A 43,944-nucleotide genomic window follows, 5' to 3' on the forward strand; every position below is an offset into this window, starting at 1 on the left:
CGTGCGGGGCCAGGGATGGCCCCTCACGCCGGGCCCCCGGAGCAATGATGGAGCGAGGGAACCCGACGCAGTCGGGCCGGATGCAGGGGCGAGCGTTCTTGGTTACTTCTTTGGCGTTTGAAAGAAGTGACTCGCCGGGAGGCGAAACAGGGACTCGCAGCCCGCTCGATAAGCAGCTTGGCTCAAGACGTTCTAGCAACACTGAATGCAGACATAGCCAATGAATTCGCCTCTACAAGAGATGCGCCCTTCTGTAGGGGCGAATTCATTCGCCAAGCAGGCCAAAGGCCTGCCAGAAGGCCACAAAAAAGCCCGGACAAGTCCGGGCTTTTCATTATCTGGCGGAAATCAGGCGTTGCCGGCCAGCTTCAGGCGCGCAGCCTGGGTGAAGTCGAGCATGCGCTTGAGCGGCTTGATCGCCCTCGGGATCAATGCCGGGTCGACGAATATCTCGTTGGTGCCCTCACGCAGGCTTTGCAGGGTGCGTTCCAGGGTATTCATGGCCATCCAGGGGCAATGGGCGCAGCTGCGGCACGCCGCGCCGTTGCCGGCGGTGGGGGCCTCGATGAACTGCTTGTCCGGGCACAGCTGCTGCATCTTGTAGAAGATGCCGCGGTCGGTGGCGACGATGAAGGTCTTGTTCGGCAGGGTCTGCGCCGCCTTGATCAACTGGCTGGTGGAGCCCACCGCGTCGGCCAGTTCGATCACCGCCTCGGGGGATTCCGGGTGGACCAGCACGGCGGCGTCCGGATAGAGCGCCTTCATGTCTTCGAGCTGCTTGGCCTTGAACTCCTCGTGGACGATGCAGGCACCATCCCAGAGCAGCATATCGGCACCGGTTTCACGCTGGATGTAGCGGCCCAGGTGCTGATCCGGCGCCCAGATGATCTTCTCGCCGTTGTCCATCAGGCTCTCGACGATTTCCAGGGCGCAGCTGGAGGTCACCACCCAGTCGGCACGGGCCTTCACCGCAGCGGAGGTGTTGGCGTAGACCACCACCGTGCGCTCGGGATGCTGGTCGCAGAAGGCCGAGAACTCGTCCACCGGGCAACCCAGGTCAAGGGAACAGGTCGCCTCGAGGGTCGGCATCAGCACGCGCTTTTCCGGATTGAGGATCTTCGCGGTCTCGCCCATGAAGCGCACACCGGCCACCACGACCGTCTGCGCCGAGTGCTGGTTGCCGAAACGGGCCATTTCCAGGGAATCGGAGACGCAGCCGCCGGTTTCCTCGGCCAGCGCCTGGATGACCGGATCGCAGTAGTAGTGTGCGACCAGCACCGCGTCCCTGGCCTTCAGCTCGGCGGCGATGGCGTCACGGAAGTGAGCCTCCTCTTCGGCCGTCAGCTGCTTGGGCTGCTTGGCGGCAAGATGGGCCTGGACCAGAAAGCGTTCGGAGAGGTGTGACATAGGACTGGACCTGCGAGCGCGGTAGCGCGGAGTCAATTATACACCCGCTCCCCTGCAGCCAAGGGCGGCCGCGGGAAAGGGGGCCGCGGATAATACCGCAGATTTGGCGGAACCGGGACAACCTTGGCGACCGCCGTCCGTCCGCGCCTCGGTCCATCCTCCTTCCCTGTTGTCAGCATCGAATCCCCGGCTCCGAAGACCCTTTTCGAGACTCACGTTCCACAAAAAGCCGTTTACATTTGATTGACAATCATTATCATTCGCTAACGCTTTTCATACGGATTGAAGCGAATGATTCGGACATCACCTGTCATCACCCGGATTAGGAACGGCAAGAGCGCGTACGGCCTGCTCAACTCGGTTCCCTCCCCTCTTCTCTGCGAGATGATCGCCGCGGCCGGCTATCACTTCGTCATCCTCGACATGGAGCACCTGCTGCGTTCCGGCGACGAACTGATGCACTGCCTGCGCGCTTGCGAGTCGGCCGGCATCTCGCCCTGGCTGCGGGTTCCGGAAGTCGACGCCAAGCTGATCGGGCGGGCGCTGGATGCTGGCGCCGAAGCCATCGTCCTGCCGCGTGTGGAAAGCGCCGAAGAGGTGGCCCGGGCCCTGGAAGCGGCGCTGTTCCCGCCGCTAGGCCGGCGCGGCATCACTGGCGGCCGCATCACCGGCTTCGGCCGCCTGCCGCTGCCGCAGTATGTCGATCTGGCCAATCAGGCCCGCCCCATCGTGCCGATGATCGAAAGCGCCGCCGGACTCAGGGCCCTGCCCGACATCCTCAAGCTTCCCGGCATTGGTATGGTTCTGGAAGGCGCCCTCGACCTCGCCCTCGACCTGGATGTGGGGCCCGACCCGCTGCACCCGAGGGTCTGGGTTGCCCTCCAGGAGATAGCGCGGGACTGCGAAGCAGCAGGCGTTCCCTTCTGTGCCAACCCGCGGACCCCCGAGCAACAGCAGCACTGGCAGGCACTGGGCATTCGCCTCTACCTGGCCGGCGAGGACCGCGGCCTGTTGCAGAACGCCCTGAAAGCCCGCCTTACCCAACTGCAAGGCACCCACTGAAGTAGCCCCCGATGACAACAGCCAGCCATCTGCTCGCCCGGCTCCTCAGCCTGTTCGCCCTGAGCACCGCACAGGCCGAGGGAAAAGACCTCTCCCTCGGCGTCAACTACCGCTTCTGACCCGCGCCATCGCACTTATCTAGTCCGCCTGCGACCCCGTACAACGGGACGCCGGCGGGTTTTCAAACCTGTCGTCCGCTCGCTCGGAGGGACGACTGCCGCCCAGCAGGAGGCTTTTCATGCAACAACCACTCGTGATTCTCACCCACATCGTCCACCCCGCCATCACTGAGGGCTTCCTTCCCGCCGCGCGCAAACGCGGCCTGCCGGTGGTGCTGGTCAGCGACCACGCCCAGGCACACAGGCGTGAACTCGCCACAAAGGGCCATTGCGCCGATGGCCTGGAGATTCTGGAGTGCGACGTGTTCAACCCGCTGGCGGTGGTCGAACTGATCAACGCCCACGGCCTGCGCCCAGCGGCCGTGTTCTCCAACAGCGATCACTTGCAGACCGCTGCCGCCCTGGTGGCGGAAACCTTTGGCTGCCCCGGCAAGGACTGGCACCTGTGCTACGCCGCCAAGAACAAGGCGGAGATGCGCGAGCGCCTGCAGCGGCTCGGCCTCCCCGGCCCGTGGTTCCACGTCGTCACGACAGACGGCGCGGTACCCGCCGATGCGCCCTTCCCGCTGGTAGCCAAGCCCCGAGAGGGCGTTGCCAGCCTCGACGTGCGCCTGTGCCACAGCGCCGACGAACTGAACGCCTATTGCGCACAGTTCTGGCAGCACAACCCCGGCCGCGCCCTGCTGCTGGAGGCCTACCTGGAAGGCCCGCTGTTCACCCTCGAAACCCTGGGCGACGGCCAGCGCCTGCAAGCCATCGGCGGCTTCGACGTGACCCTCTCGCCGCCCCCGCATTTCGTGGAACTGGCCGCTCGCTGGAACGGCCCGCTCTGCCGCGAGCATCGCGCCGCGGCCCTGGCCCAGGTGGCGGCCTTCGGCATCAACTTCGGCGTTTGCCACAGCGAATTCATCCTCACCGCGCAAGGCCCGGTGCTGGTGGAAATCAACTACCGCAGCATCGGTGACGGCCGCGAGTTCCTCCTTGACCGCCTGCTGCCGCAAGGCTGGTTCGACCGCATCCTCGCCCTGCACCTGGGCGCGCCGCTGGCGGACGCCGAAAACGGCGCCGCCGAAGCCCTGGTGCATTACCTGGTGGCCGAACGGGCCGGGCACCTCGTCGAAGCTCCCGGCAGCTTCCATCACGAGCACGACGGTCACTGGAGCGACTACCGGGCCCTGCACCAGTCCGGCGACGAGATCCGCCTCAGCCACTCCAACAAGGATTACCTCGGCGTGCTGCGGCTGATCGCTCCCAACGCCGCCAGCCTGGACGTACGCCTGGCCACCGCGCTGGCCGACCTGCGCTGGGTGCTGGCATGAACCGCGCCGCCAGCAGCGCCGACAAGGCGGCGATCGCCGTGCGCATCATCGACTGCTGCCTGCGCGAAGACATCCGCGGCCTCGTCAGCCAGGGCCAGGTGCGCAGCCTGCCGGCGGAGCTGGCCGGCCACTGGCCGGATGCCGCCGCGCAGGACTGGCTCTGCGTCGCGCACCTGGGCAGCGGCGAACTCTGGCTGCCGTTGCGCCGGGGCGGTCCGCTGCAAGCCTGGAGCGCCAGGACCGACGCCTGGCTCTGCTGCCACCAGGGCGTGGTCCGTGTCGAGCAGGGCTATGACCGCTGGCTCGAGCACCTCGGCCAAGGTCTGGACGCCGAGAGCCTGGCGCTCTTCGCCAGCTACCGCGACGAGGCCGACTGCGCCGCCCTGCACCGCGGCCTCTGCCGCGAGGCCTACCAGTCCCGGGCGGGCGACCTGGTCAAGGTCCTCGATGAAGTGTCCTGGGGCCAGCGACTGCTCGGCATCGACCGCCTCGCCAGCTACCTCGACCACCCCTACTATCCCACCGCCCGCGCCAAGAGCGGCTTCGACCAGACGGCGCTGCAGGGCTACGCGCCGGAGTTCGCGCCGCGCTTCGCCCTCAACTGGTTGGCCGTTCCGAACAGCGAGCTCAGCCTCAGCAGCTCGCCACCGGCCCACTGGCCGAGCTTCGGCGAACTCGGCCTGGACGAGGGCCTGGTCGCCAGTCACGTCCTGCTGCCGGTGCATCCGCTGACCTGGCCGATGCTGGAGCAGTACGGCCTGCCCGCAGGCTGCATCAAGGCCCCGCGCAGCGCCCTGCTGGTGGAACCGACGCTCTCCGTGCGCACCCTGGTGTGCGTGGAACACCCGCACTGCCACATCAAGCTGCCGCTGCTGGTCAGCACCCTCGGCGCCCGCAACCTGCGGCTGATCAAACCGAGCACGCTGTACGACGGCCACTGGTTCCAGACCACCCTGCAAGCCCTCGCCGCACGCGACCCGGCCCTGGGCCAGCGTTACCTGCACGTCGATGAACTGCATGGCGCGCACGCCGGGGAACACAAGCACCTGGCCTACATCGTCCGGCGCTACCCAGAGGAACTGGCCGAGGCCACCCTGGTGCCGGTCGCCGCCCTGGCCAGTCCGCTGCCGGATGGCCGGTTGTTCCTCGAAGCGCTGGTGAAGCGCTTCCAGGTCGGTGACCTGCAGGCCTGGCTGAGCGATTACCTGGACCTGCTGCTGCAAGTGCATCTGCGCCTGTGGCTGCAATACGGCATTGCCCTTGAGGCCAACCAGCAGAACGCCGTGCTGATCCTGCAGAGCGGCCAGCCCATGCGCCTGCTGATGAAGGACAATGACGCCGCACGCCTCTGGCCCGAGCGCTTCGCCCAAGCCTGCCCCGACCTCGCCAGCCGGCCTGCCGCGCTGCGCGACGAGCGCATCCGCGTGGCGAACAGCCAGCCCCTGGCCGAAATGTTCTGCACCATCACCCTGCAACTGAACGTGGTCGCCCCGCTGGAAGCGATTGCCGACGCTGGCCTGGCGCCGCGCGAAACGCTCTACGCCACCCTGCGCCAACGCCTGATGGCCTGCATAGAACAGCTCGAGCGCGAAGGCCTGGACTGTCTCGATGCCCGGCACGTCCTGCTGGACAGCCCGACCCTGCCGGTGAAGTACCTGCTCAGCGCCGGCAGCCTGTTCAGCAAGGCGCAGTCCGGGGCCCAGGACATCAACAAGTTCTACGGCTACAGCGCGGCAAACTTCCTGCTGGAGGCACAACCATGCCGCGCCGACTGATCGCCAGCGTGTTGCTCGGCCATTACCTCTCGGCTTTCACCGCCCTGGGCATTCCGCTGTACCTGCCGCGCATCCTCGCCGACCTGGCGCCGGAGGCGCCGGCCTGGAGCATCGGCGTGCTGTTCATCCTGCCGACCCTGTGCACCGCCCTGGCGGCGCCGCTCTGGGGCCAACTGGCGGACCGACATGGCTGTCGCCTGTCGTTGCTGCGCGCCCATGCCGGACTCTGCGCCGGATTCCTGCTGGCCGGCTTCAGCCCCAACCTCACGGTGTTCGTGCTGGCCCTGGTGATCCAGGGCACCTTCGGCGGCGCCATGGCGGCCTCCAATGCCTACCTGGCCACCCAGCTCAAGGACGGCAGCCTCTCCCGGGCATTGAACTGGACACAGTATTCGGCACGGTTGGCGATGATCAGTGGGCCGATCCTGCTCGGTCTGCTCACGGCCAGCGGCATGGGGCTGGAGCTCTACCGGACGCTGGCCTGGCTGCCGCTGCTGGCCTTCGTGCTGATCCTGCCGCTGCCGACCGATTCGCCCCGGCGCGAGGCCAGCCCCCGCGCCATCGGCGGCAGTCCCGGACAGTTGCCGGAGGACCTGCCGCGCCTGCTCGCCGTGCAGTTCCTGTTCAGCTTCGCCATGGTGGTGACCTTCCCCTACTTCGTCCCCTACGGCGAAGCCCTGGGGCTGGGCAACGACGCCCTCATCGGCCTGCTCTACAGCCTGCCGCACCTGGTCTACCTGCTGGCCCTGCCCTGGGCCCAGCGCCAGGCCGCCAACCTGCTGCTGCCGGGTCTCGGCCTGCTGGCCCTGGCCAATGCCCTGCAATTCTGGAGCACCCAGCCCGAGCCGCTGTTCGCACTGCGCCTGCTCAGCGGCGCGGGCATGCTGCTCGGCTTCATCGGCCTGCACCGCTGCCTCAGCCAGCGCAGCCGCCAGGGCAGCGCCGGCCGTCTGTTCGGCTGGTACGACTCCAGCGGCAAATGGGCCGGTGCCGCCGCCGGCGTCACCGCAGGCCTGGTCAGCCAGAGCTGCGGCATCGCTTCCCCTTTCCTGGTCGCCTGCCTGGCCGCCCTTGCGGCACTGGTGCTGGCGCGTCCCTTGCTCACCGCCACGCGGGAAATAACTGCATGAACCTTGCGAACGAACTGGCTTCCCTCCATGAACGCGCACTCGACGGCGACGCCCAGCGCCACGCCATCGAATGCCTGATCAACTGCTACCTACGCGAGTACGCCCTGCCCCGTGGCGAGGCCAGCCTCGATGCCCCGGATCACGATCTGCCCATGAGCCTGCGCCAGATCGCCGGCCAGCGCGTGTGCATCCGCCTACCGAAGGGACGCCTGGCCCTGCTGGCCGACCGCACCAGCGTCCTCGGCCGCTGCCGTTTCATCAGCGCGCCCTACTTCAAGGGCAATGGCCAGGGCTGGCGTCCCCTCGGCGCCCTGGAGCTGGCGTGCCTGCTGCTCACCCCGCTGACCAGCGCCGAGCGCCATGGCGAGCTGGTGCAGCAGATCGGCAACAGCCTGCACATCACCCGCACTTTCCTGCGCCACGCCGTACCCGCCAACCAGCAGCCGGAGGACAGCCTGCTGCGCTCGGAACAGCACCAGGTCTGGGGCCATGCGCTGCACCCGACGCCCAAGAGCCGCGAGGGCGTCTCCCTCGACGCCTTGCTGGCCTGCTCCCCGGAAGTGGGGGCCTGCTTCGCCCTGCACTGGTTCCGTGTCGACCCGGCCCTGGTGCGCCACCAGGGCACCGACCCACGCGGCACCCTGCGCCAGCTCAGCGGCCGCGACGACCTCTACCCCTGCCATCCCTGGGAAGTGCAGCGCATCCTCGCCAACCCGCTGGTGCAGCGGGCACAGGCGCAGGGGCTGATGGAGTACCTCGGCGCCCAGGGGCTGGCGCTTTACCCCACCTCGTCGGTCCGTACCCTGTACCACCCGGACCTGGACTATTTCCTCAAGTTCTCCGTGCACGTGCGGCTGACCAACTGCGTGCGCAAGAACGCCTGGTACGAGCTGGACAGCGCCGTCGCTCTCACCCGCCTGCTGACGCCGATCATGGACGAACTGGCCGAGACCCGGCCGGGCTTCGAACTGATGCCCGAGCCCGCCGCCAGCACTCTGGACCTCAGCGCCCTGGGCGATCTGGAAGAGGCCCGGGAAGTCACCGAATGCTTCGGCATGCTCTACCGCCGCAACCTGGACGCGGTCAGCCGCGCCGCGCTCCAGCCGCAGGTGGCGATGGCGCTGTTCACCTGGGACCTGCACGGCCATAGCGTGTGCCGCCAGCGTGTGCGCCAGTGCGCCGAGCGCCTCGGCCTGTCCCACGCCGATGCCGCCCTGCACTGGCTGGAGCGCTATGCCGACCTGCTACTCGGCGGCGTGCTGCACTGCCTGTTCCGCCATGGCGTGGTATTGGAGCCGCACCTGCAGAACACGGTGCTCGGTTTCGACGACAACGGCCTACCGAGTCGCGTCTGGGTCCGCGACCTGGAAGGCACCAAGCTGGTCCCCGAGCATTGGCCGCACGCACGCCTGGCACACCTCGACGAGCGCACCCGCGCATCCCTCTACTACAGCGCGGACAAGGCCTGGAAGCGGTTCGCCTACTGCGCCCTGGTGAACAACCTGGGCGAAGCAATTTTCCACCTCGCCGATGGCCAGGCCGCACTGGAGAAGCGCCTGTGGACGCGTGTCGGCCAAAAATTGGAGCACCACTGCGAGCAGCTCGGCCATCCGGAGCAATTGCGCGACCTGTGCGCCGGTGCCGCACTGCCCAGCAAGGAAAACTTCATGACCCGCCTGATGCAGCGTGCCGACCGTGACGCCGGCTACACCAACCTGCCCAACCCCTTCTTCGGTGCCCGCCCATGAGCCTCCCCGAGCGCATTACCCGCGCCATCGACGACCTGCGCGGCAAAAGTCGCGACCCACTATGCGCCTACCTGTACGACCTGCCGGCGCTGGAGCGACACGTACGCGCCATGCGCACCGCGCTGCCCGCTGGCTGCGAACTCTTCTACGCTGCGAAGGCCAACCCGGAAGTGCCCATCCTGCAAACCCTGGCACCGCTGGTGGATGGCTTCGAGGCAGCTTCTGGCGGCGAGCTGGCCTGGCTCCATGAGCACTGCCCGGACCAGCCGCTGATCTTCGGCGGCCCCGGCAAGCTCGACAGCGAACTGGAGGCCGCACTGGACTGCCGCATCGATGCCTTTCACGTGGAAAGCGTGCACGAATTGCGTCGCCTGGCACGGCTCGCCTCTGTACGCGGCCGCCGCGCCCCCGTGTTGCTGCGGCTCAACCTCAAGCTGGCCGAAGCGCCGGACAGCCGCCTGGTCATGGGTGGCAAGCCCACCCCCTTCGGCCTCGATGAAGACGCGCTGGACGAAGCCCTGGCGCTGCTGCGCCAGGAGCCCGCGCTGGAGCTCAAGGGACTGCACTTCCACTTGCTCTCCCATCAGCTCGACGTGCCCGGCCACCTGCAGCTGATCCGCGCCTACTGCCGGACCTTCCGCCGCATCAGCCGCGAGCAGGGCCTGAACCTGCCCCTGTTGAACGTGGGCGGCGGCATGGGCATCAACTACCAGGACCATGCGCATTCCTTCGACTGGCCCGGCTTCTGCCGGGGCCTGGCCGAGGTAATAGCCGAGGAGGGCATGGCCGATACCCGCATCCGCTTCGAAATCGGCCGTTTCATCAGCGCCGCCTGCGGCTACTACGTGATGCAAGTGCTCGACATCAAGCGTAATCACGGCCAGTACTTCGCCGTGGCCCGGGGCGGCACCCACCACTTCCGCACTCCGGCCGCCCAGGGTCACGACCACCCCTTCGTCGTGTTGCGCGGCAACCAGGCGCCGCACCTGCGAGAGCAGACCGTCACTCTCGTCGGCCAGCTATGCACGCCGAAGGACATCCTGGCCCGCCAGCAGCCCGTCGCAGAACTCGCCATCGGTGACCTGCTGGTGTTCACCCTCGCCGGCGCGTACGCCTGGAACATCTCCCACCGCGATTTCCTGATGCACGAACCGCCGCAGATGATGTTCCTCTTCCACTGACAAATGACCGGCCCTTCCCCCGCGCGCGGGAGGGGCTGGCAGGGAATCGGCAAAACGAGAGGGAGGAAAGCTCGGCGTGTGGAGCCTGTTGGCGCCGCATCGGAGCGACTTCGCAAACCTGCCGGACGAGAAGATCTTCGGCGGAAATGAAAAAGCCCGCCTTCAAGAAGGCGGGCTTTGCGAGATGGTGGGTCGTGTAGGATTCGAACCTACGACCAATTGGTTAAAAGCCAACTGCTCTACCGACTGAGCTAACGACCCAACGCGAGGCGCATGATACTGATTTTATTCAGGAATTCAACACCTCCTCGAAAAAAATTTACTGGTAGCGCGTAGGATCCTTCACACCGGCCGCGGCGAAGCCCGCAGCACGCAGCCGGCAGCTGTCGCATTTGCCACAGGCACGACCATCGTCGTCGGCCTGGTAGCAGGAGACCGTCAGCCCGTAATCGACGCCATGGCGCAGGCCGGCCTGGACTATCTCGGCCTTGCTCAGGTTCTGCAACGGCGCGCGGATACGGAACCCCTGCCCTTCCACGCCGGCCTTGGTGGCCAGGTTGGCCATGCGCTCGAATGCCTCGACGAACTCGGGGCGGCAGTCCGGATAGCCGGAGTAGTCCACTGCGTTGACGCCAATGAAGATATCCCGCGCGCCAAGTACCTCGGCCCAGCCGAGGGCGAGGGACAGGAACACGGTATTGCGCGCCGGCACATAAGTGACCGGGATGCCCTCGGTAGGGCTCTCGGGCACGTCGATAGAGGTATCGGTCAGGGCGGAGCCGCCAATGCCGTTGAGATTGAGCCCAATCACCTTGTGCTCCACCACGCCCAGCTGGCGGGCCACCCGCTCAGCCGCGTTCAGCTCGGCACGATGGCGCTGGCCGTAATCGAAACTCATGCTGTAGCAGGCGTAGCCCTCCGCGCGGGCCAGTGCGACCACGGTGGCCGAGTCCAGGCCACCAGACAACAGGATGACCGCTTTCTTCTCGCTCATGGGATATCCCTCGATATCAGCCTGCCCCACGTCCCGGCGTGCAGTCAGGCAAGGTGCGCAATCGGGCCGGATCAGTGACCCGGCTCGTCGTTCCAGAGAATCTTGTGCAGCTGCAACTGCAAGCGCACGGGCAGGTTGTCGGCGACTATCCAGTCCGCCAACTCGCGGGCGCTCACCTGCTTGTGGCTGGGGGAGAACAGCACCTCGCCAGCCCGCTGCTCGAGCCGGTACTCGATCAGCTTGGACACCGCCCAGTCATAGTCCTCGCGGGAGCAGATGACGAACTTCACCTGATCGTTGGTCGTCAGGTGGGCGATGTTCTCGTAGCGGTTGCGACCGACCTCGGCGGAGCCCGGTGTCTTCAGGTCGACGACCTTGCTCACCCGCGGATCGACGGCGGAAACGTCCAGCGCGCCGCTGGTTTCAATGGAAACCTCGTAGCCGGCATCGCACAGGCGCCGCAGCAGCGGGATGCAATTAGGCTGGGCCAGCGGCTCACCGCCGGTGACGCAGATGTAGCGCGGCTTGTAGCCGGCAACGCGTTCGAGGATGGCGTCGAGCGACATGACCTCGCCACCGCTGAAGGCGTAGGCGGTGTCGCAGTACTGACAGCGCAGGGGGCAGCCGGTGAGGCGCACGAAGACCGTCGGCAGGCCGGCGGTACGTGTTTCCCCCTGCAACGAGTAGAAAATCTCGGTGATTCGCAGGGTTTGATGCATATCAGCCACGGGCGTGACGGCGAAACAGGCCATCCGCCTCCGTTGCGGGAAAGAAGGTTTGGGGCGGCGATTCTAACGAAAAAACCCGCGCCTGGCGCGGGTTTTCTTGATCCTGGGTTCAGGAATCAGGGCAGGCGCTGCAGGTCGCGTTGCGCCAGCTGGGCGGCCGAGCTGCCCGGGAACTGGGCGATGACCTGCTGGAGGATGGTCTTGGCCTTGTCGGTGTTGCCCATGCGCTGCTCGACATCCGCCAGCTTGTACAGGGAGTCGGGCACCTTGGGATGCTGCGGGTAGGCCTGGCCGACGCGAGCGAAAGCCTGGCTGGCGCCTTGCAGGTCACCCTTGGCCAGGTTCACCTCACCCAGCCAGTACTGCGCATTGCCGGCGTACTGGCTGTTGGGGTACTTGCGCAGGAAGGCGTTGAAGGCCTGACTGGCCTTGTCGAAGTCCTTGGTCTTGATCAGGTCGAAGGCGGCGTCGTAGTAGAGCTTTTCCTTCGCCGGGTCGCCCGGTTCGCTGCTGGCGGCAGCTTGCTGCGCCGGCGCGGCCGGGGCACCGTTGGCGGCAGGTGCGCCAGCGGCAGGGGAATTCTGGGTAGCCGGTGCGCCTGCGGCGGCACCACCGGAAAGACGGCGATCGAGGTCCTGGTAACGCTCCAGGCTTTCCTGTTTCAGGCGCTGGATCTCGTACTGCTGCTCCTCGAGCATGCCACGCAGGCGAGTGATCTCTTCCTGCATCTGCTGGAGCTGCATGAACAGCTCGCCCTGCGCCGAAACAGGGGCCGATGGAGCAGCCCCCGTCGCGACGTAGGCGCCAGTCGTGCCATAACCGGCCGGCGGGTAACTGCCGCCATATCCAGCGTTGTTATCCACCACGGGAACCTCAGCCAGCGCCGCGAACGGCAGACTGGAGAGGGCCAAGAGGGTCAAAGCACGACGGCACTTACGCATGGCAAATTACTTGCGCAGTTCTACGCGGCGGTTTTGCGCCCAGGACTGCTCGTCGTTGCCAGTGGCAACCGGACGCTCTTCGCCGTAGGAAACCAGTTCCAGCTGAGCCGGGGAAACGCCCTGCAGAACCAGGTAGCGCTGAACGGCCTTGGCACGACGCTCGCCCAGAGCCATGTTGTACTCGCGGGTGCCGCGCTCGTCGGTGTGGCCTTCCAGAACGACGCGAGCGCCGTTGGCTTTCAGGTCCTTGGCGTGTACGTCCAGAGCGCGCATGGCTTCCGGCTTCAGGTCGGAGCTGTCGTACTCGAAGTAGAAGGTGGTGATAGCGCGCAGAGCGGCTTCTTCGCTCATGCTGCCGTCTACACCGCTGCCGCCGGCGTTGTAGCCAGCGTTCGGGTCAACGGCGCCTTCGCCGGAACCAGCGCCTTCGCCGCCTTTGGACGAGCAACCAACAGCCACGGCCATGGCCAGCGCAAGAGCGGCAAACTTGCCGAATTTCAGCATTTCCATCATGTAACTCCTAATGAACCCCAGGTGTGTTTAGCAAAGGTATTTTTAATGACCGCGTCAGTTCAGGTACGGCGACCAAGAAGGTTCGCGAATGTCGCCCTGAACTGTGGGAATCGGGACCCGTACGCGCCCGTTTGTAGACACGAGCATCAGTACGCCGCCCCCCTGCTGGCGAGTTGCGTAGATTAGCATGGTGCCATTAGGCGCAACAGTGGGCGAGTCGTCCAGCGAAGTGCCGGAAAGGATGCGCGGAGCCGATCCTGCGCGGGTCAGATCCTGGGCCGCCACCTTGAAGTTGGTGAAGCCGTCCTGGCGGTGGATCATCACCAGCATCTTCTCGTCAGCCGAGAGTTTCGGGTTGGCGTTGTAGTTGCCGGCGAAGGTAACCCGCTGCGGCTCGCCACCACCGATATTGGTCTTGTAGATCTGCGGCTTGCCGGCACGATCCGAGGTGAAATAGATGGTCTGGCCGTCCGCGCCCCAGAAGGGTTCGGTATCGATCGCCATGTTATTGGTCACGCGGCGCAGCTGGCGGCTGCCCAGGTCCATCACGTAGATCTCCGGATTGCCGTCGCGGGACAGCACGAAGGCCAGGCGATTGCCTTCCGGCGACCAGGCCGGGGCGCCGTTCAGGCCTTCGAAGTTGGTGATCTGCTCACGGCGGCCGGTGTCGATGTGCTGGATGAAGATGCGCGGACGCTTCTGCTCGAAGGACACATAGGCGATGCGGCGGCCGTCCGGCGCGTAACGCGGTGACAGGATGGGCTCGCGGGACTGCAGCAGGGTCACGGCGCGCTGGCCGTCGTAGTCCGAGCGCTGCAGGGTGTAGCGGGTGTTGTTCACCGAGAAGCGCTCTGCGGTGACGTAGAGCATGCGGGTCGAGAAGGCGCCCTTGAGGCCGGTAAGCTTCTCGAAGGACTGGTCGGCGATGTAGTGCGCCATGTCACGCAGCTGGTCGGTGGAGCCGCTGACGTTGCCGGCCATGACCTGCTGTTCGGTGGTGACGTTGAACAGGGCGAACTGCACCTGCAGACGGCCGCCGGCCGGGACGATGTTGCCCACCAGCACGTACTGGGCGCCCAGGGCCTTCCAGTCGCGATAGATGACTTCGCTGGCCTGGGTCGGCAGGCTGATCATGTTCTGCCGCGGAATCGGCTCGAAGTAGCCGGAGTTGCGCAGGTCGCTGCCGACGACTTCAGACATCTCGGTGGGCAGCACGGTGCCGCCCTGCCAGCCAAAGGGCACCACGGCGATCGGGGTCGCCCGGTCGGTACCGCTGGTGATCACCAGCGGGTCGGCGGCCTGGACGGAGCCGACCAGCATGGCCACTCCGAGCAGGACGATACGAATCAGGGTATTCACAGACCTAAATCCTCCGGTTTGAAGATGATGCGGCGCTGCCTGTACATCTGGTCAAAGGTAGCGCGATCCAATTGTTGCATCTCGGGGATGCGCCCAACGCTGCGGACCGCGCTCACCGCGGAACCGTCGAAAGGCGAATCGCCGCTGGAGCGGGTGACGCTGGCGTTGGTGATGGTGCCATCGGGCAGCATCTCGATCAGTACTTCTACGCTCATGCCGTTACGCGCCGATGGCGGGCGGCGCCACTGCTCGCTGACCAGCTTGATGATCAGGTCATCGAGGCTGCCGGCGACCTGGTCGCCCACCTCGTCGGCAAGCGCCTGCTGGCGACCGACATCCTCGGACAGAAGCTCGGCCAGGGCCGCAGCTTTCTTGTCCTCGGCGGACTTGCGCTTGGCCTCCTCCGCCGCTTTCTTCTTCGCGGCATCTGCAGTGGCCTTCTTCTTGGCATCTTCCGCAGCCTTTTTCTTGGCTGCTTCGGCTGCCGCCTTCTTCTTGGCGTCTTCCGTGGCCTTTTTCTTGGCCTGTTCAGCGGCTGCCTTCTTGGCGTCTTCGGCCGCCTGTTTCTTGGCTTCCTCTTCCGTCTTCTTCTTGGCGATGTCAGCCAGCTTCTTCTCTTCGGCCTTCTTCGCCTCGGCAGCTTTCTTGGCTTCCGCCGCCTGCTTGGCCGCCTCGGCCTTCTCGGCCTTCTCAGCTACCTCTTCGGCCTTTCGAGCTTCATCGGCTTTCTTTTGTTCCGCCGCCTTGGCCGCTGCCACCTTCTGCTCGTCGGCCTTCTTCTGCTCCAGCTGTTCGGTCTCGAACTGTGGCGCAGCAGTCTTCTTCTTCTCGCCGGCGATCTTCTGGTTGGTCTGGGTGGTGGCCTGGCTCTGGGATTTCAGCTGGTAGAGGGTCGCCTGCACGATCGGCCGGGAAGGCGGTAGTTCCGGGGTGAAGGCGAAGCTGACGAACAGCATGCCGAACATCAGGACGTGCAGGGCCACGGCCCAGACGGTCGGCCAGAAGTAGCTTTCCGAGGAGGAGCGTTCGCTCTGTTGCTGCATCAGGGCGCCTCGGTGATCAGCCCGACGTTGGCCACGCCGGCCTTCTGCAGGCCGCCCATCACCGCCATCACGGCACCGTAGTCGACCGACTTGTCGCCGCGGACGAAGACTTGCACGGTCTTACCCTGGCGGCTGTTCTCGGCCATGATGCCGGACGCAGCGGTAACCAGCTGGTCCAGGGAGACCGAGGTCTCGCTGTTCTTGCCCTGGTCGGTATCGACCTCCTCGCCCATGTTCCAGAAATAGGACTTGTCGGACTTGATCGAGATGGTCAGGACACGGGCGTTGTTGTCCTGCGGCAGGGCCTCGCTGGAGACCTTCGGCAGGTCGACCTTGACGCCCTGGTTGAGCATGGGCGCGGTGACCATGAAGATCACCAGCAGCACGAGCATGACGTCGATGTAAGGCACGACGTTCATCTCGGCGACCGGTTTGCGTTTGTGGCGGATTCTGGCCATGGCTTGAAACCTTTCCTCTCAGGGTCCCGACAACTTACTCGTCGCTGGTGTGCACCTTGCGGTGCAGGATGGCCTGGAACTCGTCGGCGAAGGTGTAGTAGCGGCCGATCAGGGTCTCGCCACGCGCGGCGAAGCGGTTGTAGGCGATAACGGCCGGGATCGCGGCGAACAGGCCGATCGCGGTGGCGATCAGCGCTTCGGCGATGCCGGGGGCCACGGTGGCCAGGGTCGCCTGCTGAACCTGGGCCAGGCCGCGGAAGGAGTTCATGATGCCCCATACGGTACCGAACAGGCCGATGTAGGGGCTGGTTGAGCCGACGGTGGCGAGGAAGGGCAGGCTCTGCTCGAGCTTCTCTTCTTCACGGGAAATGGCAACGCGCATGGCACGGGCCACACCTTCCATCACCGCGTCCGGGTCGACGCCGGCCTGCTGGCGCAGGCGGGAGAACTCCTTGAAGCCGGCACGAAAGATCTGCTCGACGCCGCAGTCCGGGTCCGGGTTGCTGCCGGCCTGGCGATACAGCTTGGACAGGTCGATGCCCGACCAGAAACGCTCTTCGAAGGTTTCCAGGGACTTCTTGGCGGCACGCAGCATGTTGCTGCGCTGGAAAATCATGATCCAGGAGGTGACCGAGGCGGCCACCAGGATCAGCATGACCAGCTGCACCACAATACTGGCGTTGCTGATCAGGCTCCACATGGAGGTATGGTCGACGACGTTGGCTTCCACGCTTAATCTCCTGCAGGGAATAGACCCGGGTCGGCGGCGAAGGCTGAACGCAGCGCTTCGGGGATCGCCCGGGGTTTCAAACTGTCCGCACGCACACAGGCCACCAGGAACTGCCCTTCGCATAGCAATGCGTCATCGGCGGCTCTTCGCACCTGTTGACGAAAACGCAGGCTGGCACGGTTCAATTCCATTACCTCGGCACTGACGTTCAGCACGTCGTCCAGCCTGGCCGGCGCGACATAACGCGCTTCGGCCGAATGAACGACGAACAGCAGGTTCTCCCCGGCCAGCTCCGACTGGGCAAAGCCCAGACTGCGCAGGCGCTCGGTTCGAGCCCGCTCCATGAACTTGAGGTAATTGACGTAGTAGACGATGCCCCCGGCATCGGTGTCTTCGTAATAAACACGACAACGATGCTGGAAAGGCTGGGCCCCATTTTGCGCGCGCATACTCTAGTGCTTACTCCTAAGGTTGCCAATCCGGCCAGGCAACTGTTTTTTCGTCGGTTCATCCCTGCCGAGCGCTTCGACCACGGATCCGGCTATTCGTCACCCGCGCCGAACAGATCAGCGGTCGGACTGTCAGCCATGCGTTTGGGCAAATTGATCCCGAAATGCAGGTAGGCATGCCGGGTCACTACCCGCCCCCGTGGCGTGCGCATGATATAGCCCTGCTGGATCAGGTAGGGCTCGAGCACGTCCTCGATGGTGTGGCGCTCTTCGCTGATGGCCGCTGCCAGGTTGTCGATGCCAACCGGGCCGCCATCGAACTTGTCGATCATGGTCAGCAGTAGACGCCGGTCCTGGTGGTCGAAGCCACGTTCGTCGACATCCAGCAGGTTCAGCGCCTGGTCGGCGATGGGGCAGGTGATCTGGCCCCGCCCCCGCACTTCGGCGAAGTCGCGCACCCGCCGCAGCAGGCGGTTGGCGATACGCGGCGTGCCACGGGCACGGCGGGCGATCTCGAAGGCGCCTTCGGGTTCGATGTGCAGGCCGAGAATGCCGGCGGAACGGCTGACGATGGTGGTCAGGTCCTGGGTGCTGTAGAACTCCAGGCGCTGGACTATGCCGAAGCGGTCGCGCAGGGGATTGGTGAGCATGCCGGCGCGCGTCGTGGCGCCGACCAGGGTGAAGGGCGGCAGATCCAGCTTGATGGAGCGCGCGGCCGGGCCTTCGCCGATCATGATGTCGAGCTGGAAATCTTCCATCGCCGGATAGAGCACTTCCTCGACTATCGGCGAGAGGCGGTGGATTTCGTCGACGAAAAGCACGTCGCCGGCTTCCAGGTTGGTGAGCAGCGCGGCCAGGTCGCCCGGGCGCTCCAGCACGGGGCCGGAGGTGCTCTTGATGGACACACCCATCTCGCTGGCGATGATATTCGCCAGGGTGGTCTTGCCCAGGCCCGGCGGGCCGAAGATCAGCGTATGGTCGAGGGCCTCGCTCCGTCCCTTGGCAGCCTGGATGAACAGCTCCATCTGCTCGCGCACGACGGGCTGGCCGATGTAGTCGGTGAGCCGCAGCGGGCGGATGGCACGGTCCAGCTGCTCGTCGCGGTCGCGGCTGCTGGCGGTGATCAGGCGGTCGGCTTCTATCATGCGGGGTTACACCATTCCTTTCAGGGCGCGGCGGATCATTTCTTCGCTGGACAGCCCATCTTCCTTGATGGCGGACACCGCACGACTGGCCTCCTGGGGCTTGAAGCCGAGGGCGATCAGTGCGCTCAAGGCGTCATGCTCCGCACTGGAGACTGCCATACCCACCCGGGGTTCGACCACCAGGGTGGAGATGGCCGGCATGCTTTCCCAGGCCTTGAAACGGTCCTTGAGCTCCACCAGCAGGCGCTCGGCGGTCTTCTTGCCGACACCCGGAATTTTCACCAGGGTCGAGGTGTCCTGGGCCTGTACGCAGCGCACCAGTTCGTCGACCTCCAGGCCGGACATCAGCGCCAGGGCCAGTTTCGGCCCCACGCCGTTGAGACGGATCAGCTCGCGGAACAGCTCGCGATCGCGTTTTTCGAAGAAGCCATAGAGCAGGTGGGCGTCTTCGCGCACCACCAGATGGGTGTGCAAGGTCACCGGCTCGCCCACCGACGGCAGGCGATAGAGGGTGGTCATGGGGACTTCCAGCTCGTAGCCCACGCCGTTGACGTCGAGTATCAGGTGCGGCGGTTGTTTCTCCGCCAGGTTGCCGCGTAGGCGTCCAATCACGAATAACGTCCTTTGAATAGGTTACAAACGGAGCCGGCCGCCACGGCGCTTGGCGGTCGCCAAACCGTGGGGGATCAGGCTCTGCCGATGGTGCGCATGGCACAGGGCGATGGCCAGGGCGTCGGAGGCGTCGATCTGGGGTTTCTGCACCAGCTTGAGCAGGTGCATGACCATCATCTGCACCTGCTGCTTGTCGGCGCCGCCGGTACCGGCGATGGCCTGCTTGACCTGGCTGGCGGTGTATTCGGCGATTTCCAGCCCCGCTTCGGCCGCGGCGACTATGGCCGCGCCACGGGCCTGGCCCAGCTTGAGCGCGGAGTCGGCGTTGCGCGCCATGAACACCTGTTCGATACCCATGGTCACCGGCCCGTAGGTGCGAATCACCTCGCTCACACCTCGAAACACGATCTGCAGGCGTTCGTGCAGCACGCCGGCGCCGGTGCGGATGCAGCCGGAAGCGATGTACTCGCAGCCACGCCCGGTGTCACGCACCACGCCGTAGCCGGTGATGCGGGAACCCGGGTCGATACCAAGAATCAGGGTCATGCCGCCGTGCGCTCCAGGAGCCGACCGAAGTCGGCATACTGTCTATTTATCCAGCCGCGAGTATACGGACCTGCCCGCCAACAAAAAAGCCGGAAGCGCACTTGGCGACTTCCGGCTTTGCGATCACGCCAGCGCTCAGCCGAGCTGTTCCATGATCTCGTCTGGGATCTCGGCGTTGTGGTAGACGTTCTGGACGTCGTCCAGGTCTTCCAGCATGTCGATCAGCTTCAGCACTTTCTGCGCGGTTTCCAGGTCGGCGATGGGCGCAGAGATGGACGGGATCATCGCCACCTCAGCCTCATCACCCTTGAAACCGGCAGCGGTCAGGGCTTCGTTTACCGAGAGGAAATCGGCGAAGGTAGTGTAGACCTCCACCGAGCCGTCCTCTTCCGCCACCACGTCGTCGGCGCCGGCTTCCAGCGCCGCTTCCATCAAGGCTTCCTCGTTCACGCCGGGCGCGTAGCTGATCTGCCCCTTGCGGTCGAACATGTAGGAGACCGAGCCATCGGTACCCAGGTTGCCGCCGCACTTGCTGAAGGCATGGCGCACTTCGGCCGCGGTGCGGTTGCGGTTGTCGGTCATGGCTTCGACGATGATGGCCACGCCGCTCGGCGCGTAGCCTTCGTAGCTCAGCTCGACCATGTTGTCGGCGTCGTTGGAGCCGGCGCCGCGGGCGATGGCGCGGTCGATGGTGTCGCGGGTCATGTTCGCGGTCAGCGCCTTGTCCACGGCCAGGCGCAGACGCGGGTTGTCCGCGGGATTGCCGCCGCCGTGCTTGGCGGCCACGGTCAGCTCACGGATGAGCTTGGTGAAGATCTTGCCGCGCTTGGCGTCCTGGCGTTCTTTGCGGTGCTTGATGTTGGCCCATTTGGAATGACCAGCCATAACTCACTCCGTATTTTCTGAACGGGCGGCGCCGCCTGGCGCCGCCTCGGGTTGGTTCGACTTACTCGGCTTTCGGCTGCTCGCGCAGACGGATGTGCAGCTCGCGCAGGGCCTTGGCATCCACGGCGCCCGGCGCCTGGGTCATGACGCAAGCCGCGCTCTGGGTTTTCGGGAAGGCGATCACTTCGCGGATCGACGAGGCGCCGGTCATCAGCATTACCAGACGGTCCAGGCCGAAGGCCAGGCCGCCATGGGGCGGAGCACCGAACTTCAGGGCATCGAGGAGGAAGCCGAACTTCTCTTCCTGCTCTTCTTCGCTGATGCCGAGCACGCGGAATACCGCCTGCTGCATGCCCTTGTCATGGATACGGATGGAACCGCCGCCCAGTTCGGTGCCGTTCAGCACCATGTCGTAGGCGCGGGACAGCGCCGCGGCCGGGTTGGCCTCCAGCTCTTCCGGGCTGCACTTGGGCGAAGTGAAGGGGTGGTGCAGCGAGGTCAGGCTGCCGTCGTCGTTCTCTTCGAACATCGGGAAGTCCACGACCCACATCGGCGCCCACTCCTTGGTGAGCAGCTTGAGGTCATGGCCGACCTTGATACGCAGCGCGCCCAGGGCTTCGCTGACGACCTTGGCGCGGTCGGCGCCGAAGAACACGATGTCGCCATCCTGGGCGCCCACGCGATCGAGGATCACGTTCAGGTTGGCCTCGGGGATGAACTTGACGATGGGCGACTGCAGGCCCTCGACGCCCTTGGCGCGCTCGTTGACCTTGATGTAGGCCAGGCCCTTGGCGCCATAGATGCCGACGAACTTGGTGTAGTCGTCGATCTGGCTGCGCGGCATGCTCGCGGCACCCGGTACGCGCAGGGCGGCGACGCGGCCCTTCGGATCGTTGGCCGGGCCGCTGAACACCTTGAATTCCACTTCCTTGAGCTGGTCGGCGACGTCCACCAGTTCCAGCGGGATGCGCAGGTCCGGCTTGTCGGAGCCGTAGCGGCGCATGGCCTCTTCGAAGGTCATGTGGGGGAATTCGTCGAATTCCAGGTCCAGCACTTCCTTGAACAGCTTGCGGATCATGTTCTCGGTAATACCGATGATGTCGCTTTCATCGAGGAAGCTGGTCTCGATGTCGATCTGGGTGAATTCCGGCTGACGGTCGGCGCGCAAGTCTTCGTCACGGAAGCACTTGGCGATCTGGTAGTAGCGGTCGAAGCCGGCCACCATCAGCAGCTGCTTGAACAGCTGGGGCGATTGCGGCAGGGCGAAGAAGCTGCCAGCGTGGGTACGGCTCGGTACCAGGTAGTCACGGGCGCCTTCCGGGGTGGCGCGGGTCAGGATCGGGGTCTCGACGTCGAGGAAGCCGTTCTCGTCCAGGTAACGACGGATGCTGCTGGTGATGCTGGAACGCAGCTTCAGCTTGGCCGCCATTTCCGGACGGCGCAGGTCGATGAAGCGATAGCGCAGGCGGGTTTCCTCGCCTACGTCGGAATATTCGTCCAGCGGGAACGGCGGAGTCTCGGCCTGGTTCAGCACTTCCAGCTCGTAGCCCAGCACCTCGATGCCACCAGAGGCCATGTTCGGGTTGACCGCACCGGCCGGACGCTTACGCACCTTGCCGACGATCTTCACCACGTATTCGCTGCGCACGCGGTCGGCGCGGGCGAAGGTCTCTTCGCGATCCGGGTCGAACACCACCTGGGCCAGGCCTTCGCGGTCACGGATATCGAGGAAAATGACCCCACCGTGGTCACGGCGACGGTGTACCCAACCGCAGAGGGTGACTTCCTGGCCATCCAGGCTCTCGTTCAGTTGGCCGCAATAGTGGCTGCGCATCATGGTCGTGTTTCGCTTCTCTTGAGTCTTGAATTCGTCCGGCCACCCACGGGGCGGCGGAGCATCCGGCGGCGGTGCAACCCCCTGCCGGACTGGCCGGGGCTCGCGGCAAAGAGCGGGATTATATAGCGTAAATTGCCACCGCGCAGCCGCCCGCCCGAAGGCCCCGGAAGCCGCAGGCGAGAGCCGGTTCGCTTGCTGGACCGGATTGCAGTGACTAAGCTCGCCTGCACTCGCCCGACGGACGGACACGCGACACACAAGGAGTGGACATGCAACCGCTAGCAGGAAAGGTCGCGGTCATCACTGGCGCCGGCTCCGGCATCGGCCGCGCCCTGGCCAGCCAGCTCTCGGCGCACGGCTGCCATCTGGCCCTCGCCGACATCGACGCCGCCAGCCTCGAAGCTACCGCTGCGCCACTGCGCCAGGAAGGCCTGCGGCTGTCCACCCATACCCTCGACGTCGCCGACCGCGATGCCATGCACGACTTCGCTGGCGCCGTCCTGGCCTACCACGGCGGCGCCCACCTGGTGATCAACAATGCCGGCGTGGCGGTGTCCCAGACCATCGCAGAGCTGCGCTACGACGACTTCGAGTGGCTGATGGGCATCAATTTCTGGGGCGTGGTGCATGGCACCAAGGCCTTCCTGCCGCACCTGCTGGAGCAGGGCGAAGGCCATATCGTCAATCTCTCGAGCATCTTCGGCATCGTCAGCGTGCCCACCCAGGGTGCCTACAACGCCAGCAAATTCGCAGTGCGCGGCTTCACCGAAGCGCTGCGCCAGGAGCTGAGCGGGACGCCGATCAGGGTGAGCTGCGTCCACCCCGGGGGCATTCGCACCAACATCGCCCGATCGGCACGCTTCTATCAGGGCGTCGACGGCAAACGCGACGCCGGCAAGGCGGCCGCTCGCTTCGACAGGCTGGCGCGCACCTCCGCCGAGCAGGCCGCGCGCATCATCATCGACGGCATACAGGCGGGCCGGCCGCGCATCCTGGTCGGCGCCGACGCGCGCTTCCTCGACCACCTGCAGCGCCTGCTGCCGGCCAACTATCCCCGCCTGCTGGGCAAACTGCTGAATAAGGGCTGAACCGCGCAGGGACCAATGACTTCTAACCATCGCTTTCATTGATAGAAGACAAGGCAGAGCCCGGCCTGCCCCGTGATAGGCTCTGGCCATCACGGGGTCGATATGGGCCCCAAGCTACCGAGAGGAGAACTGGTATGGAAATCAACATCGGAATCGCCGAACAGGATCGCGCAGCCATCGCGGAGGGTCTGTCCCGCCTGCTGGCCGACACCTACACCCTCTACCTGAAGACCCACAACTTCCACTGGAACGTCACCGGCCCCATGTTCAACACCCTGCACCTGATGTTCGAAGGGCAGTACACCGAACTGGCCCTGGCGGTCGATTCCATCGCCGAGCGTATCCGCGCCCTGGGCTTCCCGGCGCCCGGCACTTACGCCGCCTACGCCCGCCTGTCCTCGATCAAGGAAGAGGAAGGCGTGCCGTCAGCCGAGGACATGATCAAACAACTGATCCAGGGCCAGGAAGCAGTAGTGCGTACCGCACGCGGCATTTTCCCGCTGCTGGACAAGGTCAGCGACGAACCCACCGCCGACCTGCTCACCCAACGCATGCAGATCCACGAAAAGACCGCCTGGATGCTGCGCAGCCTGCTCGCCGCCTGACCTCGGGCATCAAGCAAAAAGGCCCGGGAAACCGGGCCTTACGCTAGGCGTCGCAGGCGGCCTGCTCTATGCTCTGGCAATTCGATATTTCGCCACAGTGAAATGCATGAGCCAGCCTCCGAAACCAACGTCGCTGCTTGAGCTCTACCCCGAAGAAACCCGTGAGGCCGCCGACCTGCTGAAGCAGGCCGTCCCCCACATGGTGCGCCATGCCATTCCGCCGAACCCGGTGCATTACGCCCTCTGGTACACCTACAGCAAGGGGGTGGAGCCCGATCTCAACCGCCGCCTGGACAAGATCACCAAGGACTTCGATGTCTTCCCGCCGGAATCGGCCATCAAGCTGTTTCGCGACTACATCATCCGCGGCGAACTGGAAGAGGCCCGCCAGGGCCAGCAACAAGTCATCGAACTGGTGGACGACATCGAAGGCGATGTCAGCCGCAGCGTCACCGGCAGCCAAGCCTATCAGAGCAGCCTGACGGCGGGCCTTGCCGCCCTGCACGAGCCCATCATCGACGACCTGCCCAGTGTGCTGAACCATCTCCAGGAAAGCACCCAGCTGATGCAGGAACAGCAGGAACAGTTCCTTTACCGCCTGCGCGCCGCACAGTCGGAAATCCAGCAACTGCGCAGCCAACTGGAACGCGCCCAACTGGCCGCCACTCTCGACGGCCTGACCCAGGTGTTCAACCGCCAGGCCTTCACCCGCCTGCTGGAGCAATCCCTGAAGAGTGGCCAGGAAGGCCTGGCCCTGGTGATGCTGGATATCGACCATTTCAAGCAGTTCAATGACCAGTTCGGCCACCCACTGGGAGATCGCGTGCTCCAGCACGTGGGCCAGTTGCTGCGGGAACTGCTACCCCCGCGCGCCATGGCGGCGCGCTACGGCGGCGAGGAATTCTGCGTGGTGCTGCGCGACTGCCGGAACCTCGACACGGCACGCGCCTTCGCCGAGCAACTGCGCAGCAAGATGCAGGCGCTGCGGGTCAAGGTACGGCGCACCGACCAGGTCCTCGACACCATCACCGCCAGCTTCGGCCTGGCCCTGGCAGAACCCGGCGACAGCCTGGAAAGCCTGATCACCCGCGCTGACGACGCGCTTTACCAGGCCAAGCGCAACGGCCGCAACCAGGTGCATCCGCCAGCCCCTGAACCGGCGCTAACCGCTTGATTTGAGAAGCCCTGCCCTTTGCTGTTAAATACAGCCCGTGCCGCACGCCCTTGCCCGGTCGTACGGCATAGGCCGGAGCATGCGCCCTCTTCATCCCGCGCGGCCCGGCTCTTCCGTTAGAGATTCCGTTTCCAAGGTGAATCCATTGAACATACTGAAAATCGTCCATCTGCTGACGGGCGCTGCCGCCTTGCTATTGTCAATCATTCCAAGCCTGCGTGCCGACGCCCTGCCCTACGTGCAACAACCGGATGCGCTCTACCTGGCCTTCTGCGGCCTGCTCAACCTGCTGCTGGCCCCAGTCGTTCCGGCCTGGACCAAGGGCCTGCGCAACCAGTTGCAGAGCCTGGTATCCGCACTGCTGGTCCTGGCGGTGATCCTGCAGACGCTGATCCTCCTCGCGCCATTGCCGGTCATTGGCGAGCAGCCCGCCATCCTGGTCAGCCTCTTTGCCCTGGTCCTGGCCGTCGCCCTGCACCTGGCCATCAACCTGCGCAAGGTCACCCAGGCACCGCCCCTGCCCCAGGACATGTCCAACCGCGAAACCGGCACCGTGAAGTGGTTCAACACGTCCAAGGGCTTCGGCTTCATCTCCCGAGACTCGGGGGATGACATCTTCGTGCACTTCCGCGCCATCCGTGGCGAAGGCCACCGGGTACTGATCGAAGGCCAGCGTGTGGAGTTCTCGGTTATCCAGCGTGACAAGGGCCTGCAGGCCGAAGACGTGATCGCCGCGCTACCCGGCAGACGCTGACAGGTCCAATTGAAAAGCCCGCCAATCGGCGGGCTTTTTTCATGCGGATCAGTAATGGGGCGGCGGCGCCTCATCCTCACTGGAACCGAACTGGCTGAGCAACTCTTCCTGGCGCTTGGCCAGGGCCGCCAGCTGCAACTGCAGGCGCTCCACTACCCGCTGCTGCCCCACCAGTACATCGTTGAGGGTCTGAATGGTGTCGTCCTGGAAGGCCAGGCGACTCTCGAGGTCGGCGATGCGCATCTCCAGACTCATGATTCATTGCTCCACGAAGCGGAAATCATCGGTCAGTACCAGGCGCAGCCGGTCACGGATGGCGGCCACCTGCTCCGTCGAATAAGGCACCGCCGGATGACGACCCCAGACCGGAGCCGGCCAGGCCGCATCGTTGCGACGGCGGATGATCACATGCATATGCAACTGGCTGACCACATTACCCAGTGTGGCGACATTCATCTTGTCGGCGCCGAAGGCGTCCTTGAGGGTCTCCGCCAGGAAGCTGGTCTCCTGCCACAGCTGACGCTGCTCCTCGGCGCCGAGCTGGAACAGCTCACTGACCTCCTCACGGCGCGGCACCAGGATGAACCAGGGATACTGCGCATCGTTCATCAACAGCAGCCGGCACAGGGGGAAATCACCTATCGGCAGGGTGTCCTGCTGAAGTCTCGGGTCCAGGGTGAACATACCGACCTCTCCTGTTCGGCTATGGATAACTGAGCTTAACCCCCGCCCCACTCACCGGCCCAGTGCCGAGTGGCGGAGAGGGGCACGCAGCATATCCAAGGAGCGATCACAACGAAACTCGCCGCCTTTCCTTTATATAAGGAAGGCCAGGCAAAGCGTCGACGGCGTTACCGCGCGCACCATAACCGTGCGGGCAGGATATTTCGTTACCGCTCGCAACACCCCGGTTACCACTGCCCAGCATTCGCACTAGCCACGACCGCTACATGCTTCCCCACCACTGACTGTCAATAGCCACTCGATACGCAAAGCGCCTCGTTTCGGGGCAGCGGATTCCTCTATCGACCATGCCGGCAATGGGTTCTGACGTCTGGAACGACCGCTCCATATGGGCAAGGACAAATTTCGCCTGACCTCCCAGCGATTGTGCACGTTTGTTGCTTGTCACCTGCCAGGTCACAGACGGGACCGGGAATAAATCCAATTGAAGCCCACCCGCAAAGTGCCCCGGATACATAGGGGATGAAGGGATGCAAGGCCAAACCTATAGATATGCGACACAGTTCTTCTCGATTTGCGACAGCACTGTGAAGAAATCGTAAGGACTAGGTTTCAACTATCGCCATAATTGTCGCCGTGCTATAAGTTAGCGCCGACACAAAAAGAAAGAACCGCCTTCAGTAAATAAGAAAGCGGCGAGAATCTTCAAAACCAAAGGAGCAATCACAATGCAAGTGATGAAGTGGAGCGCACTGGCTCTGGCCGTGACCGCCGGTAGCATGCAGTTGGCATTCGCCAGCGCCCAGGAAGAGTCCAAGGGCTTCGTAGAAGACAGCGACCTGAAACTGCTGAACAAGAACTACGCCTTCTACCGTGACTTCCGCAACAATGGCGCGAACAGCCGCCTCGGATCGGCCGGCGACCAGAACTACCGCAACGAATGGGCCCATGGCATCAGCACCATTTACCAGTCCGGCTATACCCAAGGCACCGTTGGCTTCGGCGTTGACGCCCACGCCATGCTGGGCCTGAAGCTGAACAGCGGCAATGGCACCAACGGTACCGGCCTGCTCCCGACCGGCTCCGACGGCCGCTCCCAGGACGATTACTCCTACGCTGGCGGCGCTGTCAAAGCCCAGATCTCCAACACCCAGCTGAAGTACGGCAACCTGTTCCCGACCGCTCCGGTCTTCGCCACCGGTACCGCTCGCCTGTTCCCGGGCTCCGCTGAAGGCTTCCAGTTGCTGAGCAGCGAGATCGAAGGCCTGAACATCGACGCCGGCCACTTCACCTCCATCCGTGACGGCAGCGCCTCCACCAACCGCCACGGCGAAATCACCACCACCTACACCGGCATCGCCAGCGACACCGCCGACTACGTGGGTGGCTCCTACGCCTTCACCGATAACGTCAGCGCCAGCCTGTACGGCTCCGAGCTGGAAGACATCTGGCGCCAGTACTACGGCAACCTGAACTGGAACATTCCGTTCAGCGACAGCCAGGCCCTGAACCTGGACTTCAACGTCTACCGTACCCTGGATGAAGGCAAGGCCCTGGCCGGCGACCTCGACAGCACCGCCTGGTCCGCCGCCGCCGCCTACTCCATCGGCGCCCACAAACTCACCCTGGCCTACCAGAAGGTGAATGGCGACGAGCCCTTCGACTACATCTCGATGGACGGCCAGAACTCCGGCGACTCCATCTTCCTGGCCAACTCCGTCCAGTACTCCGACTTCAACGGCCCGAACGAGAAGTCCATTCAGGTTCGCTACGACCTGAACATGGCCGAGTACGGCGTGCCGGGCCTGAGCTTCATGGCTCGCTACATCACCGGTGACGACGTCGACGGCACCAAGGCCGACCCGAACGGCGCCTTCGCTGGCGCTATCGGCGAAGACGGCAAGGAATGGGAACGCGACATCGAAGCCAAGTACGTGGTTCAGGAAGGTGCCGCCAAGGACCTGTCGATCCGTATTCGTCACGCCAGCTGGCGCGCCAACACCGACATGGGCTTCTTCACTTCCGGCAACTCCACTGCCCTGGACGAAGTCCGCGTAATCACCGAGTACCCGCTGGATATCCTGTAATATCCCTTGCGTACACCTGAGTGATACAAGAAACCCGGCCTAGGCCGGGTTTCTTTTTGTTCAGAACTTGACCAGGAAGTTGATCGAAATTCAACCAGGAACTGTTCAAACTTTAATCACCCAGGGGCAAGGCATAAGTACCGGTCACATGAGCAACGAGATCATCTTCCTCGCTCTGTGAATAGAGAGACACTTCACAGACTGCTTGACGCCGACCAAGTTTAAGTATCCGCGCCTCTGCATATAGATCGACCGGCTTGGGCCTTGACAGGAAGTTGATGTTCAAGTTGGACGTCACCGCCATTTCAACTTTGCCCAGCCGCCCCAGTACCACCGCATACATGGCCGCATCGGCCAACGCCATTATCGTCGGGCCGGAAAGTGTCCCGCCCGGGCGCACCAACTTGGACTGGAAGGGCACTCGCGCCAGCGCGCCTTGCGCATCCAGTCGCTCGATGCGCAAGTCGATATCCTCAGCCATCGGCACGCCGCTCCGTATCAGCGCCTCCACCTGTTCCGCCGTCAGCCCCATCACGTCGCCCTCCTCCGTCTACCGGACCGCAATCCTGTACGCCACTTGATCAGGGCCGTACAATGCCGAGCCATTCAAACCCATCGCAACCGACAAAACGGCCAATCATGCGTACCAGTCAGTACCTGCTGTCTACCCTCAAGGAAACCCCCTCCGATGCCGTGGTGATCAGCCACCAGCTGCTGCTGCGCGCCGGCATGATCCGCAAGCTTGCCTCCGGTCTCTACACCTGGTTGCCAATGGGCCTGCGGGTGCTGCGCAAGGTCGAGGCGGTGGTCCGCGAAGAGATGAACGCCGCCGGTGCACTGGAAGTGCTGATGCCCGCCGTGCAGCCCGCCGAGCTGTGGCAGGAGTCGGGTCGCTGGGAGCAGTACGGCCCCGAGCTGCTGCGCCTGCACGACCGCCATGAGCGCGAGTTCTGCGTCGGCCCGACCCACGAGGAAGTCATCACCGACCTCGCGCGCAACGAGCTGAACAGCTACAAGCAGCTGCCGATCAATTTCTATCAGATCCAGACCAAGTTCCGTGACGAGATCCGTCCGCGCTTCGGCCTGATGCGCGGCCGCGAGTTCACCATGAAGGACGCCTACTCCTTCCACATGAGCCAGGATTCTCTGCAGGAAACCTACGACCGCATGCACCAGGCGTACTGCAACGTGTTCAGCCGCCTGGGCCTGGATTTCCGTCCCGTACTGGCCGATACCGGCTCCATCGGCGGCACCGGCTCCCATGAATTCCACGTGCTGGCCGAGTCGGGCGAAGATGACATCGCCTTCAGCGACAGCTCCGACTACGCCGCCAACATCGAGAAAGCCGAGGCCCTGCCCCGCGAGACCGAGCGTCCCGCTCCGAGCCAGGCGCTGCAACTGGTCGACACCCCCGACACCAAGACCATCGCTGACCTGGTGGAGAAGTTCGGCCTGGCGATCGAGAAAACCATCAAGACCCTGGTGGTCCACGGCGCCGAAGAAGGCAAGCTGGTCGCCCTGATCGTCCGTGGCGATCACGAACTGAACGAGATCAAGGCCGCCAACCTGGCACAGGTCGCCAGCCCGCTGGTGTTCGCCAGCGAGGCCGAACTGCGCCAGGCGATCGGCGCTGGCGCCGGCTCCCTCGGCCCGCTGAACCTGCCCCTGCCCTGCGTGGTGGACCGTTCCGTGGCCCTGATGAGCGACTTCGCCATCGGCGCCAACATCGACGACAAGCACTATTTCGGCGTCAACTGGGAGCGTGACCTGCCGCTGCCGGAAGTCGCGGACCTGCGCAACGTGGTGGCCGGCGACCCGAGCCCGGACGGCAAGGGTACCCTGGTGATCAAGCGCGGCATCGAAGTCGGCCATATCTTCCAGCTGGGCACCAAGTACAGCGAAGCCATGAAGCTGAACGTACTCAGCGAGCAAGGCAAGCCGGTGACCCTGATCATGGGTTGCTACGGCATCGGCGTTTCCCGTGTGGTGGCCGCCGCCATCGAGCAGAACTACGACGATCGCGGGATACTCTGGCCCCAGGCCCTGGCCCCCTTCCAGGTCGCCCTGGTGCCGCTGAAATACGAGACCCCGGCCGTCAAGGAAGCCACTGACAAGCTCTACGCCGAGTTGCGTGCGGCGGGCGTCGAGGTGCTGCTGGACGACCGTGACAAGAAAACCAGCCCCGGCGTCAAATTCGCCGACATGGAGCTGATCGGCATTCCGCACCGCATCGTCGTGAGCGAGCGCGGCCTGACCGATGGCAACCTGGAATACAAGAACCGCCGCGAAGCCGACAGCCAGGCTGTACCGGTCGCAGAGGTTCTGTCCTTCATCACCGCCCGCGTGAATCGCTGATCGAAAAAATGTCCAAGCGTAGTTCCTATCACCTCGCCGGCGCCGCCTTGTGCGGCGCCCTCTTCGTCAGCGGCTGCGCCAACCATTTGCCGCAGCGCAGCGAACACGAAGAACGTGTCGAGCGCAAACTGCTCAACCACAGCCTGCAGATCGACGTGGGCGACCCACAGGTGCTGGAACTCCCGCAACGACGCATCCGCATCAACGAGCAGAAGACCTTCGAGGTCACCGAGTTCGAGGTGAGCCGTCACTACGACCGCTACACCCCGTACCAGCCTTGGCGGGAACTCTACGAGGTGCCGCTGGGTGCGGTGGCCGTGGTCGCTGGCGTCGGCGCCAACGTGCTCAACGTGGTGCTGCTCGGCAGCCTGCCGGATACCGCCACCAAGGACTGGATCAGCTACGGTTTCGCCGGCCTCAATCCGGCGATGAACGTCGAGTCCAACGGCCGCTCCGAGCAGAACCTGGCCGGTATCGACGAGAAGCAACTGGACAAGCGCATGGAATACTCCAGCCTGCCCTGGGCCGAACGCCCGGTGCTGGTGAATGCTGGCAACAAGACCCACGAGCTGCTCACCGACCGCAATGGCATCCTGCGTCTCAACCTGCTGGACGGCCCGTTCGCCGAGCAGGACATCAGCCGCATCGGCACGCTCCGTTTGCATGTCGAGGACCCTCTCGACAATGCTCGCGCCGATGCCACCCTGGGTGTCAGCCACAACCTGCGTGGCAAGCTGGCGGAAGCCCACGCGTTGATCTTCGAGGACCTCGAAGACGACGAGGTGCCGGAATGGGTGCACCGGGTCAAGCGCCTGTCGGAGCTGGGTATGGAGGAGGAAGCAAGCGAGCTGGAGCAGAGTCTGATCGAGCTGACCCGCAACGATCCGGAGCTGCAGCAGGAATTCCTCAAGTCGCTGATGAAGGACGCCGGTCGCCTGGCGGCGGACCCCGGCGAATCGGACTGACCCACGAGGGGGCGGACCCGGTTCGCTCCCCCGCCCTGACGTTCAGCGCCGCACGATGAAGCCGGTAATCCCCTGCAGCGGCTGCTCCTGCAAATCCACCTCGGTTACCTGGGCGTCGGCCGGGCCCTGCTCCAGCCAGGCTGCCAGTTCGCGCACGGCCCCTTCCTCGCCCTCCACCAGCACCTCGACTCGGCCATCGGCGACGTTTCGCACCCAGCCGTCCAGCTCCAGGCGGTCCGCCTGTTCCTGGGTCGACTGCCGGTAGTAGACCCCCTGCACCTTGCCGCTGACATAGCCATGCAGACAGATTCGCGCCATTGCCCTACCCCCCCTTGCGCAGTTCGTCGAGCCGCGCGGTCAGGCCTGCGGCATTCTGCTCACCCAGCAGGCGTTCGCGCAGCTTGCCCTGAGCATCGATGATGTAGGTGACAGGCAATGCTTCGCTGCGCGGCAGGTCGTACCGTTTGGACGGGTCCTCGGCCAGCACGGTGAAGCGGATGCCCATCTTCTGCACAGCCTGACCGAGCTCCTCGCCCTGCAGGCCGTCGAAGTTGACCCCCAACACCTTCACCCCCTTGTCCTGCTGCTGCTCGGCGAGGGCGTTGAGCTCGGGTATTTCGGTGCGGCAAGGAGCGCACCACTCGGCCCAGTAATTGATCACCAACCACTGGCCTTCAAGTCGTTCAACCGCTACCTTCTGTCCATGCTGATCAACACCTGCGTCGTCCGAGCAGCCGGCAAGGAACAGTCCGGCGCCCATCAGCGCGAATAGCCCTATTACAGCCTGGAGTCGCGATCCCATGCATTCGGTCCTCGTGTACGCGGGGTTGACATGACCTTGGATGCCCTGCGCCTGGAAGTGCCGGACATCCTGGAAGAAAACAGCACTCCGTTGGCAAGCGTGCCGGCGCTCCTCGCAGAGGCTCGCCAACTCCCTCAGGATAATGCCCTGCAGAAGGTCCTGGGACTCTTGTTCAGGCTCAATCGCAGCGCCCTGACCTTACTCGAAAGGCAGCGTGTGCTGCAAAGCTTCAGCGAGGAGTACCGCCACATTTCCCGGGCATACCAGGACCGGGCTGTGCCCCCCACCCTCTTCGTCAAACTCTGCGACGAGCTGGCCTGCGGTTTCAAGCGCCTGCTGCTGCAGATACTCCAGGGCCATCAGCCGTCGCGTCCGCACCTGGCCTGGTGCCTGTACATGGCTCAGCACTTCCTCGCCCAGACCCAACTGCGCCACTACCAGCTCTACCAGGAACCCACGGCGCGGCTCTGGCGCGACAGCCACCTGCTGTACTGGATAGGCGAACACCAGAATTGCCTGGACGAGCCGGTGGCTGCGGCCTTCCGACCTACCCCGGCGAATACCCTGCGCGGGCTCTACCAGCAAATGCTCCTGCTGGCACTGAGCAACCCTTTCCACCTCAGCGAAGGCGAGGGCCCCCTGCTCTTCGGAGCCCTAGCGCCACTGGCCGACCTGGCACGCCTTCTGCCTTGGGACGAAGACGATGAGAACGGCAGCCCCACCGTCGACCTCACCGAGTCCCAGCCCTGCCTGCCCCAGGACCAGCGCCCGGAGGGCGAGGCAACCTACCTGCGCCGCTTCGAACTGGGCGCCCTGCTGATCGCCCTGCACGAACCGGCGCCCCTGCGCAGCGAAAGCGAACATCAGCTGCTGGAGAAGGTTCGCCAGCACTGGCTCGGGCGTCAGCAACGCCGCCACCCGCGCACCGAACACTCGGGCAGCTGCCAACTGGTGATGGGCCTTCCGGCCATCCATGCCGACCTGCTGGCGAAGCACCCCGGCCGCTGCGAAGCGCAGATGCTCGACGCCAGCCCCGGGGGCGCCCGCCTGCTCTGCCATGGCGATCTGGGCAGCCAGCTGCCGGTGGGACAACTGACGCTGGTACAGACCCAGGGCAGCCCGGTGCTTGCCCTGGTGCGCTGGCGCTACCAGAACAGCGAAGGCCTGCACCTCGGCCTGCGTTACCTCAAAGGATTGCCGCGTCCGGTATGGCTACGCCGTGCACCCAGCGCGCAAACCCATCCCGGCGTGCTGCAAAGCACTCCCGCCCCCGGCAACGGCTGGCATCATGGCCTCTGGTTGCCGTGCAAGCAGTTCGCCGAAGGGGAGAACCTCTGGCTGCAACTGGCCAGCGTGCACAACCAGGCCATAGTGCGGCTTCCTGCGCCCAACCTCTGCAGCTCACTGGTCGCGCGTTATCCGCTGCAACTTGCCTGAGTGGTCAAACTGCGAGGCGAGTCACGCGGCCAGCGGCCGAGGCGCACAGTTTCGCGGCGTAATGGCTGCTTATAATCCCGGCACATCGGTACGCGCGTACCTTCACCAGCCGGGACGCCCCATGCAACACCAAGACAGCCTGATCGGCCCGGTGCCTGCGCGCATCGTCGAATTCGCCCGCTCCTCCCTCACGCTCTATGAAGGCCGGGTGGCCGATTTCAACGTGGCGGCCTGGCTGCACCTGCCGGGCATGAGCGAGCTGCCGGTCTCCTTGCTGGTGAGCTACACGGATGGCGGGCAGCACCGCGAGGTCGCGGTGGATCACGGCAGGCTGAACCCCAAGGGCAAGATTCTCCTGGCCGGCATCGCCCGCTTGCCGTTCAAGCAGAAGATCGAGCAAATGCAGGTGCGGCTGCGCTCCGCCGTGCCCATCAAGGGACTGCTGGTGGACGAACTGTTCGTGCAGGCGGTGGAGCAGGCCGAACCCGCCAACCAGCAGGCGCGCGCCTGAGGGCCTCAGGCAGGTAGGGCCTGATTACCTTCCACCAGCGACGGCTTCGGCTCGCGCTCGGCCAATGGCACTGCCGTTGGCGCCAGGGATTCCGGCCAATGGCGGAACCTCAGGCCAGTGAGCCTGTTCAGCCCCTCCAGCGCCCGTTGCGGTACGTGCTCATGCAACTGGATCAGTTTGTCTTTCGCCCTACCCATTGCCTTCATCCCCTGGCCACCGGCGCGATGGCCCCTTCCCTGTAGTGCCATATACATGCCAACCACTGCGGCGCGCCATCAGGCGCTCCCGGGCGACGGCTTGCGCCTGCTGCCCGCCGCAAACTGACGATTTGCGTCATTCGTTCCCCGGCTTGAGCCATTGCGCCAGGCTGCCGCCGAACAGCGCCTGCTGCTCTTCCTGCAGCAGCTCCAGCGCCTTGCGCAAAGGCGGATACCACTCCTCGTCCAGATGCTGCGGCAACTGGTTCGGCTGCGGCAACGGCCAGGGCATGTGGCTGATCAACTGGTAAAGACTGTAGCTGCCGAGGTCGCGGCAGAGCACCCAATTGCCAGAAGTGGCGCGGCAGACCAGGTGCTGGCGTTCCAGCAGTTCCAGCATCTCCAGCCATTCATCCTCCGGCAGGTGCCAGCCGGCGCGCTGCACGTCCAGGTGGCGCACCGGCATGCCGCGCATCTGCCGGTCATGGAACACCCGCAGGATACCCAGCATCACCAGCAGGCGCGGCAAGGCGCGTCGGCGCCAGTGCCAAGGGGTGGACAGGTTGCAGACCAGTTCGGCGCCGAACAGCACAATGACCCAGGACAGATAGATCCACAGCAGGAACAGCGGCACCGTGGCGAAGGCGCCGTAGATCAGCTGGTAGCCCGGGAAAAAGCTCACATAGAGGCCGAACAGCGCCTTGGCCGCCTCGAACAACAGAGCGGTGAAGGCGCCCCCCGCCAGCGCGTGACGCAGCGGCACCCGGGCATTGGGCACCGCCGCGTAGATCAGGGTGAAGGCTGCGATGCTGGACAACAGCGGCATGAAGCCCAGCAGGGTCTTGGCGCCATAGAGCGCATCCGGGCCGGAGATCAGCGACAGCGAGGTGATATAGGTGCTCACCGCGAAGCCGGCGCCCAGCAACAGCGGCCCCAGACTGAGGATCGCCCAGTAGAGCAGGAAGCTGGACACGCCGCGCCGCGGCTGGCGCACGCGCCAGATGGTGTTGAAGGCTTTCTCGATGGTCACCAGCATCATGAAGGCGGTCACCACCAGCAGCCCGACACCGACCCAGGTCAGATGCCGGGCCTGGACGGTGAAGCCGCGCAGGTATTCCTGCAGGGTTTCCCCCGTGGACGGCACGAAGTTGCGGAAGATGAAGCTCTGGATCTGCTCGCCCGTGCCCTGGAAGGCCGGGATGGCCGAGAGCATGGTGAAGGTCACCGTCATCATCGGCACCACCGCGAACAGGCTGGTGTAGGTCAGGGCCGCGGCACTGTTGGTTCCGCGATCGGCCACGAACCGCTGCAACAGGAAGCGCCAGAAATCCATGACGTCGGTGAGGCGTTGGCGCATTCCTACTCCTTGATTCTGATCGGTCCGGGCTGGCTCAGCAGACCGCAACCGCGGCGCACGGTTCAGGACGGCACCACGACGCGGTTAGAATAGCCGCCTCGACCAAGCCCATGCGACCCCCGACATGACCGAACTGACCCTCTACCACAACCCGCGCTGCTCCAAATCCCGCGGTGCCCTGGAACTCCTCGAGGCCCGCGGCCTGGCGCCGACCATAGTGCGCTACCTGGAAACCCCGCCCAGCGCCGCCGAACTGCGCGCGCTGCTCGCCAAGCTGGGCCTTTCCGCCCGGCAGCTGCTGCGCAGCGGCGAAGACGAGTACAAGGCGCTGAACCTGGACGACGCCAGCCTCTCCGAAGAGCAGCTGATCGCCGCCATGGTGGCCCATCCCAAGCTGATCGAGCGCCCCATCCTGATCGCCGGCGACAAGGCCGTGGTCGGCCGTCCACCTGAGAAGGTCCTGGAGATTCTTCCTTGAGCGCGCCCTATATCCTGGTCCTCTACTACAGCCGCCACGGCGCTACCGCCGAGATGGCCCGGCAGATAGCCCGCGGCGTCGAACTGGGCGGCCTGGAAGCGCGGCTGCGCACCGTACCGGCGGTATCCACCGAGTGCGAAGCGGTGGCGCCCGACATCCCGGCCGACGGCGCCCTCTACGCCACCCTGGACGACCTGCGCCATTGCGCCGGTCTGGCCCTGGGCAGCCCCACCCGCTTCGGCAACATGGCCGCACCCCTGAAGTATTTCCTCGATGGCACCAGCAGCCTCTGGCTGACTGGCGAGCTGGTGGACAAGCCGGCGGCGGTATTCACCTCCACCGCCAGCCTGCATGGTGGCCAGGAGACCACCCAGATCTCCATGCTGCTGCCGCTGCTGCATCACGGCATGCTGGCCGTCGGCCTGCCCTACAGTGAACCGGCGCTGCTGGAGACCCGTGGCGGCGGCACCCCCTACGGCGCCAGCCACCACGCCGGGGCCGATGGCAAGCGCCCGCTGGACGAACAAGAGACCATACTCTGCCGCGCCCTGGGCCGACGCCTGGCGCAGATCGCCCAACGCCTGGAGACACCGCGTGGCTAGAAAACCCAAGCAACTCCCCGAACTGGCCTGGCTGGCCCCGCGCATGACCGCCAGCCGCGTGGTCAGCCTGGTGAGTTTCCTCGCCCTGGCCGCACTGCTGGTGGTGAACACCCTGTTCTTCGCCGATCTGCACGGTGCACGGACTTGGGTCGTCCTGGCCATCCTGCTCGTGCCCCTGGCCATGCTCGCCCCCGGCATGATCATGGGTAACGCCCGCGCTCACGCCTGGGCCTGCTTCGTGGTGAACCTCTATTTCATCCAGGGCGTATTGGCCGCCATCGATCCGGCTCGCGAGCTGTTCGGCTGGCTGGAAGCCGGGCTCAGCCTGCTGCTGTTCTGCGCAGCACTGCTCTATACGCGCTGGCGCTTCCAGTACAACCGCAAGCTGGCGGGGGAGTGATCTTCGACCCGAAATGAACTAAGCCCGGACATGCATCCGGGCTTTTTCGTTCGGGTAGGGTGGGATAGCGCTTTTCTATCCACCTTGCCGGTGGAAATCCGCCTCGCGGATTTTCACCCTACGAGGCGGCCATTCCCGGCTACCAGCCGAAGATTTCCTTGAGGAAGGGAATGGTCAGCTTGCGCTGGGCCTGCAGCGAGGCCTGGTCGAGGATGTCCAGCAGGTCGAACAGCAGGTTCATGCTGCGCGGGCCACGGGTGAGGATGAAGCGTCCCACCTCGTCGGTCAGGTGCAGGCCACGGCGCGAGGCCCGCAGTTGCAGCGCACGCAGCTTGTCCTCGTCCGACAGGCCGTGCAGCTGGAACACCAGCGCCAGGGTCAGGCGCGACTTGAGGTCCGGCAGCTTCACACCCAGTTCGCGAGGCGATTTGTTGGCCGACAGCAGCAGCTTGCGGCCGGCATCGCGCAGGCGGTTGAACAGGTGGAACATCCCCTCTTCCCACTCGGGACGCCCGGCAAGCGCGCCCAGATCGTCGAGGCAGACCAGTTCGGCCTGCTCGAGATTGTCGAAGACTTCGGGGCCGTAGTGCACCAGCTCGTCCATCGGCAGGTAGATCGCCTGCTCGCCGCGCTGCGCGAAGCGCAGGCAGGCTGCCTGCAGCAGGTGGCTACGTCCGACACCCTCTCCACCCCAGAGGTAGATCAGGCTCTCGGTCCAGCCGGCATCGGCTTCGCACAGGCGCTCGACATAGCCGAGAGCCGCGGCGTTGGCGCCGGGATAGAAGTTGGCAAAGGTGGCGTCGTCACGCAAACGCACACTCAGGGGAAGCTGGATCGGTGTCATGCCGTACTGGGAGGGTCGCCTGGACCGCTGCTGGACTGTCCATAAAGGTCGGAAAGTTTATAGAAATCATGCGCATGGCGCAGCAAAACCATGATGATCGCCGCAACAGGCAGGGCCAGCAGCACGCCAGTGAAGCCGAACAGCTGCCCGCCGGCAAGTATCGCAAAGATAACCGCCACCGGGTGCAGGCCAATGCGGTCGCCGACCAGCAGCGGCGTCAACAGCATGCCTTCGAGCAGTTGCCCCACGGTGAACACGGCCACTACGCCGATCAGCGGATAGAGTTCGAAGCCACCGAACTGGAAGAGCGCAGCCATCACGGCGGCGCCAAAACCGACTACGAACCCCATGTAGGGCACGATACTGGCCAGCCCCGCCAGCAGGCCGATCAGCAGCCCCAGGTCCAGCCCCACCAGCATCAGACCGGCGGCGTAGATCACGCCCAGGGCCAGCATCACCAGCAACTGGCCACGCAGGAAGGCGCCCAAAACTTCATGGCATTCGCCCACCAACCCGACGACGTAGGACTCGCGGCTGCGCGGCAGCAGGCCGCGCAGTTTGCCGACCATCAGGTCCCAGTCGCGCAGCAGGTAGAAGCCCACCACCGGGATCAGCAGGAAGTTGCCCAGCCAGGCCAGCACTGCCAGGCCGGAGGCCGTGACGCTGGCCAGCAGGGTGCCGGCGATGTCGGTGGTCTGGCCCAGGTGGCCGCTGAGCATCGCCTTGAGCTTGTCGAAGCGCCAGAAGTCCCCCGGCAGCCCCAGCTTGACCTGGGCCCAGGGCAATGCGCTGTGCTGCAGCCAGTCGAGCATCTGCGGCGCCACCTCGTACAGGCGCAGGAGCTGACGCCCGAGCATTGGCAGCAGCACCAGCAGCAAGGCCAGCAGGATCAGCCCAAACAGGCTGAAAACCAGGACCACGCCCCAGGTGCGCGACAGGCCGAGGCGCTCCAGGCGGTCCACCAGCGGGTCGCCCAGGTAGGCCAGCAACATTCCCACCAGGAAGGGTGAAAGTACCGGGTGCAGCTGGTAGAGCAGCCAACCCAGCAGGAGGAAGCCACCCAGCCAGAGCCAGCGGCGCGAATCAGTCATTTCAGGCCCTCATCCTTGCATAGCGGAATTTCCGTCCCCACTCCCAGACGTACTGGGCCCCACTGCACAGCGTCACCACCAGCACCAGCCAGGTCAGCGGCCAGCGCACCTGGCCGAAGGCCGGTACCAGGCTCAGCTCCAGCAGCAGGCAGAGCACCAGGACCATCTGCAGCAAGGTGCTCAGCTTGCCCAGCCGGCTCGGCGAGAACTCCGCCGGCCCGGCCAGCATGCGGAACAACCCGGCTCCCAGCAGGATCAGCAAGTCCCGCAACAGGACCACCAGGGTCAGCCAGAGCGGCAGGACCTGGGTGACGGTCAGGCAGATGAAGCTGGTCACCAGCAGGAGCTTGTCGGCCAAGGGATCGAAGAGCGAGCCGAAGCGGCTGGTCCAGCCGAATCGCCGGGCAAGGAACCCGTCCAGGGCGTCGGAGAAGCCCGCCACGGCGAACAGCAGCAGGGCCAGGGCATGTCGATCGGACAGCAGCAGCCCGGCAATGGGAAGAACCAGTGCCAGGCGCAGCAGGGTCAACAGGTTGGGCAACTGGTGCATGGCATCCCCGTCCCGGGCAGGCCCGCAGTGTACCCCCGCTACCAGTGGAAACGCAGCAGGTTGCTGCGCGGCACGATCTGGGGCGCCGGCGTGGCCTGCGGATCGGCGGCCGGAGCCGGAGCAGCCGGGGCTTCCGGCGGAGACTCCTGCAGACCGACCAGGGCCAGTTGGGCCCGCAATTGCTCGGGGCTGGCGTTCACACTGTACTCCAGGCGATCACCCTCGACCTTGACCAGGCGCGCGCCGAAAGGCTCCAGCAGGCGCGACAGCTCGGCGTAACGGGCCAGGTCGGCACCCTGCACTTCCAGCGCCAGAGTCTCCCCGACGCCAGCCGCCACCGCGAAGCGCGACGCCAAGCGCTGGCTCACCGAGGCCATCACCGCGTCGGCCAGGGCGGCGTTGTCGGCCGCTTCAAGGGTGCCCTGCTCGCGGCTGTCGCCCATCCAGAGGCGCCACTGGGCCTGCCACTTGCCACCGGCCTCGCTGGCGTCCACCGCCAGCAGGACGTCCGCGCCATAGCGTTCGGAGGCCTGGGCCAGGGCGCCGGGTGTGGTGGAAGTCAGCTGCTCGGGAGTCGCCAGCAGCTGCTCATTGAGGTCAGCCAGTGGCAGCCGCAGCGGCAGGCCACGGTTCTGCGCGGCCTGGCCCAGGGGTGCAGCGGCTTCCTGACCGTCGCCCACCAGATTGGCCCCCTCGGCGGAGCGGTTTAGCCACCAGGCCAGGATGACCGGGCGATTTGCGCTCCACAGTGGTACGCCAGCCTGGCGCAGGGCGCGCTCAGTGGTGACCGGGTCGAAGTCCACCACCAGTTCCTGGCCTTCATAGCCGTACTGGCTGACGAGCTGCTGCGGGTCCTTGCGCAGCGCCTCCAGGGCCGGGTTCTGCACGGCCTTGGGGTCGCCGGAAAGGCGCAACACCAGGGTATCCAGGGCGCGCACCAGCGCCTGGTTGCGCTCTTCCGGCTGCTGCGAGGCGACAGGTTCGCGTACCTGGTAGAGGTCATTGACCGTTTCGGCCTGGGCCGGCAGGCCGAGCAACGACAGACAGAGCAGGAACATGGAAGCGATCAGGCGCATGACGGACTCTCTGTGGACGAACAGGTGCAGCATAGGCCGCAATCGAAGGGCTATACCTTAAACAGCCGCCTGTCCCGGGGCAACGCATGCGGTTTTTCCAGCCTTTTCAGCAAGGCCGACCGCTGCCGATGGCCGCTGCCGGGCAAGCCTGATAAAATCGCGCGCCTTCGCAAACCGGCAGCCAGACTTGCCGGTCGATCCTCGAATTTCCCCCTATAGGCCTGGATTTATGAGCAAGCAACCCTCCCTGAGCTACAAGGACGCCGGTGTAGACATCGACGCTGGTGAAGCCCTGGTCGAACGCATCAAAGGCGTGGCCAAGCGCACCGCACGCCCGGAAGTGATGGGCGGCCTGGGCGGCTTCGGCGCCCTTTGCGAAATCCCGGCCGGCTACAAGCAGCCGGTACTGGTGTCCGGCACCGACGGCGTCGGCACCAAGCTGCGCCTGGCCCTGAACCTGAACAAACACGACAGCATCGGCCAGGACCTGGTCGCCATGTGCGTCAATGACCTGGTGGTCTGCGGCGCCGAACCGCTGTTCTTCCTCGACTACTACGCCACCGGCAAGCTCAACGTCGACGTGGCCGCCACCGTGGTCACCGGCATCGGCGCCGGCTGCGAACTGGCCGGCTGCTCCCTGGTGGGCGGTGAAACCGCTGAAATGCCCGGCATGTACGAAGGCGAAGACTACGACCTGGCCGGCTTCTGCGTCGGCGTGGTGGAAAAGGCCGAGATCATCGACGGCTCCAAGGTGAGCACTGGTGACACCCTGATCGCCCTGCCCTCCTCCGGCCCGCACTCCAACGGTTACTCGCTGATCCGCAAGATCATCGAAGTCAGCGGCGCCGACATCGAGCAGGTCCAGCTCGACGGCAAGCCCCTGGCCGACCTGCTGATGGCGCCGACCCGCATCTACGTCAAGCCGCTGCTGCAGCTGATCAAGGAAACCGGTGCGGTGAAGGCCATGGCCCACATCACCGGCGGCGGCCTGCTGGATAACATCCCGCGCGTCCTGCCGGACAACGCACAAGCCGTGATCGACGTGGCCAGCTGGCAGCGTCCGGCGGTGTTCGACTGGCTGCAGGAACAAGGCAACGTCGACGAGACCGAGATGCACCGCGTGCTGAACTGTGGCGTCGGCATGGTCATCTGTGTAGCGCCGGAGCAGGCCGAAGCCTCGCTCAAGGTCCTGCGCGCCGCCGGCGAGCAACCCTGGGTCATCGGTAATATCGCCGCGGCCGCCGAAGGCGCACCGCGCGTCGTGCTGAACAACCTGAAAAACCACTGATGGTCGCACGCTGTGATGTGGTGGTGCTGATCTCTGGCTCCGGCAGCAACCTGCAGGCGCTGATCGACAGCATCACCGGTGACGACCATCCGGCACGCATCCGCGCGGTGATTTCCAACCGCGCCGATGCCTATGGCCTGGAGCGGGCCAGGAAGGCCGGCATCGACACTCGGGTGCTCGATCACAAGGCCTACGCCGACCGTGAAGCCTTCGACGGCGCGCTGATCGAGGCCATCGATGGCTTCTCCCCACACCTCGTGTTGCTGGCGGGATTCATGCGCATCCTCACGCCAGGCTTCGTGCGCCACTATCAGGGGCGCCTGCTGAACATTCACCCGTCGCTGTTGCCCAAGTACAAGGGTTTGCATACCCACCAGCGCGCGCTGGAAGCCGGCGATACGGAACATGGCTGCAGCGTGCACTTCGTCACCGAGGAACTCGATGGCGGCCCACTGGTGGTGCAGGCCCTGATCCCGGTAAAGTCGGACGACACGCCGGAAAGCCTGGCCCAGCGGGTTCATGTGCAGGAACACCATATCTATCCGTTGGCCATGCGCTGGTTTGCCGACGGCAGACTGCGCCTGGGCCCGAACGGCGCCGAACTGGATGGACAAGCGTTGCCCCCCTGCGGGCAACAACTGCGTAACTAGGAGATTCGCCAATGCGCCGCGCCTTGCTGTTGCTCCTCGCCGTCTTCACCCTGCCCGCCATGGCTGCGGAGCTGAAGCCCTTCTCGGCCAGCTACACCGCGGACTGGAAACAGTTGCCCGTCAGCGGGACCGCCGGACGCAGCCTGAAACAGCTCGACAACGGCCGCTGGGAACTGGACTTCAAGGCGTCCATGCTGGTGGCCAGCCTGAGCGAAGTGAGCACCTTCCGCGTCGAGAGTAACGCCTTCCTGCCCCTGACCTACCGCTTCAGCCGCAGCGGCCTGGGCAAGAGCAAGCAGGTGGAATTCGACTTCGACTGGGCCCAGAAGCAGATCATCGGCACCGACCGCGGCAACCAGGTGCGCCTGCCGCTGAATCGTGGCCTGCAGGACAAGTCCACCTACCAGCTGGTGCTCCAGCATGACGTCGCCGACGGCAAGAAGAGCATGAGCTACCAGGTGATCGACGGCGACGAGATCGAGACCTACGACTTCCGCGTGCTGGGCGAAGAGCGCGTGCAAACCGAGGCCGGCCTGGTGGACGCGATCAAAGTTGAGCGCGTGCGTGACCCCACCCAGAGCAGCCGCAAGACCGTGCTCTGGTTCGCCAAGGACTGGGACTTCCTGCTGGTGCGCCTGCATCAGGTGGAGAAGGACGGCAAGGAGTACCAGATCATGCTCAAGGAGGGCGAGGTTGACGGCAAACAGGTGCAAGGTCTGTCGAAGTAATGCCTCCCCCACAAGAAACCGGGCCCAGCGCCCGGTTTTTTTTTGGTTCTTCGCGGATTTTCGGGGAGGCATTGGATTCGCGCTGGATGGGCAAGATTGTCGGATAGCCATTGATTGGCGCCGTGCAGCCGGATGCTGCCCTCTCCCCCGGCCCCCGCCCTGCGCCCCGGCCTGATTGCTTCGCGCTCAGGCGCTCATCGGCACCGGAAGCGGTGCTTCCGAAAGCGTACCTCTTCGCCC

General features: G+C 64.9%; 47 protein-coding genes, 1 tRNA gene and 1 pseudogene. 22 read left to right on the forward strand and 27 right to left on the reverse strand.

The window, feature by feature from the left end:
• Nucleotides 1-348: 348 nt before the first annotated feature.
• Nucleotides 349-1,407, reverse strand: coding sequence for a quinolinate synthase NadA (nadA, locus tag E8F11_RS05875; protein WP_280287881.1), 1,059 nt, complete (start codon nucleotides 1,405-1,407; stop codon nucleotides 349-351).
• 291 nt (nucleotides 1,408-1,698) lie between these two features.
• Between nadA and E8F11_RS05880 the strand changes: the two genes are divergently transcribed.
• The 6 genes from E8F11_RS05880 (at nucleotide 1,699) to E8F11_RS05905 (ending at nucleotide 9,741) form a co-directional block, all read left to right on the forward strand.
• Nucleotides 1,699-2,469: an aldolase/citrate lyase family protein gene (locus E8F11_RS05880; RefSeq protein WP_280287882.1), complete on the forward strand. Its 771-nt coding sequence runs from the start codon at nucleotides 1,699-1,701 to the stop codon at nucleotides 2,467-2,469.
• A gap of 238 nt (nucleotides 2,470-2,707) precedes the next feature.
• Nucleotides 2,708-3,907, forward strand: a complete 1,200-nt coding sequence (locus E8F11_RS05885; RefSeq protein WP_280287883.1) for a siderophore biosynthesis protein PvsA — start codon at nucleotides 2,708-2,710, stop codon at nucleotides 3,905-3,907.
• Nucleotides 3,904-5,682 (forward strand): IucA/IucC family protein, encoded by a 1,779-nt coding sequence (locus E8F11_RS05890; protein ID WP_280287885.1) that lies wholly within the window; start codon nucleotides 3,904-3,906, stop codon nucleotides 5,680-5,682. The genes E8F11_RS05885 and E8F11_RS05890 overlap by 4 nt, the downstream gene beginning before the upstream one ends.
• A complete protein-coding gene (locus tag E8F11_RS05895) occupies nucleotides 5,667-6,812 on the forward strand; it encodes an MFS transporter (protein WP_280287886.1) in 1,146 nt (381 codons plus the stop codon). The genes E8F11_RS05890 and E8F11_RS05895 overlap by 16 nt, the downstream gene beginning before the upstream one ends.
• The gene (locus tag E8F11_RS05900; protein ID WP_280287887.1) at nucleotides 6,809-8,560 is read left to right on the forward strand and encodes an IucA/IucC family protein; all 1,752 of its coding nucleotides are present in this window, start codon (nucleotides 6,809-6,811) and stop codon (nucleotides 8,558-8,560) included. Before E8F11_RS05895 ends, E8F11_RS05900 begins: the two co-directional genes overlap by 4 nt.
• Nucleotides 8,557-9,741 (forward strand): type III PLP-dependent enzyme, encoded by a 1,185-nt coding sequence (locus E8F11_RS05905; protein ID WP_280287889.1) that lies wholly within the window; start codon nucleotides 8,557-8,559, stop codon nucleotides 9,739-9,741. The genes E8F11_RS05900 and E8F11_RS05905 overlap by 4 nt, the downstream gene beginning before the upstream one ends.
• 185 nt (nucleotides 9,742-9,926) lie before the next feature.
• Here E8F11_RS05905 and E8F11_RS05910 read toward each other — a convergent pair.
• The 15 genes from E8F11_RS05910 to aspS all read right to left on the reverse strand — a co-directional run bounded on the left by E8F11_RS05910 (nucleotide 9,927) and on the right by aspS (nucleotide 21,981).
• A tRNA-Lys gene (locus E8F11_RS05910) sits at nucleotides 9,927-10,002 on the reverse strand.
• A gap of 58 nt (nucleotides 10,003-10,060) precedes the next feature.
• Nucleotides 10,061-10,735: a 7-cyano-7-deazaguanine synthase QueC gene (queC, locus tag E8F11_RS05915; protein WP_280287891.1), complete on the reverse strand. Its 675-nt coding sequence runs from the start codon at nucleotides 10,733-10,735 to the stop codon at nucleotides 10,061-10,063.
• Between the two features lie 71 nt (nucleotides 10,736-10,806).
• On the reverse strand, nucleotides 10,807-11,454 hold the full coding sequence (gene queE / locus E8F11_RS05920) for a 7-carboxy-7-deazaguanine synthase QueE (protein ID WP_280287893.1): 648 nt from the start codon (nucleotides 11,452-11,454) through the stop codon (nucleotides 10,807-10,809).
• 125 nt (nucleotides 11,455-11,579) lie between these two features.
• On the reverse strand, nucleotides 11,580-12,404 hold the full coding sequence (gene ybgF, locus E8F11_RS05925) for a tol-pal system protein YbgF (RefSeq protein WP_280287895.1): 825 nt from the start codon (nucleotides 12,402-12,404) through the stop codon (nucleotides 11,580-11,582).
• A 6-nt stretch (nucleotides 12,405-12,410) separates the two neighbouring features.
• Entirely contained in the window at nucleotides 12,411-12,914 is a 504-nt protein-coding gene (pal, locus tag E8F11_RS05930; protein ID WP_280287897.1) for a peptidoglycan-associated lipoprotein Pal, read from the reverse strand.
• Between the two features lie 57 nt (nucleotides 12,915-12,971).
• Nucleotides 12,972-14,276 carry a Tol-Pal system beta propeller repeat protein TolB gene (tolB, locus tag E8F11_RS05935; RefSeq protein ID WP_280287899.1) on the reverse strand — a complete coding sequence of 435 codons (1,305 nt, stop codon included), beginning with the start codon at nucleotides 14,274-14,276 and terminating at the stop codon, nucleotides 12,972-12,974.
• Nucleotides 14,273-15,319: a cell envelope integrity protein TolA gene (tolA, locus tag E8F11_RS05940; protein ID WP_280287901.1), complete on the reverse strand. Its 1,047-nt coding sequence runs from the start codon at nucleotides 15,317-15,319 to the stop codon at nucleotides 14,273-14,275. The genes tolB and tolA overlap by 4 nt, the downstream gene beginning before the upstream one ends.
• Nucleotides 15,319-15,777 carry a protein TolR gene (tolR, locus tag E8F11_RS05945; RefSeq protein ID WP_280287903.1) on the reverse strand — a complete coding sequence of 153 codons (459 nt, stop codon included), beginning with the start codon at nucleotides 15,775-15,777 and terminating at the stop codon, nucleotides 15,319-15,321. Before tolR ends, tolA begins: the two co-directional genes overlap by 1 nt.
• 34 nt (nucleotides 15,778-15,811) lie before the next feature.
• Nucleotides 15,812-16,507, reverse strand: coding sequence for a protein TolQ (gene tolQ, locus E8F11_RS05950; RefSeq protein ID WP_280287904.1), 696 nt, complete (start codon nucleotides 16,505-16,507; stop codon nucleotides 15,812-15,814).
• A gap of 2 nt (nucleotides 16,508-16,509) precedes the next feature.
• Nucleotides 16,510-16,956, reverse strand: coding sequence for a tol-pal system-associated acyl-CoA thioesterase (ybgC, locus tag E8F11_RS05955; protein ID WP_280287905.1), 447 nt, complete (start codon nucleotides 16,954-16,956; stop codon nucleotides 16,510-16,512).
• Nucleotides 16,957-17,048: 92 nt separating this feature from the next.
• A complete protein-coding gene (gene ruvB / locus E8F11_RS05960) occupies nucleotides 17,049-18,101 on the reverse strand; it encodes a Holliday junction branch migration DNA helicase RuvB (RefSeq protein ID WP_280287906.1) in 1,053 nt (350 codons plus the stop codon).
• A gap of 6 nt (nucleotides 18,102-18,107) precedes the next feature.
• On the reverse strand, nucleotides 18,108-18,713 hold the full coding sequence (gene ruvA, locus E8F11_RS05965; protein ID WP_280287907.1) for a Holliday junction branch migration protein RuvA: 606 nt from the start codon (nucleotides 18,711-18,713) through the stop codon (nucleotides 18,108-18,110).
• A 21-nt stretch (nucleotides 18,714-18,734) separates the two neighbouring features.
• Nucleotides 18,735-19,259 (reverse strand): crossover junction endodeoxyribonuclease RuvC, encoded by a 525-nt coding sequence (gene ruvC, locus E8F11_RS05970; RefSeq protein WP_280287909.1) that lies wholly within the window; start codon nucleotides 19,257-19,259, stop codon nucleotides 18,735-18,737.
• Nucleotides 19,260-19,394: 135 nt separating this feature from the next.
• The gene (locus E8F11_RS05975; protein WP_280287910.1) at nucleotides 19,395-20,144 is read right to left on the reverse strand and encodes a YebC/PmpR family DNA-binding transcriptional regulator; all 750 of its coding nucleotides are present in this window, start codon (nucleotides 20,142-20,144) and stop codon (nucleotides 19,395-19,397) included.
• A 61-nt stretch (nucleotides 20,145-20,205) separates the two neighbouring features.
• Complete coding sequence (aspS, locus tag E8F11_RS05980) at nucleotides 20,206-21,981, reverse strand: aspartate--tRNA ligase (RefSeq protein WP_280287911.1); 1,776 nt, start codon at nucleotides 21,979-21,981, stop codon at nucleotides 20,206-20,208.
• 269 nt (nucleotides 21,982-22,250) lie between these two features.
• Between aspS and E8F11_RS05985 the strand changes: the two genes are divergently transcribed.
• The 5 genes and pseudogenes from E8F11_RS05985 (at nucleotide 22,251) to E8F11_RS06005 (ending at nucleotide 25,602) form a co-directional block, all read left to right on the forward strand.
• On the forward strand, nucleotides 22,251-23,069 hold the full coding sequence (locus E8F11_RS05985) for an SDR family NAD(P)-dependent oxidoreductase (RefSeq protein WP_280287913.1): 819 nt from the start codon (nucleotides 22,251-22,253) through the stop codon (nucleotides 23,067-23,069).
• 134 nt (nucleotides 23,070-23,203) lie between these two features.
• Nucleotides 23,204-23,674, forward strand: a complete 471-nt coding sequence (locus E8F11_RS05990) for a Dps family protein (protein WP_280287915.1) — start codon at nucleotides 23,204-23,206, stop codon at nucleotides 23,672-23,674.
• A gap of 106 nt (nucleotides 23,675-23,780) precedes the next feature.
• Nucleotides 23,781-24,848, forward strand: a complete 1,068-nt coding sequence (locus E8F11_RS05995) for a GGDEF domain-containing protein (RefSeq protein WP_280287917.1) — start codon at nucleotides 23,781-23,783, stop codon at nucleotides 24,846-24,848.
• A 79-nt stretch (nucleotides 24,849-24,927) separates the two neighbouring features.
• Nucleotides 24,928-25,323: pseudogene (locus tag E8F11_RS06000) on the forward strand (cold shock domain-containing protein membrane protein); the annotation flags it as partial.
• Between the two features lie 54 nt (nucleotides 25,324-25,377).
• Nucleotides 25,378-25,602: a cold-shock protein gene (locus E8F11_RS06005; protein WP_271412277.1), complete on the forward strand. Its 225-nt coding sequence runs from the start codon at nucleotides 25,378-25,380 to the stop codon at nucleotides 25,600-25,602.
• Between the two features lie 48 nt (nucleotides 25,603-25,650).
• Here the strand turns inward: E8F11_RS06005 and E8F11_RS06010 are convergent, their stop codons facing one another.
• The gene (locus tag E8F11_RS06010; protein ID WP_280287919.1) at nucleotides 25,651-25,857 is read right to left on the reverse strand and encodes a SlyX family protein; all 207 of its coding nucleotides are present in this window, start codon (nucleotides 25,855-25,857) and stop codon (nucleotides 25,651-25,653) included.
• Nucleotides 25,858-25,860: 3 nt separating this feature from the next.
• Nucleotides 25,861-26,286: an HIT domain-containing protein gene (locus E8F11_RS06015; RefSeq protein WP_280287920.1), complete on the reverse strand. Its 426-nt coding sequence runs from the start codon at nucleotides 26,284-26,286 to the stop codon at nucleotides 25,861-25,863.
• A gap of 728 nt (nucleotides 26,287-27,014) precedes the next feature.
• On the opposite strand from E8F11_RS06015, the gene E8F11_RS06020 reads away from it, so the two are divergent.
• Nucleotides 27,015-28,373, forward strand: a complete 1,359-nt coding sequence (locus E8F11_RS06020) for an OprD family porin (RefSeq protein WP_280287921.1) — start codon at nucleotides 27,015-27,017, stop codon at nucleotides 28,371-28,373.
• 112 nt (nucleotides 28,374-28,485) lie between these two features.
• Here E8F11_RS06020 and E8F11_RS06025 read toward each other — a convergent pair whose 3' ends face one another.
• Nucleotides 28,486-28,899, reverse strand: coding sequence for a PaaI family thioesterase (locus tag E8F11_RS06025; RefSeq protein ID WP_280287941.1), 414 nt, complete (start codon nucleotides 28,897-28,899; stop codon nucleotides 28,486-28,488).
• 113 nt (nucleotides 28,900-29,012) lie between these two features.
• On the opposite strand from E8F11_RS06025, the gene E8F11_RS06030 reads away from it, so the two are divergent.
• Together E8F11_RS06030 and E8F11_RS06035 are read left to right on the forward strand one after the other, a co-directional pair.
• Nucleotides 29,013-30,728 carry a proline--tRNA ligase gene (locus E8F11_RS06030; protein ID WP_280287922.1) on the forward strand — a complete coding sequence of 572 codons (1,716 nt, stop codon included), beginning with the start codon at nucleotides 29,013-29,015 and terminating at the stop codon, nucleotides 30,726-30,728.
• An 8-nt stretch (nucleotides 30,729-30,736) separates the two neighbouring features.
• Complete coding sequence (locus E8F11_RS06035) at nucleotides 30,737-31,693, forward strand: hypothetical protein (RefSeq protein WP_280287923.1); 957 nt, start codon at nucleotides 30,737-30,739, stop codon at nucleotides 31,691-31,693.
• A gap of 42 nt (nucleotides 31,694-31,735) precedes the next feature.
• Here E8F11_RS06035 and E8F11_RS06040 read toward each other — a convergent pair whose 3' ends face one another.
• Entirely contained in the window at nucleotides 31,736-32,011 is a 276-nt protein-coding gene (locus tag E8F11_RS06040; protein WP_280287924.1) for an acylphosphatase, read from the reverse strand.
• A gap of 4 nt (nucleotides 32,012-32,015) precedes the next feature.
• The gene (locus tag E8F11_RS06045; RefSeq protein WP_280287925.1) at nucleotides 32,016-32,495 is read right to left on the reverse strand and encodes a TlpA disulfide reductase family protein; all 480 of its coding nucleotides are present in this window, start codon (nucleotides 32,493-32,495) and stop codon (nucleotides 32,016-32,018) included.
• A gap of 30 nt (nucleotides 32,496-32,525) precedes the next feature.
• Here E8F11_RS06045 and E8F11_RS06050 point away from each other — a divergent pair, with 30 nt between their 5' ends.
• Together E8F11_RS06050 and E8F11_RS06055 are read left to right on the forward strand one after the other, a co-directional pair.
• Nucleotides 32,526-33,932, forward strand: coding sequence for a PilZ domain-containing protein (locus tag E8F11_RS06050; RefSeq protein ID WP_280287926.1), 1,407 nt, complete (start codon nucleotides 32,526-32,528; stop codon nucleotides 33,930-33,932).
• Nucleotides 33,933-34,053: 121 nt separating this feature from the next.
• Nucleotides 34,054-34,443, forward strand: a complete 390-nt coding sequence (locus tag E8F11_RS06055; RefSeq protein WP_280287927.1) for a hypothetical protein — start codon at nucleotides 34,054-34,056, stop codon at nucleotides 34,441-34,443.
• A gap of 5 nt (nucleotides 34,444-34,448) precedes the next feature.
• Here the strand turns inward: E8F11_RS06055 and E8F11_RS06060 are convergent, their stop codons facing one another.
• On the reverse strand, nucleotides 34,449-34,640 hold the full coding sequence (locus E8F11_RS06060; protein WP_280287929.1) for a hypothetical protein: 192 nt from the start codon (nucleotides 34,638-34,640) through the stop codon (nucleotides 34,449-34,451).
• Nucleotides 34,641-34,776: 136 nt separating this feature from the next.
• Entirely contained in the window at nucleotides 34,777-35,997 is a 1,221-nt protein-coding gene (locus E8F11_RS06065; RefSeq protein WP_280287930.1) for a YihY family inner membrane protein, read from the reverse strand.
• 124 nt (nucleotides 35,998-36,121) lie between these two features.
• Between E8F11_RS06065 and arsC the strand changes: the two genes are divergently transcribed.
• Genes arsC through E8F11_RS06080 form a run of 3 tightly spaced genes read left to right on the forward strand, consistent with a single transcriptional unit; the run spans nucleotide 36,122 to nucleotide 37,477 of the window.
• Nucleotides 36,122-36,475 carry an arsenate reductase (glutaredoxin) gene (arsC, locus tag E8F11_RS06070; RefSeq protein WP_280287931.1) on the forward strand — a complete coding sequence of 118 codons (354 nt, stop codon included), beginning with the start codon at nucleotides 36,122-36,124 and terminating at the stop codon, nucleotides 36,473-36,475.
• The gene (wrbA, locus tag E8F11_RS06075) at nucleotides 36,472-37,077 is read left to right on the forward strand and encodes an NAD(P)H:quinone oxidoreductase (RefSeq protein WP_280287932.1); all 606 of its coding nucleotides are present in this window, start codon (nucleotides 36,472-36,474) and stop codon (nucleotides 37,075-37,077) included. The genes arsC and wrbA overlap by 4 nt, the downstream gene beginning before the upstream one ends.
• Nucleotides 37,070-37,477, forward strand: coding sequence for a DUF2069 domain-containing protein (locus E8F11_RS06080; RefSeq protein ID WP_280287933.1), 408 nt, complete (start codon nucleotides 37,070-37,072; stop codon nucleotides 37,475-37,477). Before wrbA ends, E8F11_RS06080 begins: the two co-directional genes overlap by 8 nt.
• A 139-nt stretch (nucleotides 37,478-37,616) precedes the next feature.
• Here the strand turns inward: E8F11_RS06080 and hda are convergent, their stop codons facing one another.
• Genes hda through E8F11_RS06100 form a run of 4 tightly spaced genes read right to left on the reverse strand, consistent with a single transcriptional unit; the run spans nucleotide 37,617 to nucleotide 41,038 of the window.
• Nucleotides 37,617-38,321: a DnaA regulatory inactivator Hda gene (gene hda, locus E8F11_RS06085; protein WP_280287934.1), complete on the reverse strand. Its 705-nt coding sequence runs from the start codon at nucleotides 38,319-38,321 to the stop codon at nucleotides 37,617-37,619.
• Entirely contained in the window at nucleotides 38,318-39,412 is a 1,095-nt protein-coding gene (locus tag E8F11_RS06090; RefSeq protein WP_280287935.1) for an AI-2E family transporter, read from the reverse strand. Before E8F11_RS06090 ends, hda begins: the two co-directional genes overlap by 4 nt.
• Nucleotide 39,413: 1 nt before the next feature.
• A complete protein-coding gene (gene pgsA / locus E8F11_RS06095) occupies nucleotides 39,414-39,962 on the reverse strand; it encodes a CDP-diacylglycerol--glycerol-3-phosphate 3-phosphatidyltransferase (protein WP_280287936.1) in 549 nt (182 codons plus the stop codon).
• A 38-nt stretch (nucleotides 39,963-40,000) separates the two neighbouring features.
• Nucleotides 40,001-41,038 carry a DUF2066 domain-containing protein gene (locus E8F11_RS06100; protein WP_280287937.1) on the reverse strand — a complete coding sequence of 346 codons (1,038 nt, stop codon included), beginning with the start codon at nucleotides 41,036-41,038 and terminating at the stop codon, nucleotides 40,001-40,003.
• 229 nt (nucleotides 41,039-41,267) lie between these two features.
• On the opposite strand from E8F11_RS06100, the gene purM reads away from it, so the two are divergent.
• From purM to E8F11_RS06115, 3 genes are read left to right on the forward strand one after another with little or no spacing between them, the layout of a single operon-like run.
• A complete protein-coding gene (gene purM, locus E8F11_RS06105) occupies nucleotides 41,268-42,326 on the forward strand; it encodes a phosphoribosylformylglycinamidine cyclo-ligase (RefSeq protein ID WP_280287938.1) in 1,059 nt (352 codons plus the stop codon).
• Entirely contained in the window at nucleotides 42,326-42,976 is a 651-nt protein-coding gene (purN, locus tag E8F11_RS06110) for a phosphoribosylglycinamide formyltransferase (protein ID WP_280287939.1), read from the forward strand. Before purM ends, purN begins: the two co-directional genes overlap by 1 nt.
• Nucleotides 42,977-42,987: 11 nt before the next feature.
• Entirely contained in the window at nucleotides 42,988-43,704 is a 717-nt protein-coding gene (locus tag E8F11_RS06115; protein WP_280287940.1) for a DUF3108 domain-containing protein, read from the forward strand.
• Nucleotides 43,705-43,944 lie beyond the last annotated feature (240 nt).

The sequence above is a fragment of the Pseudomonas sp. BN417 genome (genome assembly GCF_029871205.1).
Classification (GTDB): domain Bacteria; phylum Pseudomonadota; class Gammaproteobacteria; order Pseudomonadales; family Pseudomonadaceae; genus Metapseudomonas.

What these genes read in the sequence shown, in the direction of transcription:
- nadA (WP_280287881.1), bottom strand. Translation starts at nt 1,407, where the DNA reads ATGTCACACCTCTCCGAACGCTTTCTGGTCCAGGCCCATCTTGCCGCC.
- E8F11_RS05880 (WP_280287882.1), top strand. Translation starts at nt 1,699, where the DNA reads ATGATTCGGACATCACCTGTCATCACCCGGATTAGGAACGGCAAGAGC.
- E8F11_RS05885 (WP_280287883.1), top strand. Translation starts at nt 2,708, where the DNA reads ATGCAACAACCACTCGTGATTCTCACCCACATCGTCCACCCCGCCATC.
- E8F11_RS05890 (WP_280287885.1), top strand. Translation starts at nt 3,904, where the DNA reads ATGAACCGCGCCGCCAGCAGCGCCGACAAGGCGGCGATCGCCGTGCGC.
- E8F11_RS05895 (WP_280287886.1), top strand. Translation starts at nt 5,667, where the DNA reads ATGCCGCGCCGACTGATCGCCAGCGTGTTGCTCGGCCATTACCTCTCG.
- E8F11_RS05900 (WP_280287887.1), top strand. Translation starts at nt 6,809, where the DNA reads ATGAACCTTGCGAACGAACTGGCTTCCCTCCATGAACGCGCACTCGAC.
- E8F11_RS05905 (WP_280287889.1), top strand. Translation starts at nt 8,557, where the DNA reads ATGAGCCTCCCCGAGCGCATTACCCGCGCCATCGACGACCTGCGCGGC.
- queC (WP_280287891.1), bottom strand. Translation starts at nt 10,735, where the DNA reads ATGAGCGAGAAGAAAGCGGTCATCCTGTTGTCTGGTGGCCTGGACTCG.
- queE (WP_280287893.1), bottom strand. Translation starts at nt 11,454, where the DNA reads ATGCATCAAACCCTGCGAATCACCGAGATTTTCTACTCGTTGCAGGGG.
- ybgF (WP_280287895.1), bottom strand. Translation starts at nt 12,404, where the DNA reads ATGCGTAAGTGCCGTCGTGCTTTGACCCTCTTGGCCCTCTCCAGTCTG.
- pal (WP_280287897.1), bottom strand. Translation starts at nt 12,914, where the DNA reads ATGGAAATGCTGAAATTCGGCAAGTTTGCCGCTCTTGCGCTGGCCATG.
- tolA (WP_280287901.1), bottom strand. Translation starts at nt 15,319, where the DNA reads ATGCAGCAACAGAGCGAACGCTCCTCCTCGGAAAGCTACTTCTGGCCG.
- tolR (WP_280287903.1), bottom strand. Translation starts at nt 15,777, where the DNA reads ATGGCCAGAATCCGCCACAAACGCAAACCGGTCGCCGAGATGAACGTC.
- ybgC (WP_280287905.1), bottom strand. Translation starts at nt 16,956, where the DNA reads ATGCGCGCGCAAAATGGGGCCCAGCCTTTCCAGCATCGTTGTCGTGTT.
- ruvB (WP_280287906.1), bottom strand. Translation starts at nt 18,101, where the DNA reads ATGATAGAAGCCGACCGCCTGATCACCGCCAGCAGCCGCGACCGCGAC.
- ruvC (WP_280287909.1), bottom strand. Translation starts at nt 19,259, where the DNA reads ATGACCCTGATTCTTGGTATCGACCCGGGTTCCCGCATCACCGGCTAC.
- E8F11_RS05975 (WP_280287910.1), bottom strand. Translation starts at nt 20,144, where the DNA reads ATGGCTGGTCATTCCAAATGGGCCAACATCAAGCACCGCAAAGAACGC.
- aspS (WP_280287911.1), bottom strand. Translation starts at nt 21,981, where the DNA reads ATGATGCGCAGCCACTATTGCGGCCAACTGAACGAGAGCCTGGATGGC.
- E8F11_RS05985 (WP_280287913.1), top strand. Translation starts at nt 22,251, where the DNA reads ATGCAACCGCTAGCAGGAAAGGTCGCGGTCATCACTGGCGCCGGCTCC.
- E8F11_RS05990 (WP_280287915.1), top strand. Translation starts at nt 23,204, where the DNA reads ATGGAAATCAACATCGGAATCGCCGAACAGGATCGCGCAGCCATCGCG.
- E8F11_RS05995 (WP_280287917.1), top strand. Translation starts at nt 23,781, where the DNA reads ATGAGCCAGCCTCCGAAACCAACGTCGCTGCTTGAGCTCTACCCCGAA.
- E8F11_RS06005 (WP_271412277.1), top strand. Translation starts at nt 25,378, where the DNA reads ATGTCCAACCGCGAAACCGGCACCGTGAAGTGGTTCAACACGTCCAAG.
- E8F11_RS06010 (WP_280287919.1), bottom strand. Translation starts at nt 25,857, where the DNA reads ATGAGTCTGGAGATGCGCATCGCCGACCTCGAGAGTCGCCTGGCCTTC.
- E8F11_RS06015 (WP_280287920.1), bottom strand. Translation starts at nt 26,286, where the DNA reads ATGTTCACCCTGGACCCGAGACTTCAGCAGGACACCCTGCCGATAGGT.
- E8F11_RS06020 (WP_280287921.1), top strand. Translation starts at nt 27,015, where the DNA reads ATGCAAGTGATGAAGTGGAGCGCACTGGCTCTGGCCGTGACCGCCGGT.
- E8F11_RS06030 (WP_280287922.1), top strand. Translation starts at nt 29,013, where the DNA reads ATGCGTACCAGTCAGTACCTGCTGTCTACCCTCAAGGAAACCCCCTCC.
- E8F11_RS06035 (WP_280287923.1), top strand. Translation starts at nt 30,737, where the DNA reads ATGTCCAAGCGTAGTTCCTATCACCTCGCCGGCGCCGCCTTGTGCGGC.
- E8F11_RS06040 (WP_280287924.1), bottom strand. Translation starts at nt 32,011, where the DNA reads ATGGCGCGAATCTGTCTGCATGGCTATGTCAGCGGCAAGGTGCAGGGG.
- E8F11_RS06045 (WP_280287925.1), bottom strand. Translation starts at nt 32,495, where the DNA reads ATGGGATCGCGACTCCAGGCTGTAATAGGGCTATTCGCGCTGATGGGC.
- E8F11_RS06050 (WP_280287926.1), top strand. Translation starts at nt 32,526, where the DNA reads ATGACCTTGGATGCCCTGCGCCTGGAAGTGCCGGACATCCTGGAAGAA.
- E8F11_RS06055 (WP_280287927.1), top strand. Translation starts at nt 34,054, where the DNA reads ATGCAACACCAAGACAGCCTGATCGGCCCGGTGCCTGCGCGCATCGTC.
- E8F11_RS06060 (WP_280287929.1), bottom strand. Translation starts at nt 34,640, where the DNA reads ATGGGTAGGGCGAAAGACAAACTGATCCAGTTGCATGAGCACGTACCG.
- E8F11_RS06065 (WP_280287930.1), bottom strand. Translation starts at nt 35,997, where the DNA reads ATGCGCCAACGCCTCACCGACGTCATGGATTTCTGGCGCTTCCTGTTG.
- arsC (WP_280287931.1), top strand. Translation starts at nt 36,122, where the DNA reads ATGACCGAACTGACCCTCTACCACAACCCGCGCTGCTCCAAATCCCGC.
- hda (WP_280287934.1), bottom strand. Translation starts at nt 38,321, where the DNA reads ATGACACCGATCCAGCTTCCCCTGAGTGTGCGTTTGCGTGACGACGCC.
- E8F11_RS06090 (WP_280287935.1), bottom strand. Translation starts at nt 39,412, where the DNA reads ATGACTGATTCGCGCCGCTGGCTCTGGCTGGGTGGCTTCCTCCTGCTG.
- pgsA (WP_280287936.1), bottom strand. Translation starts at nt 39,962, where the DNA reads ATGCACCAGTTGCCCAACCTGTTGACCCTGCTGCGCCTGGCACTGGTT.
- E8F11_RS06100 (WP_280287937.1), bottom strand. Translation starts at nt 41,038, where the DNA reads ATGCGCCTGATCGCTTCCATGTTCCTGCTCTGTCTGTCGTTGCTCGGC.
- purM (WP_280287938.1), top strand. Translation starts at nt 41,268, where the DNA reads ATGAGCAAGCAACCCTCCCTGAGCTACAAGGACGCCGGTGTAGACATC.
- purN (WP_280287939.1), top strand. Translation starts at nt 42,326, where the DNA reads ATGGTCGCACGCTGTGATGTGGTGGTGCTGATCTCTGGCTCCGGCAGC.
- E8F11_RS06115 (WP_280287940.1), top strand. Translation starts at nt 42,988, where the DNA reads ATGCGCCGCGCCTTGCTGTTGCTCCTCGCCGTCTTCACCCTGCCCGCC.